This window comes from Streptomyces yaizuensis (assembly GCF_034961445.1).
GTDB classification, from domain to species: domain Bacteria; phylum Actinomycetota; class Actinomycetes; order Streptomycetales; family Streptomycetaceae; genus Streptomyces; species Streptomyces yaizuensis.
The window spans coordinates 287,846-345,516 of the sequence record NZ_BSBI01000009.1 but is presented as its reverse complement, the minus strand read 5'-3'; the positions used below and the strand labels follow the sequence as shown (position 1 = coordinate 345,516).

The window sequence follows — 57,671 nt, the reverse complement described above, 5'->3', positions numbered from 1 at the left end:
CCGGGTCCGTCGCCGTCACCGAGGTGCCGTGCCCGGGCCTCGCCGACGCCGTGGACCACGCGGACGACACCGCCGTGGAACGGGCCGTCGCCGCCGCGGCCGCCCGCACACCCCGGGACACCCGTGCCGTCGTCCTCGGCTGCACCCACTACGAACTGGTCGCCGAACGGATCCGGGCCGCCCTCGGCCTGCCCGTGGTCCTCCACGGCTCGGCCGGCGCCGTCGCCGCCCAGACCCTGCGCCGGATCGGCGCCGCGCCCGATCCCGGGGCCACCGCGTCCGGCACCCTGACCGTCCTCCACAGCGGCCGGGAGGGCACCCTGTCCGATGCGGCGCTCCGCTACGCCGAGGGCCGCCTGCTCCAGCCGGTGACCACCGTCCACTGAGCAGGCCGGGGCGCTCATCGCACCGGCACCGCACGGGGCGGTGGTCCGGTGGTCCGGTGGCCCGGCGGTTTGGCGCGATCCGCCCGACAGGTGAAGCGCCCCACGGTGCCGCTGCCGACCCGCCGGTCCGTGGGTACCCTGCGAAACATGAGGGATCTCCCCCACGAGCCCGCGCCTCCCCCGGCGGAGCCCGTGCCCCCCGTGTGGACCGGCCGCGCGACCAACCGCGCGCAGTGGCTGCCCGCCCTCGCGGGCGCCGCCTTCGTCGCCCTCGGGGTGCAACTGGCCCTCCGCTCCTCCTGGACCTCGGGCGTCGCCGCCCTGCTGATGGCCGTCGTCGGGTGTGTCGCGGTGGGCCTGCTGGTGCTGTACGGCACGGTCGCGTTCGTCCATGTGGCGGTACGCGTCGACAGCGACGCGGTCGAGGTCCGCTGCGGCCATCTGGGGCTGCCGCGCCGCCGGATCCCGCTCTCGCACGTGGTCGGTGCCCATGTCGACCCCGGCGTCACCCCGCGCCACTGGGGCGGCTGGGGCTACCGCTGGCGCCCCGGGAAGGGCACGGCCGTGATCGTCCGCCGGGGCGAGGGCATCGTCGTCACCCTGGGCGACGGCAGGACCTTCACGGTGACGGTGGACGACGCCGAAGCCGCCGTCCGCGCCATCCGCGACCACCTCACCCCGCCACCCCTCCCGTCCGCCGCCTGACCACCGGCCCTCCGCCCACAACAGCACCACCGGGCCCGCCCTGGCGCCACGGTGGTGCGGCACGCCGCGCCGCGCACGGCTGCCGGGGAAGTGCCTGCTCGGGGGCGCTGGGTTCCGGACGGTGGCCGGTGTGCGGGGACGTCCCGGGGCGGTCCCTCCGATACGGGTGCGGGCGGCCTGCCGGGGAGTGCCCGACAGGGGAACGCGCGGTGCCGCCCGCCGCGCCCCGGGACCCGCTGGGGCGGCGGGCCCCGTGGGGTCCGGGCCCGGTCTCCCGTCCGGCGATCGGCGAGTGGTGGAGACCCCGCAGGCGGCCCCTCCGGTACGGGTGCGGGTACGGCCCGCTCGGCCGGGGTGCCCGGGAGGCGCCCCGCCCGCCCGTGCGCGGCGGCCGTCTGCCGACGACGACCTGCCCGGGCCTTGGCCCCGCAGCCTTCTTCCGGACCTCGGCCCGGGACCTCCGTCGGGTCTCCCATGGCCGGCGGTCGGTCCTGTGTCCGCCGCCGCTGCCGGGGTGGTCCGGGACAGCCGGATGCGCGAGGGTCGTCCCGGTGCCTGGTGCCCGGGAGCCGGAAAGGGTCGGCGCCCCCCAGTGCAGGGGAACACCCGGACCGCCGGGACCGCCGGGATCGCTCAGGAGGACCGCCCCGCAGTTCACCGGAGCGCCGGGCTCACAGCGCCTCACCGTAGACTCCGGCGGGTGAGCACCACCATCGCCACCGTCGACACCCCCGAGCCCCCCGCCACCGAGCGCGTCCCGCCGTTGCGGCGGCTCGTCCGGCCCGGGGCCGCCCTGCTCTCCGGAGCGCTGCTCTTCCTGAGCTTCCCGCCCCGGCCGCTGTGGTGGCTGGCGGTGCCCGCCTTCGCCCTGCTCGCCTGGACCCTGCGCGGCCGCCGGCCGCGTGCCGCGTTCGGCCTCGGCTACCTGACCGGTCTCGGCTTCCTGCTGCCGCTGCTGATCTGGACCGGCGAAGAGGTCGGCCCCGTGCCCTGGATCGCGCTGGCGGCCGTGGAAGCCCTCTTCATCGCCGCCGCGGCCCTCGGTATCGCGGCGGTGAGCCGGCTCCCGGTGTGGCCCGTCTGGGCGGCGGCGGTCTGGATCCTCGGCGAGGCCGCCCGGGCCCGTGTCCCCTTCGGCGGCTTCCCCTGGGGCAAGATCGCCTTCGGTCAGGCGGACGGCGTCTTCCTGCCGCTGGCCGCCGTCGGTGGCACCCCGGTGCTCGGCTTCGCCGTCGTCCTCTGCGGTTTCGGACTGTACGAGACGGTGCGCCGCGCCGTCGCCTTCCGGCGCACCGGGGAACTGCCCCGGGGCCCGCTCGCCGCCGCGCTGCTCACTCTCTTCCTCCCGGTCACCGCCGCGCTCGCCGCGCTCCCGCTGGTCGACGCCTCCGCCGAGGACGGCACCGCGACCGTCGCCGCCGTCCAGGGCAATGTGCCGCGCCTTGGCCTCGACTTCAACGCCCAGCGGCGGGCCGTCCTCGACAACCACGCGGCCCGCACCCAGGAGCTGGCCGCCGACGTCAGGGCCGGCCGTGTGCCGAAACCGGACTTCGTTCTCTGGCCGGAGAATTCATCCGATCTCGACCCGTATCGGAACCCGGATGCCCGCGCGGTCATCGACGAGGCCGTGCGCGCCATCGGGGTGCCCACCGTCGTCGGCGCGGTGCTCAGCCCCGACACCGGCAAGCTCCGCAACACCCTCATCGAGTGGGACCCCGAGCGCGGGCCCGTGGACACATACGACAAAAGGCACGTACAGCCGTTCGGCGAGTACATCCCGATGCGGTCCGTCGTCCGGCTCTTCAGCTCCGACGTCGACCGGGTCCGGCGCGACTTCGGCCCCGGGACCGAGATCGGCGTCTTCGACCTCGCGGGCACCAAGGTCGGCCTGGTCACCTGCTACGAGGCCGCCTTCGACGACATGGCGCGGGACACCGTCACCGAGGGCGCGCAACTCATCTCCGTACCCAGCAACAACGCCACCTTCGGGCGGAGCGAGATGACCTATCAGCAGCTCGCGATGTCCCGGGTACGGGCCGTCGAGCACAGCCGGACCGTGGTCGTCCCGGTCACCAGCGGCGTCAGCGCGGTGATCACCCCCGACGGGCGAGTGGTGCGGAAGACGGAGATGTTCACCCCGGACGTCCTGGTCGCCGAGGTCCCGCTGCGCTCGTCGCTGACCCCCGCGACCCGGCTCGGTGTCTGGCCCGAGATCGCGCTGCTGCTGATCGCCGCCGCCGGTCTCGGCAAGGCCGGCGCCGACGCCGTCCGTGCCCGCCGCGCGGCACGGCCGGCCACCGGCGGTCCCGGCGCCGACGCGGAGCCGCGCGCCTGACCCACCCACCGGGCGGGGAGCGGAGAAGTCCGCCGCTCCGGTCGGAGGAAGATCGGAACGAACTAGGCTCGAAGCCATGACCACTCCTGACTTCATCCGCGAGATCCGGGCCACCGCGGGCCATCGACTCCTGTTGCTCCCGGGCGTCAGCGCGGTCGTCTTTGACGACGAGGGCCGTGTGCTGCTCGTCCGCCGCGCCGACAACGGCCTGTGGTCGATCATCGGCGGCATCGCCGAACCCGGCGAGGAACCCGCGTGGACCGCCGTCCGGGAGGTCTACGAGGAGACCGCCGTGCGCTGCACCGCCGAGCGGGTCGTCCTGGTGCAGGGGCTGCCGAAGCCCGTCACCTACCCCAACGGCGACCAGTGCCAGTACATGGACATCTGCTTCCGCTGCCACGCCACCGGCGGCGAGGCCGTGGTCAACGACGACGAGTCGCTGGAGGTGGGGTGGTTCGCGCTGGATGCCCTGCCCGAGCTGCGGGAGTTCGCCCGCTTCCGGATCCAGCAGGCGCTGACCGAGGGCCCGGCCTGGTTCAGCCCGGCCGCCGCACCTCCGGAGCCGGCCGGCTCCGGAGGGGTGGGGTGACCCCGTACGGGGCCACCCCGGAGAAGGTCACACGAAAATGCAGCGCAACTTCTCCACTCGGACCGTGGTCGGGGGCTCGGCAGCCGCCGCACTCGGCGCGCAGAGGACCATCAGTCCGATAGCGGCGATGAACGTGAAGCTGCGCATCGCCCTTTTCTTTCCTGGCACGGGAGAGGGGTCCCTTCGGATGATGTGATGATCACGCCTCGTGATCTTCGGGGCGGAGACCGTAGCATCACTCGAACGAAGGTAGGAAATCGGGTTCCATTGACGCCGTTTTCGGCAATGCCTGGCCGAAAAGCGTGAGAGGGGCGGAGTGCTGGGGGCTGGGCGCGGAGGGTAATTCAGGCGTCGGCCGACCGGCCCTGTCCCTCGTGCGCGGTGTTCTTCGCGGCGAGTGAGCGGTGTATCTCCGCGAGGATGCGGCGGGACTCCGCTTCCTCGTCGGCGCGGCCCGCACGCTCCGCCGTCGCCCGCGCCGACTCCAGACTGCGGCAGGCGGCCTCGGCCTGCCCTTCGGCGTACTCCGCCTGCCCGCGCAGCAGGAGCGCCCGGATCCTGTACGGGGTGGCCCCGATGGCGCCGGCGACGGCGGCGGCCTCCCGCAGATGGGCGATCGCGTGCCCCTCCCGGCCCAGTGCGCGGCATGCCTCGCCCGCCGAGAGCCGGCTTTCCACGACACCCAGTCGGTCGCCGAGTGAAGTGAATTCCTCCAGGGCCGCCAGGCAGAGCGGCAGCGCCGCGAGGGGATCGCCCGATGCGATGAGGAGACCGGATATGTTGTTCCGGGTGATCGCCTGGTCCAAACGGCTTCCGGACGATTCGAAAATGGCCAGGGCCTTGCGATATGAACGGTGTGCCGAGTCCAGATTTCCCATGATGGTGAAAAGATCGCCGATATTGTTGCATGTCTTGGCCATGGATAAATTGTCAGCGGATTCCTGGAAGCCCGTGAGGGCCTTGCTGAAATGGTCCATGGCCCGCTCGTGCTCACCGAGCTGGAGCAAGGCGATGGCGATATTATTGTATCCGCGCGCTTTATCCCATGTATCACCGTGCACAGCTTTTATTCCGAATGCCTTCTGGAGCAGGACCAGAGCCGCACGGTTCTCCCCGATCATGCAGCGGAGTTCCCCCAGGGTCCGCAGTGCCTCGGCCTCGGCCTCCGTGTCCCCTGTGGCGCGGGCGGTGTCCAGCGCGCGTTCGCCGTACGCCGCTGCTTCCGGGTAGTGGCTGGTGCGGGCCTGGACGGTGGTCGACTGGATCAGCGCCCGGCAGAGCGCGGGCCGGTCGCCGGTGGTGGTCCAGTGGTCCACGGCGTACCGGAGGACCTCCTCCGCATCCTGCCAGTGACATTCCGCTTCGAGAAAGCCGGAGATCGCGTAGGCGAGCCGGGCGGCACTTTCGGGGTGATCGGCGGTCCGTGCGGCGCGGGCCACCGCGAGAAGATTGCCCCGTTCGGTACTGAACCACTCCTTCGCCGCTTCCGGACTTTTCCAGCGGGCGGGCGGATCGGTGTCCTTCGCCGGGCCGAGCCGGAGCCTGCGGGGATAGGCGATGCGATCCGCCTGGTCGGCCATGTGCAGCCAGAAATCGATCAGTCGGCGCAATGCCTGCGCCCGCAGCTCCTCCGGATCTTCCAACTCGGCCAGGGCGAAGGCGAATTCGGAGACGAGATCATGATTCCGGTACCGCTCGGGGGCGGGCTCCTGAAGTAAATGGCAGGTGCAAAGATCTTCGAGGAGACGCTCCGTGTCCGCCAGGGGGAGGCCCAGCAGGGCCGCCGCCGCGTCCGCCGTGATGTCGTCGCCCGGATGGAGGGCGAGCCTCCGGAAAGCCATCCGCTGGGGGCCGGTCAAGGTGCGGTAGGAGAGCTGGAAGGGGCCCGAGAGGTTCAGATGGGCGTCCCGGATCTCCGCCAGCCGCCCCGACGTGCGGGTCAGCCGGTCCTCCAGCGTCGCCAGCGTCCAGGAGGTGCGTGCCCGGAAGCGGTTGGCCACCAGCTCGATGGCGAGGGGCAGACAGTCGCACAGATGAACAATCCGGGTGATTCCGGTGATGTCCCCGGTCCGTTCCGCCCCCGCGAAGCTGCGGAACAGCGCCACCGCGTCCTCTTCGGGCAGCACGTCCAGGGGGATCGACAGCGCGTGCGGCAGCCCGCTGAGGTGGCGGCGGCTGGTGATGATCGTCAGTGCGGACGAGCCGCCGGCGAGCAGCGGGCGCACCTGGTCGGCACCGGCCACGTCGTCGAGGACCACGACGATCCGGCGCCCGGCGAGCATCGTGCGCCACAGGGCGCTGCGCTCCTCCAGCTCGGCGGGGATCTGCTGGGCGTCCGCGCCGATCAGCCGGAGCAGGGTGGCGAGGGCGGCGGCCGGGGTCAGGGGCTCCTGGGCGGGGGAGTGGGCCCGCAGATCGAGATAGAGCTGACCGTCGGGGTAGTACGCGGCGAGCTGTTCGGCGATATGGACGGCGAGGGAGGTCTTGCCCACACCGGCCATACCGGTCACGGCCTCCAGAGTGATCACGGCACCGGAACCACCACCGGAACCACCACCGGTATCGGCACCGGTATCGGTGGTGGCGTCGTCCTCCGTACCCGCTCCGCCGTCCCGGCCCGCCACACCGCCGAGGAGCCGCCCCAACTCCGCGCGGCGCCCCACCAGCCGGGGCTGGTGCGGCAGATTGCGCGGTGGCAGCTGCCCCTGCCGCGCGAGCGCCCCGGCTGGCGCGGACGGCTCCTGTGCCGCCCGGCCACCGGCCGGGGACACCGGCGTGCCGCCCCGGGCCAGCTCCCGGGCCGGCACCCGGTCCAGCACCCCCCGGTGGATCCGGTTCAGCTCCGGGCCCGGCACCGCGCCGAACTCGTGCCGCAGCAGCTGCCGGGCCCGCTGGTGCACGAGCAGCGCCTCCGTGTACCGCCCGCTGCCGTAGTACGCGAGCATCAGCTGACCGAGCAGCGCTTCGTCGCCTGGCCGCCGGTCGGACAGCGCCGTCAACTCGCCCACCACGTCCGCGAAGTGGCCCAGGCGCAGCCGGGCCCCGATCCGGGCCGCCGCCACCGCGATCCGCCGCTCCGCCAGGGTCCGGCGCACGCTCTCCGCCCAGAGCCCCGGGAGCCCCGCGAGGGCCTCGCCCCGCCACATCAGCTCGGCGTGGGCGAGGCGTTCGGCCGTCCGCTCGTCGTCCCCGCCGTCCTGCGGGGTGTCCGTGAGCCGCTGGAAGCGGCACCAGTCCACACAGCCGGGGTCGGTCTCCAGCGCGTAGGTGTGCGCGCGGGTGACGATCCGGGGGACCGGGCCGTCGGGGAGGTCGCCCGCCGCGCGCAGCCGCCTGCGCAGCCGCGATACGTACACGTGCAGATTTCCCCGCGCCTGGGGCGGCGGATCGTCGTCCCACAGGCGGTCCACGAGTGTGTCCACGGAGACCGGGCGCCCCGGCTCCAGCGCGAGCGCCGCCAGAAGGGTGCGCTCCTTGTCCGACCCCAGCTCCAGCCGCGCACCGGCGCCGCCGGAACCGTCTCCCGCCCCGCCGGATCTGAGTCCGACGGGCCCCAGTAAGAGGATCTCCACGCCCCAGCGACCTCCCGCTGGCCCGTCCGGGCCCCCGCTGCCCTTTTTGTCGGCGGTGTCGGCGAGCATGGCACGGGGTCGCCGGGGTGGCCAGGCGTGGTTCCATACTGGCTGGATCCCGTGCAGGGAACGATCAGACCCGGTTGTACGGGGGTGGAAGCGGCCCCCGGGGGCGCCGGTTTCCGTGGCCGATCGCCATGGGGTGCGACCGCCGGGCCTCGACCTCGCCCAGTGTCCCGCCCGCCACCAGCCAGGCGTGCAGACAGGACGGCAGCAGGGAGCGGCGCGGGTTCTTGGGGCAGGGGAGGGTCACCACCCGGGGGTCGGGCCCGCCGGCCACCGCCCAGCCGCCGCCGGTGAGGGCGGCGGCCGTCAGCCGGCAGCCGGGGTGGGCGGCGCGCAGCTCCGCGAGGATCCGCAGGGCCGCCGCGGGCGGCCGGGGGTGAGCGGCGAGCAGGACGTCGGCGCAGTCCAGGGCCCAGCGGTCCCGGCACCGGTCGGCGTCCACGGCGAGATGTTCGTCCAGGGGGCCGCCCCGCGGACCGGCCACGCCGGGTGCCCCCGTCATGGCCCCCGCCCGTACCGTCAGCGTGTACGGGCGGGCCGCGCCGACGGCACTTCCCGCGTACCCCGTGTACCCCGTGTTCGCCGTGCTCCCCGTACGCGCGGACAGCACCCACAGGAGACCGTCCGACCCCGCCCCCGTGTTCGCGGGGTTCGCCGGGGCCAGCGGGGTCAGCGTCACCCGGACCAGCTTCCTCATGCCGCTGCCTCCTGTCGGTACCCGGCCGTCCGCGCCCCGGACGACAGCGCGCCCGCTGCTCCTACTGTGTCCGGTGTGCTTGGCGTGCTCGGTGTCCGCATCGCGTACCCCCGTGTCTCCCCGGCGGGGCCGGTCCCCGCTCCCGGTGTCCGGGAGGTGCCCGCGCCGCCGGACGGAAGGCTTGCCCGGCCCTTGCGGAAACCTTGCCGACCGCCGTGGCCCGGAGCCGGCCACGGACTCACGCGCCGTCGGGGGCCGCCGCCACGAGGTCGTCCACGCTGCCCGACATGATCGTCCGGATGTGCCGGGTGATGTGCTCGACCGGCCAGTCCCACCAGGCGGCCGCCAGCAGCCGGGCGATGTCGTCGTCGCCGTACCGGCGGCGGATCAGCCGCGCCGGATTGCCCCCGGCGATCCCGTAGTCGGGGATGTCGTCCACCACGACGGACCCGGCCGCGACGACCGCTCCGTGACCGATGCGGACGCCCGGCATCACCAGGGCCCCGTTGCCGATCCAGACATCGTGGCCGACGACGGTGTCCCCCCGCCCCGGCAGCCCCGTGATCAGGTCGAAGTGCTCGGACCAGGAGCCGCCCATGATGGGGAAGGGGAACGTCGAGGGGCCGTCCATGCGGTGGTTGGCTCCGTTCATGAGGAACCGCGCCCCTTCGCCCAGTGCGCAGAACCTGCCGATGACCAGCTTCTCCGGCCCGTAGTGGTAGAGCACGTTCGCCCGCTCGAACGCCGTCGGGTCGCCCGGGTCGTCGTAGTACGTGAACTCCCCGACCTCGATCAGCGGCGAGGTCACCAAGGGCTTGAGCAGCACCACGCGGGGCTGGTCCGGCATCGGGTGGAGCACCGTGGGATCGGCGGGGACGAGCGGTGGCATGACACTTCCTCACAGGGGGCGGACGATCGGGCACATCATCGCAACCCCGGTCGGCACATGCCTCATGAGTTTCCTGAGCCCCAGGAGCGGCCCCGGGAGCGGCCGAGCCCTCCCGGGCGGACAGGGATGCCCGGGAGGGTGATCCGGAGGGACGGGTCCACAGGGACGGGTCCGCTGTGGTCCGGTCTGCCGTGCGCCGTCCGCTACGCGTCGACCCGTTCCGCGCCGGCCCGTCGCGTACCGGCCCGTCGCCGTTCACCGCGCATCAGCAGGGCGGTGAGGAGGGCGCCCAGCACCGCCACCGCCGCCGCGCCGGTGAAGGCGGCGCTGAATCCGTCGGTGAGGGCGGGGAGGTCGCCGAGCCGGTCGGCGCCCTGGGAGGTCGCCACCGCCGTGAGCGCCGCCAGGCCCAGTGCCGAGCCGACCTGGTACGTGGTGTTCACGATGCCGGAGGCGAGCCCCGCCTCCTCCTGGCCGACGCCGGAGATCGCGGCCATCATCGCGGGTATGTAGGCGAGCGACATACCGGTCGCCGCGACCAGCGACGCGGGCAGCACATCGACCAGGAAGGTGCCGGTCGGCTCGACGGCCGAGAGCCACAGCAGACCCACCGCGAGCACCAGCAGACCGCCCGAGACGAGGGGCTTGGCGCCCCAGCGGCCCAGCAGCCGGGCCGTGATGAGCGTCATGAAGACCATGAGCAGACCGGTCATCGGGAGCAGCGCGGCCCCGCTCGCGAACGCCCCGTATCCCAGGACCTGCTGGAGATAGAGGTTGAGGAAGTACCACATCGGGATCCAGGCCGCGCCCAGCAGCGCCATCGCCGCGTTGGAGACGGCGAGTCCCGGTGTGCGCCAGACGGAGAGCGGCATCAGCGGGGTGCGGACGGACCGCTGGATCAGCAGGAAGAGGGCGAGCAGCGCGGCGGCCGCGGCGAGTTGCGCGATCGTCCCGGCGTCGCTCCAGCCGGTCTCGGGGGCCCGGACGACGGCGAACACGGCGAGCGCCAGGCCGGCGGTGACGGCGGCGGCACCGAGGACATCGACGGCGCCCCGGCGCGGGGCGGCGGCCGGCAGCAGCCCGGTGGCGGCCAGGGTGGCGACGCCGATGGGGACGTAGATGATGAAGATCCAGGGCCAGCTGGCCCATTCGGTGAAGACTCCGCCGAGGAACACCCCGGCGGTGCCGCCCGCCGGGGCGGCGGCGCCGTAGAGCGCGAGGGCCTTGCCCAACTCCTTCGGGCTGTGGCCGAAGAGCATCATCAGCAGGGTCATCGACGCGGGGGCGATGAGCGCCCCGCCGACGCCCTGGACGGCGCGGCCGACGATCTCCACCCATGCGGTGGTCGCGGCGGCGGCGACGACGGATCCGGCGATCAGCACCACCCAGCCGGAGACGAAGATCCGGCGGGCCCCGAACAGGTCCGAGAGCCGGCCGCCGAGGACCAGGAGCCCGCCGAAGGCGATGACATAGGCGTTGAACACCCATTGCAGGTCCCCGGGCGAGAAGCCCAGATCGCGCTGCATCTCGGGGAGCGCGACCCCGATGATCGAGGTGTCCATGATGACCATGAACTGTGCGGTGGCCAGCACCAGAAGGGCCCACCAGCGTCTTGGGTCGACGGTTGGCATCGGTCTGTTCCTTCCCCTGGAATGAATACCCCGAGGGGGTATCTCTTCGAACGACCCGAACCATACCCCTAGGGGGTATCAAGTCGCAAGGAGGGGGTGATTGTCAACTGACGGTTGACAGTTGAGGGAGTGTCAACTTACGGTTGACGCATGGAGAATCCCGTGCAGACGACCCAGCCCACCCAGCCGATCCGCCTCGACGATCTGATCGACGCCATCAAGAAGGTGCACCCCGACGCCCTCGACCAGCTCGCGGGCGCGGTCGTCGCCGCCGGCCACCTCGGGGATCTGGCCGACCATCTGATCGGCCACTTCGTGGACCAGGCCCGCCGCTCCGGCGCGTCCTGGACGGAGATCGGCGGCAGGATGGGGGTGACCCGGCAGGCCGCGCAGAAGCGCTTCGTCCCCAAGGGCGGGGCCCAGGACCTCGATCCGAGCCAGGGGTTCAGCCGCTTCACCCCGCGCGCCAAGAACGCGGTGATGGCCGCGCAGAACGAGGCGCGCGCCGCGCGCAGCGCCACGATCGCCCCCGCCCATCTCGTCCTCGGGCTCCTCACCGAGCGCGAGTCGCTGGCGGCGGTGACGATCCTCGCCCAGGGCATCCTGCTGGACACCGTCCGGCAGGCCGCCACCGAGACCCTGCCTCCGGCGGCGGACGAGGTCCCCGACCTCATCCCGTACGACGCGGGGGCCCGCAAGGCGCTGGAGCTGACGTACCGGCACGCCCTGCGGCTCGGGCACAACTTCATCGGCACCGAGCATGTGCTGCTCGCGCTGCTGGAGCAGGAGGGCGGTACGGGAGCGCTGGCGGCCGCGGGCGTCGACGCCGCCGCGGCCGAGTCGTTCGTCGTCAGGGCGGTCGCGGCCGCGCAGGCCGCGTACGAGGAGCGGGAGGCCGGGACCGCCGGCTGACGTGCGGCCGTTGGGCCGGGGCCGCCGAAGGCGCGACGGGGGTTTTCGGCGGCCCCGGCCCAGGGGTAGGCCGGGGCCGCCGGGGTGGACGGGCCGCAGGGGAACGGAGACCGTCCGGGGCGGAGCGCCGTGGAGGGCGACGCGAGGAGGAGAGGCGTCGTTCCCCGGACTCCGGTTCGAGGGGCGCGGCCGGTCGGTAAGGCGTCGGCGCGCGCTGCGGTGGCCTGGCTGTGGGCTCTGCCGCGAGAGGGAATCGGGCGTGGTGCGCGGGGCGGTGGGGCGGCCGGGGTGGTGCCTCCCCGGGTGCCGGGTGATATCGAGCAGTAAACATATATACCGTCGAGTAGGCAAGCGTATGAAAAATTTCATACCCACGGAGGCCGGGTGCGCTGATCCCGAACCCGGTGTACTCCCCGTCGGGATCCGCCGGTTCGGAGTTCGTTTCTCCGGGACCGATCGGAACAGGAATCGACATGACCGAACCGTGGAGCGCCGGTACTCCCCAGGTGGTTCACCTGCCCTCGGGGCGGACGCTGCGGGGACGCGGCCTCAGACATGACCTGCCGGAGGGGCAGACCCCCACGTTCGTGGTGCACTTGACGGACCACGAGCCGCCCGGCCCGCCGTGGGAGTCTGTCTGGGTCCCCTGGCGGGACTTCTGGCTTCCCGCGGACCCGGTGGACGCGCTGCGCAAGCTCCGCATCGCCTACGAGCGTGCCGAGAGCGACCGTGTGGAACTCTGCTGCGGGGGCGGCATCGGCCGGACCGGCACCGCGCTGTCCGTGATCTGCGTCTTCGAGGGCATGGATCCCCAGGAGGCGGTCACGTGGGTGCGGAAGAACTATCACTCCCGCGCGGTCGAGGTGCCCTGGCAGCGGCGTTTCATCCGCCAGGCCTTCGCCGCCGGCGCCGCGGACCCGGGGCGGGCCTGACCGCGGAGACGGCCGGGGACTGAGCCGCACGCCCCGGCCGGACGCCCCAGCCGCACGCCCCGGCCGGGCCTCAGCTCTCCAGGAAGAAGTGGTGCTGCTCGGCGGCGTGTTCGTACCCTTCGAGGCGGGCCTGCGTCCGCTGCGGATCGGCGTCCGCCATCGCCTGGAGCAGCGCCGCCGACAGCACTCCGGGTGCGGCGTACGAGTCGAAGACCAGCCGGGACCCCGTGGCGGACGTCAGGGTCGCGTCGGCCTCCTCCGCCAGTGGCCCCAGCGCGTCATCCGTGAGCAGGGCGACCTTCAGCCCGGCGGAGCGGGCGGCGCGGATCGCGCCCAGCGTCTCGTGCGCGTGCCGGGGCATCGCGAACGCCAGCACCCAGCTCCCGCCGGCCTCCCGCGACTGGAGCAGCGCGTCGTAGGCGACGCTGCCGCCCCGGGTCACCGTGCGCACATCGGGGTGGATGCGGCGGGCCGCGTACGCGAAGTACTCGGCGAGCGCCGCCGAGATCCGCAGGCCGAGCACGGTCAGCGGGGTCGAACGGGCCAGCTCCCGGCCGATGTCGAGCACCTGGCCGGGGTCGGCGAGCGTCCGCCGCAGGCTCTCCAGGTTCTCGATCTCGGCGTCGACGGCCGCCTGGAGTTCGTTGCGCCGTGCCGCCTGGTCCGCGCCGGGCGCGGGTGCCGCGGCCGAGAGCGCGATCGGCTGGAGCGCCTCCCGCAGCGCCGGATAGCCGCTGAAGCCGACGGACGCGGCGAAGCGGGTCACCGACGGCTGGCTGACGCCTACCCGTTCGGCGAGGTCAGTGATGGAGAGGAAGGCCGCCTCGGTGAGGTGGTCGGTGATGTACTGCGCGATGCGCCGCTGCCCCGGCGAGAGCCGGTGGCCGCCGAAGAGGGCGAGAACCCTGTCGGTGGGGGCGGGTTCCGCGGCGGGGGACCCGCTGCCCGGCGTGATCGCGGCCGCCTGGGCCCGTGCCCGCTGGTCGGATGGCACCGGTGTCACTCCTTCTCCTGCCATGGCCGCTCAACATAGCCCAGGTGCGGCGGCCGGACGGGGTGTGCCGGTTCCCCTCCGTCCGCCGTCTCAGATACCGGACGGTACGCGGCCATGGACGCTCCGGCCCCCGGCGGCTTGCGCGAGAATCACCGTTCTCCTTATGCTGGGAACCCCGCTGAGAACGCTCGTTCTCTCTCTGGCGGGTCCTGTGCGCGTGAGATGCCCTCATGGTCGTGAAGCCCCCCGTTCCCCCGTTCACCCGCGAGAGCGCCGTCGAGAAGGTCCGGCTCGCCGAGGACAGCTGGAACACCCGTACGCCCGAACGGGTCGCCCTCGCGTACACCGAGGACTCCCGCTGGCGCAATCGCGCCGAATGGATCACCGGCCGGGTGGGGATCACGGCCTTCCTCACCCGTAAATGGGCCCGTGAGCTGGACTATCGCCTGATCAAGGAGGTGTGGGCGTACGACGACCGCCGGATCGCGGTGCGCTTCGCCTACGAGTGGCACGACGACTCCGGGACCTGGTACCGCTCGTACGGCAACGAGAACGGGGAGTTCGACGACAACGGGCTGATGCGCGTGCGCCACGCCTGCGTCGACGACACCCCCATCGCCGAGGCGGAGCGCCGGTTCCACTGGCCCCCCGGCCGCCGGCCCGACGACCACCCGGGTCTGAGCGACCTCGGCTTCTGAGCCCTTCGCACCCGCGGCCGCCACGGGGGCGCGGATGCGGGGTACGGCGGCGCGGGAGCATGCTGGCTGTGTGACCCGGTACGGCGAGACCGGGCGCACCCCGCCGGAGCGGCAGCCGGACCGGGCGGCGCCCGGCGCAGCACACACCGGCGCTCTGCCGCCGACCGAGCTGGACCTGGTGCTCTCACAGGCCGCCGTGAGCGCGATCGAGGCCGTCGGCGGGTACGCGGGCGGGGTCTATCTGCGCGCCCCCGACGAGGGGCTGCTGCGGCTCGCGGTCCTCGCCGGGCTGCCCAGCCGACTGTTCCGCCCCTGGTGGCGGATGCATGTGAACCGCCCGTTCCCCGTCGCCGAGGCGTACCGGCTGGGCCGCGCCGTGCATCTCGCGGGCCCCGAGGACGCCATCCGCCGCTTTCCGCAGCTGATGGCGGGGCTGCCGTTCCCCTTCGGCTCCCTGTATGTGCCGGTCGCCGGCGGCGGCGAGCGGTTCGGGGTCCTCGCGGTGCTGCGCCGGGCGACCACGGGGCGGGCCGTGGACGACGGCGACCGGCACCGCATCCACACGGTCGCCCGGCGGCTCGGCGCGGCGCTGGGCGCGCTCCACGGGCGCGGTCACCGAGTGCAGTGGGAGGGCGAGCCCCTGGCCGTCCAGCTCCCGGCGGCCATGACGCCCCCGGTCCGCACGGGCTGCTTCACCTGGGACCTGACCACGGGGACCGTCGCCGTCGACGAGGGCATGGCCGCGATCATCGGCCTCGCGCCGGAGGAGTTCGGCGGCACCGTCGAGGCGCTGACGGACGGGCTGGCCCCGGAGGACGTCCTCGGGGTGTGGGCGCTCGCCCGGCAGACCGTCGACGCGGGCCGCACGGCCTCCCGCCGGATCCGGCTGCCCGGCCCCGACGGCCGCCCCTATCTGCTGGAGCTGTCCGGCAGCGGCCCGGGTGTCCCGCTCGCGGGGTTCGTCCTCGACCTCGGGGTCGCGCCGATCATCGCCGAGCTGACCGACCGGGTGCCGCGCGGGGTGCTCTCCCTCGACCGGCTCGGCCGGATCGTCCATCTCAACCAGGGCGCCGAGACCCTGCTCGGCCGGGGCCGCCCGGAGCTGGCGGGCCGGGTGCTGTGGGACGTCTTCCCCTGGCTCGGCCGCCCCACGTACGAGGACCACTTCCGGGCCGCCCTGATCTCGCACGCGCCGGTCACCTTCGTCGCCCGGCAGGCCGCCGACGCCTGGATCTCGCTCAGCCTCTACCCCGGCCACGACGGGGTGACGGTCGGGCTGCTGCGGGCGGACGGACCCGGGGACGAGCAGCCCCGGCTGCCCGGGGAACTCTCCGCCACCGCCGTGGAGGCGTTCCCCTCCGGCACCGCCGCCGCCCCGGGCCCCCCGGGGACGCCCGAGGGGCAGGCCGCCGCCTTCTACCGCCCGGTCGCCCTCGCCATCGCGCTGACCGAGGCGATGACGGCCCGCCAGGTCTCCCGGGTGGTCACCGAGGAGCTGCTGCCCGCCTTCGGCGGCGGCATGCTCGCCATCTACCTGCTCCAGGAACGCCATCTCTTCCTCGCCTGGGAGACCGGCTTCCCGCAGGGGTTCCTGGACCGCTTCGACGGGGTGGCGCTGGACGCCCGGCTGCCCGGGGTCGAAGCCCTCACCCTCGGCCGGCCGCTGTTCTTCGAGTCGATGCCGAGGCTGGCCGCCGCCTATCCGGGCATCCCGCTCGACGCCCACGTCGGCGCGCGGGCCTTCCTGCCGCTGATCGCCTCCGGCCGGCCCGTGGGCTCCTGCATCCTCGGCTTCGACCGGCCCCGCGGCTTCACCCCCGAGGAACGCACCGTCCTCACCGCCCTCGCCGGGCTGATCGCGCAGGCCCTGGAGCGGGCCCAGCGCTACGACAGCGAGGCCGCGCTCGCCCGGGGCCTCCAGGACGCCCTGCTGCCGCACCGGCTGCCCGTGCTCCGGCACGCGGCGACCGTCGGGCGCTATCTGCCCGGCACCCAGGGCATGGAGGTCGGCGGGGACTGGTACGACGTGGTGGAGACCGGCGACAGCATCGCGCTCGTCATCGGGGACGTGCAGGGCCACGGGGTGTCCGCCGCCGCCACCATGGGCCAGCTGCGCAGCGCGGTGCGGGCCTTCGCACTGAGCGGCCACGACCCCGAGGAGGTCATGAGCGGCACCAACCGGCTGCTGATCGACCTGGACCCCGGCCAGTTCGCCAGCTGCTGCTACGTCGTCGTCGACCCCGCGACCGGCCGCGTCCAGGCGGTCAGGGCCGGGCATCCGCAGCCGCTGCTGCACCGCCCGGGCGGCGGGGCCGAGGTGCTGGACCTGGAGGGCGGCATCGTCCTCGGCGTGGACGCCACCGCCGACTACCCGGTGACCGAACTGCGCCTGGAGTCGGGGGCCGTGCTCGCGCTCTACACCGACGGCCTGGTGGAGCGGCCGGGCGTCGACATCGACATCGGCGTGGAGCGGCTGCGCGCCCTGTTCGCCGAGTGCGGTGCCCTGCCGCTCGCCGGGACCGCCGACCGGCTGATCCGGGACGCGCGCGCGGCGACGGACCGGGCCGACGACATCGCCCTGCTGCTCGCCTCGCGCTGGGACTGAACCCGCCCCCCCCGGGTGCCCGGTCCGGCGGGCCCGCGCCGCCCCCCCGGGTGCCCGGTCCGGCGGGCCCGCGCCGCCCCCCCCGGGTGCCCGGTTCGGCGGGCCGGCCCGGCCGGGCCCGCCGGGACGCGCCGCTCAGCCCCGGTGCAGCTCCAGGTCGGCGGTGTGGGTGTCGACGATGACGGGGAGCGGGACGAACCCCTGCGAGCTGTCGAGGTGGATCAGCACCGCCTCGCCCCGCGCCGCGCCGGTCTCGAAGGTCCCGGTCGCCGGTGCCGTACCGCTCCAGTTGTGGGCCCGGCCGTCGCAGACGGCCATGTCGCCGTCGAACTCGGCCCGCGCGTCCCGCTGGAGGGCCTTGGCGCCGATGAGGACCGCACCGGAGTGCCGGAAGCACCGGTAGGTCCCGCTGAGGGTGAGGGAGCCGTCGGCGGCGATCCCGGCCGCCGGGGCGATGCTGATGGTGTCGGGGGCGAATTGCGCGCTGGCCGATCCGGGTACCACACAGGCCGCCACAGCGGCGGTGAGACACACCGAGGAGATGAGCGTTGCGCGTCGTGCGTTGGTCATGCCCGCCCAACGAGCCGGGGCACCACAGGTTTCGCATGTCCATGCGAACGGGTGATGCGCTTCCTATTCCTTCGGGTAATCCCGGGAGCGCGGTGGATATCGGCATATGCCAACCCGTGGGCGGCCTTCCCCGGAGGCAGGTCAATTAAGCGTTCAACAGCTACTCGGACGAGTGTTTTCTCTCCTACTTGATCGTGAGTAGGGTGTGGTCCCGCCGGTCGGTGATCCACGGTGATCCGGCCTGATTCGGCCTGGCGTGAATACCTCCGTATGGTGTCGTGTCGTCCGGGGGAATGGGGGAGGGGATCGTGCCTGCTGGTTCGTTCGACGGGCAGTACGTCTGGCACCCGGCGGCCGACGACCACCGGCTCGCCCGCGCCTGCATCGACGTCAGGGCGGGCCGCTACCTCAGCGCCGGCGAACTGCTCCGGGAGGTCCGCGACGACTTCGGCCTCCGCGCCCACCGGTCCCTGGTGCTCGCCTCCGAGGCCGCCGACTCCGACCTCGCCGAACGCTGGCTCGGCGAGGAACCGGGGCCGGACGCGGCGCTCTTATGGGCCCGGGTCGCCATGGTCCGCGCCCTGCGCTCCGCCGACGCCGACGACCCGCGCACCGGCCGGCTCGCGGACATCGCCGAGACCGCCTGCGACCGCGCCGCCCGCCTGCTGCCCGACGACCCCACCCCCTGGGTGGCCCGCCTCGCCCTCGCCCGCATCCGGCGCCCCCTCGACCCCGCGCCCCGGGGCCTGCTCACCGCGCCCCCCGGCCCCTGGCGCCTGCTCACCCGGGCCCTCGGCCTCGACCCCTGGAACCGCGAGGCCCACCACCGCTTCCTCACCTTCTTCTTCACCCGCCACGGCGGCACCGCCAGCGCCCGCTGGGACGTCGTCACCTTCCTCAGCCACCGCGCCCCCGCCGGCTCGGCGCTGCGGCTGCTGCCCTTCGTCGCGCTCGCGGAGGAGTACGACCCCCGCTCCCTCCTCGCCTACCGCGCCTGGCGCAGACACCAGTGGGTCACGGCGGCCACCGGGAGCTACACCCACTGGTTCCCCTCGGTGGCCGGATACCGCCACACCCCGGTGCTGGACCTCTCCTATCTCGCCCATGCCCTCTACATGGGCGGCCAACTGCACCAGGCACGGGAGGTACTGAACGCGATGGGCCCCTACGCCGCCCGGATGCCGTGGAGCGTCTTCGGCCCCCCGGACGAGCAGCTGACGAAGGCCCGCCGCTCCTGCGGACTGCCCGTACCCACCCCCCACTGACACCGCCACCGCAGGGCTCCTCCCGCCGACGGCGAGCCGCCCCCCGCCGGCCAGAAAACGGAAAGGAGACGGTTGTGTCCGAGCGCACAACTGTCCAGCAGCCGAGAAGACGTCATCGTGCCGGTCCCGACGTGACACTCGACGACGACGCCACCCTGCATGCGATGGGATACCCACGGAAACTCACCAGGAGATTCCGCGGATTCGACAACTTCGCCATCTCCTTCACCATCATCAACATCATCTCCGGAATCTTCTCCGCCTTCGGATTCGGCATGGGAGCGGGCGGGCCGCTGATTCTCGTCTTCGGCTGGATAGGCGTCTCCCTCATGGTGCTCTTCGTCGGCGCCGCCATGGGGGAAATCGCCTCCGCCTATCCGACCAGCGGGGCGCTCTATTTCTCCGCCGGGAAACTCGCCCGGCGCCACCGGGGCGCCTGGTCCTGGTACACGGGCTGGCTCAATTTCGTCGGACAGATCGGCGGAACCGCCGCCACCGGGTACGCCGCCGCCACCTTCATCCAGGCCTTCATCACCATGCAGTGGCCCGGATACGAGCCCACCGGCCAGCGCACCGTGCTGATCACCACGGCGATCCTGCTGCTCCAGGCCCTCGCCAACACCTACACCGTGCAGCTCGTCGCCACCCTCAACCGGATCTCCGTCTGGTGGCTGCTCATCGGTGTGTCGGTCATCGTGGTGAGCCTGGTGCTGGCACCGGCACACCATCAACCGCCGTCCTTCGCCACCCATTTCGTGAATGGCACCGGATTCTCCAGCGCCCTGTACGCCGCGATGCTCGGCCTTCTGGTGACCAGCTGGACCTTCACCGGTTTCGACGGCAGCTTCCACATGTCCGAGGAGACGGTGAAGGCCACCGTCAACACCCCCAAAGGCATCATGCGGGCCATCGCCTGCTCCGCGATCACCGGACTCCTGCTGATGCTCGCGCTGGTGTACGCGATACGCGATTACCCGGCTACAGCGGGTGCTTCCGCGCCCCCGGTGCGTATTCTCGTCGACGCCCTCGGCACGGGCGCGGCCAAGCTGCTCCTGCTGATCGTGATCGGCGCCATGCTCTTCTGCGGACTGGCCAACATGACCAGCAATACCCGGCAGATCTTCGCCTTCGCACGCGACGGGGCCATGCCCGGGTCCCGGCTGTGGCACTCCGTCTCCGCACGCACCCGCACCCCCGTCAAGGCAGTCTGGCTGGCCGCCGGCTGCTCCCTGCTGCTGATCACTCCGGCGTGGTGGTCGCACACCGCGTTCACCGCCATCGTCAGCGTCAACGTCGTCGGCCTCTACCTCGCCTACGGCGCCCCCATCCTGCTCCGGCTGCGCCTCGGCGACGACTTCCGGCCGGGGCCCTGGCACCTCGGGCGCTGGGGGGTGCCCATCGCCCTGACGGCCGTCGTCTGGATCGCCGCCAGCAGCGTGCTCTTCATGCTGCCCCACGCCTCCCCGATCACCCCCACCACCTTCAACTACGCCCCCATCGCCCTCGGCGCGGTCCTCGCCGTCGCCACCGCCTGGTGGTTCGCCAGGGCGCGCCGCCGCTTCCAGGGGCCCGTCAGCTACGGCAGCCCCGACGAGGTCGCCGCCATGGACCTGATCTGACCCCCGGCGGTCCGGTGCCGCACCGCCGACAGCAGCCGGGAAACCGGGCACCCGGGACCCCGGGTGCCGAGACACGCGAAAGGACACCCGTACCGATGAACAACCCACTCGCCCAGGAGGCGACCGGACTCACCGTCGCCCCCGCTTCGCTGGAGGACTGGCGGCTCGTGGCCGAATGGTGCGCCACGGAGGGCTGGAACCCCGGCGACGGGGACCTGGACTGCTTCCACCCCACCGACCCCGGCGGCTTCTTCATCGGCCGCGTCGACGGCCGGCCCGTCACCTCCGTCTCCGTGGTCAACTACACCGACCGGTACGCCTTCCTCGGCTACTACGTGGTCGTCCCCGAGGAGCGCGGCCGCGGCCTGGGCATCGCCACCTGGCGGACCGCCGTCCCGCACGCCGCCGACCGGATCGTCGGCCTGGACGCGGTCCCCGCCCAGCAGGCCAACTACGCCCGCTCCGGCTTCGTCCCCGCGTACGGAACGGTCCGCTGGGGCGGCCGGCCCGGCCGCACCGGGCGGCCCGGCGCCGGCACCGAGCGGGTGACCGCCGCCACGCTGGACGCCGTCACCGCGTACGACCGCTCCTGCTTCCCCGCCGAGCGGCCCGGCTTCCTCGGCCGCTGGCTCACGGCGCCGGGCCACACCGCGTACGTCCGGATCCGCGACGGCCGCGTCACCGGCTACGGGGTGATCCGGCCCAGCCGCGACGGCCACCGCATCGGCCCGTTCTTCGCGGACACCCGGGACGACGCGGAGGCCCTGTTCGACAGCCTCACCGCCGCCCTCGGCCCCGACGACACCGTCGCCGTCGACATGCCGGAGCCGCTGTCCGAGGCCGCCGTGCTCGCCGCCGGGCGCGGACTGGAGCCGCAGTTCCCCACCGTACGGATGTACACCGGGCCCGCCCCCGAGGTGCGGACCGAGCGGATCTGGGGCGTCACCACGCTCGAACTGGGCTGAGCGCGGCACCACCGGGGCCTGTCCGGTGCCTGCCGCCCCCCGCCCCCGTCTAGTACGACGGCGGGGGCGGGGCGGTGGTCGCCGGGGCCGGTGTGCCCGTGGTCCCGTAGCCGGGTGACGCCGGCGGCTGCGGCGGGGGCGGAGTGGCCGGCGGCGGGGTCGCGGGCGTCCCGGGACCGGCCGGCGTCGTCGCGGGCGCGGGTGTCTGCGGCGAGCCGGGCGACTGCGGTGAACCCGGCGACTGCGGTGACGGGGCGGACGGTGACGACCCGGGCGACGCGGGGGACTTCGGCGACTGCGGCGGTGTCGACGGGGCGGGGGTCGCCGGAGTGGGCGTGGGGACCCCGGCCGGACAGACACTGCCCGCCGGATACGGCGACGGACAGGCCACCACCGGATTCTCCTTCGGCGGCGCCGCCGGACGGTCCGCCTTCCCGGAGTCCCCGGCACTCCCGGACGGCCGGGCGAACCAGCTGTCGCTCTGCTGGTCGAAGAGGACGAACTCCGTCACCGGCGTCGGCGCCGGCTCCACGAACACCACCCGGGCGGGGTTGTACGCGGGCCAGGAGTCCCCCGTCGTCCGCGCGCTGCCCTCCTGCGTCTCGGGCGGGGTGAGCGGATTGCCGCAGGCGCACCGCACCCGGGGCACGCCCCGGTTGTCCACCAGCACCGCCGTCCCGGCCTGGAGCACCGCCTGATAGGCGGTCGCCGCCCCGTTCTCGTACCCGTGGTTGGTGACCCGGGTGTCCAGCCGCAGCTGTACGGGGGTCAGCGAGCGCAGATAGTCCGGCACCCCTCCCGGGCCGACGCCCACGACGGAGGCGAACGCGCGGTTCCGCGCCGGGTCCCCCGTCAGATAGCTGATCTGGCGCTCCACATCGCACCCGGACTGGTTCATGGTGCCGCCGTAGAGGCCCTGGGCCGCCCCCGACACCCCCTGGGTCCGGTCGGCCTGCTGCGGCTCGGTCTTCGGCGAGCCGGTGGGCTGCTGCCCGCCCCCCTCGGCGGACGACGGGGTGAAGGGGTTCGGGCCGGTCGAACCCGCCGCCTCCAGGAACAGCTCGTGGTGGGCCCCGCCACCCCCCGGACGGGTGAGGACCACGGCGAGCACCACGGCCACGACGACGGCGGCCGCGAGCGCCGCGACCTTGGGGACCGAGCGCCACCAGGGGCCGCCGCCCCCGCGCTCCGGCTTCCCCGGCCGGTCCGGTCCGCCGGGTATGCCCGGTCCGCCCGGCCCCGGAGGGCCACCGGTGCCGCCCGGGGGCGGCGGGGGCGGTATGGAATCGTCACGGGTGCCGCCCGACAGCGGCCCCGACGGGGGACCGGTGGGCCGTTCGGACGACGGAGGCTCGGCGCTCACCGGCTTCTCCTCCCACGGGGCGGGCGGACGGCCGGGGGCACGCGGCCCCGGACGGCGTCCGACGATGCTTATGTATCCGGCAATTCGGTCATATCTTCGGTCATTGTGTGCCCCGGACACCCACCGCCCGCAAGGCGGACGCACCCGTCCCGGTGGGCCCGGCCCCCGGCGTCCCCCGTCCGCCGCCGCGCGGACGGACCCGCCCGGCGGGCGCCCGGCCCGGGGGCTGCCTAGCGTGGCAGCGTGAACCAGCAGCCGCCGGACCGCGCCCCCGCCCGACGGGCGCCGCACGGCTGGACGCAGGCACTGAGCGCCGTCGGAGCCTGCCTCGCGGCCCTCGTGGCCACCGCCGCGCTCGGGGTCTGGGCCGCCGGCACCGAAGGACTGCCCGCGGGCGCCACCCCCCGGATCGTCGTCGCCGTCGTCGTCCTCGCGGTCGGCGGCACCGTCGACATCACCGGCGACGCCGGACCCCTCGCCGGCACCCGCGCCGACATCGCCGTACTGCCGCTGTCCGTCACGCTCGCCGGGGCCTTCGCCCTCGCCCGGGGCTTTCTGCGGCCCCTGCGCCACCGGGCCGTCACCGACCCCCGCGAACTCACCGGCTGGGCCGCCCGGATCGCCGCCCTGTGGGCCGTCGCCCTGATCGTCCTCGCCGTCCTCGCCCGCGCGACCTTCACGATCTCCACCGGCGGCACCCTCGCCGAGATCGGCGAACTGTTCGGCACCACCCCCCGCGCCGGGTTCCGCGCCGACGTCCCGCTCACCCTCCTCGTCGGACTGGTCTGGCTCGCCGGCGTCCTCCTGCTGGCCCTCGCCGTCGCCCGCGGCGCCCCCCTCCCCGCCCCGCTGCTCCGCTTCCAGGAACCGGTGCGCCCCGCCGCGTACGCCATGCTCCTGCTGCTCATGGTCTGCGTGGCGGGCGGGGCGCTCGCCGGGATCGTCGTCGCCCTCACCCGGGGCCACCCGGCCGAGACCTTCGCCGTCCTGCTGCTCGGCCTGCCCAACCTCGTCTGGCTCGCCCTCACCCTCGGCATGGGCGCCACCTGGGACGGCCGGGCCGAGGGGCCGTTCGGGCTGCCCGTCCCGCAGATGCTGGACGCCGTCGTCCGCGTACCGGGCGGGGGAGCCGTCAACCTCTCGACCCTCGCGGAGCAGGACGCGCGCGTCTGGTGGCTGCTGCCCGCCGCCGCCGTGCTGCTGCTGGCGGCGGCCCTGGTGACGGCGGCGCGCACCCCCACCCCGCTCCCGCTGTGGCAGCACTCCGCGCGCATGGCGGTCGCGCTGGTGCTCACGGTGCTGATGATCTGTCTGACCGCACGGGTCGAGGCCCGCTTGGGGCTCTCCCTGATCGGCCTCGGCGACCTCGGCGGCGGACTGGGCGGCACGGTGTCCCTGCTGCCCCGGATCTGGACCGCGCTGGGCCTCGCCGCGCTCTGGGGGCTGGTCACCGGGGCACTCGGCGGGCTGTTCGCCGGGGTACTGCGCACGCGGGCCGGGAGCCGCCTCGGCGGGTGACCCGGAAACGCTGATTCAGGCCGCGCTGATTCAGGCCACGGTGACTCTGGGGGCGCTGGCTCTGGGGATGGTGGCTCAGGGCGCGGTGGTTCAGGCCACGAGGTTCAGGCCACGGTGTTCAGGCCACGGGGTTCAGAGCACGGTGAAGACCGGGCGGGCCCAGGCGGGCGGCTCGGGCGGCGGCCCGGGGCGCCCCGGGTCCGTGGCGGGCCGGGCCGACGGGCCCACCACGGTCGCCGGCTCCCCGACGGGGCCGACGACGACGTGCGCGGGGGCCGCCGCCTCCCGCAGCGCCGCCACGAACACGCCGCAGGACGCGTACCGGTCGTCCGGGGCCTTGGCCAGCGCCTTGGCGAGAACGCCGTCCACCGCCGCCGGCAGCTCGGGCCGCCTGCTGGTCAACGGCGGCGGCGCGTCGAACTGATGCGCCCACAGCAGCGCCATGTCGTCGTCGCGCTCGAACGGCGGCCCGCCCGCCAGGGTCTCGAACACGACGCACGCGAACCCGTACACATCGCACCGGCCGTCCACCGGCTGCCCGGAGATCTGCTCCGGCGCCACATAGTCGAGCGTGCCCACGAACTGTCCGACGGTGGTGAACCCCGTCAGCGACAGCGACTTCTTCGTCAGCCCGAAGTCGGTGAGATAGGCGTGCTCGGGATGGTCGCTGTCCGTGCCCTCCGCGATCAGGATGTTGCCCGGTTTGACATCCCGGTGCACCAGGTTGTGGTGGTGCGCCGCGTCGAGGGCGGAGGCGACCTGGGCGGCGATCCGGCCCGCCTTCTCCATCGGGAGCGGGCCCTCCCGGTTGAGCAGCGCCCGCAGATCCTGGCCCGGGACGAAGCGCATGGCGATGTACAGCAGCCCGTCGGTCTCGCCCGCCTCGAAGACCGGCACGATGTGCGGGTGGTCGATGGCGGCCGCGACCCGCGACTCGTGGGTGAACCGCTTGCGAAAGGTGTCGTTGCGGGCCAGCTCGGGGGCGAGCAGCTTGAGCGCGACGGTCCGGTCGAGCCGCAGATCGCGGGCGCGGTAGACGACGGCCATGCCGCCGCGCCCGATCTCGGCCTCGACGCGGTAGCCCGCGATCCGCCGGCCGATCAGATCGGCGGGCCGCCCGGCGGGCAGCCCCTCGCCCCAGGGTGCGGTCGTCATCGGCGCTCACCCGGCCGGGACGCGCCGCCCTCTTCCCCCTCTTCCCGGTCTTCCCCGTCCCCGCCCTGGTGCCGGTGCGGCGGCGGGCCGCCGGTCCGCGGGGGCCCCTCCGCCGGTTCGTGCCCGACGACCAGCGCCCCCTGCGGCCAGTCGGCCTCCGCCGTCCGGGTGGGCGCGGTCCCGGGGTCCGGCGGGGGAGGGGGCGGCGGCGAGGGTTCGGACGGCCCGGTCCCGGCGGGTGTCCACCCGGACGGTGCCGGGCCGGCGGGTGCCGGGTCGGCGGGCCGTGTGTCCGGTGCCACCGGAGCGGTGAGGCCCTGCGTCGGCGGAGGCCCGGTCGGTGTCCCCGGCGGTACGGTCGCGGGCGCCACGGGCCCGTCCGGGACCACCGGCGCTCCCGCGACGGGGGGCCCCGCCGCGGCCGTCCCTCCGGCACCCCCCGCCGGGGGTACGGACGGCGGGCCCCCCGCCGCCGCGGCCGGAGGCACCCCTGCCGTTCCGGCCGCCGGCGGCGGGGGTGCTCCTGTGCCCCCGGTCGGCTGCGCCCCCGGTGCCGTCGGTACCACCGGTGCCGCAGACGTCCCGTATCCGCCGCCTGTCCCGTATCCGCCCGCCGTCCCTGCCGTCCCTGCCGTTCCCGTCCCCGTCCCCGCCCCTGACCCCGGTTCCGATCCGGACGCGCCGGATGCCGTCCCGCCCTCGCCCGATGTGCGGTCCGTGGCCACCGGCGGGCCCGACACCGCGAACGTGCTCGCGGTGCGCCCGTCCGCGTACACCCACCGCTCGTGCTCCGCCTCGTACAGCCACATCGCGTCGCCGTCGACCACCGCCCCCACCCGGACCCCGTGCATCCGCTGCCGCAGCGTCTCCCCGTCGATCCGCCCCTCCGCCAGGTCGTCCACGGCCTCGCGGTACCGCTCCAGCGCCTGTGCCGCGCGGGCCAGCAGCGGTCGCGGGTCGGCGGTGCGGGCCGTCGGCCGGCCGGCCGCCGGCGGGGACTGCGGCACCGCCACGAGGAGCCGCCCGTCGACCCACGCCGACCAGCCGTTCGCGCACAGGATCCGCCCCCAGTCCCCGCGCAGCTCCAGCAGCCGCACCGGCAGCAGCGGATCCAGCGGCGCCGTGGGCAGGGAGACGTCGGGCGCCTCCCAGGCGGCCAGTCCGCCGTGGGGGACGACGTGGGTCGGGCGGAAGTCCTCGGCGTCCATGGCCGTCTCCCGGCTTCCCGCGCTACTTCCGCATCACGGCGGGCTCGCGCCGCCGCAGCAGCCACGCCACCAGCACGCCGAACAGCACCGACAGGACCACCAGCATGCCCATGTCGGTCAGCCAGACACCCACGTCGTGGCGGAACAGCGGGTCGGTGGCCACCGCGTCCGGCACGATCCTGGAGAGACCGATCGTGCCCGCCATCGCGCCCAGCGCCCAGCGGGAGGGCACCAGCCAGGACAGCTGCTCCACCAGGGGCATGCCGCCCACCTTGAGCAGGGCCCCGCAGAACACCACCTGCACGATGGCGAGGAGCACCAGCAGCGGCATGGTGACCTCCTCCTTGCGGACCAGGGCGGACACCAGCAGACCGAGCATCATCGCGGTGAACGAGAGCAGCGCCACCGCGAGCGTGATCTCCAGCAGCGGGGGCATCAGCACCCCCTTGCCGCCGGGTGCGTTGAGATCGACGCCCGCGAGCGCGACCAGGGTCAGCACGATCGCCTGGAGCACGGTCACGGTGCCCAGGACGACCACCTTCGACATCAGGTACGCGGACCGGGAGAGCCCCACGGCCCGCTCCCGCTGATAGATCACCCGTTCCTTGACCAGTTCGCGCACGGCGTTGGCGGCGCCGGTGAGCACGCCGCCGATGCAGAGGATGAGCAGGGCGTTCATCGCGGTGGTACGGGTCAGGGAGCCGCCCGCGAGGGCGCGGGCCATCGCGCCCATCACGAACGGCAGCGCGATCATGATGGCGATGAAGGTGCGGTCGGCGGCGAGCGCGGCCGTGTACCGCCGGGACAGGGTCCACAGTTGGGCGCCCCAGCTCTGCGCCTTCGGCGGCGGGGCGACGGCGCCGCCGCCGAAGGCCCCGGCCGGGGCCGGGGGCAGCCGTGGCACGGTCCCGTACCGCTCGTGGAAGGGGGAGGCGGCGTACTGACCGGCCCAGTCCCGTCCCCGGTCGTTCTCGAACGCCTCGAACGCCTCGGGCCACTGCGCGAACCCGAAGAACGGCAGCGCGTCGCCGGGCGGCCCGTAGTAGGCGATCCGGCCGCCGGGCGCGAGCACCAGGAGCCTGTCGCAGAGGTCGAGGCTCAGCACGCTGTGGGTGACCACGATGACGGTCCGCCCGTCGTCGGCGAGCCCGCGCAGCATCTGCATCACCGAGCGGTCCATGCCGGGGTCGAGTCCCGACGTCGGTTCGTCCAGGAAGAGCAGCGACGGCTTGGTCAGCAGCTCCAGCGCGACGCTGACCCGTTTGCGCTGGCCGCCCGAGAGCCGGTGGATCCGCATCCCGGCGCGCTCCTGAAGCCCCAGTTCGCGGATCACCTCGCTCACCCGGGCCTCGCGCTCGGCGGGCTCGGTGTCCTGCGGGAAGCGCAGCTCGGCCGCGTAGTCGAGGGCCGCCCGCACGGTGAGCTGGGTGTGCAGGATGTCCTCCTGCGGCACCAGCCCGATGCGCCGCCGCAGTTCGGCGTAGTCGTGGTAGAGGTCGCGGCCGTCGTAGCGGACGGTGCCCCGGTCGGCGGGGCGCAGCCCGGTGAGGGCGCCCAGCAGGGTGGACTTCCCGGCGCCGCTCGGGCCGACGACGGCGAGCAGGCACTTCTGGCCGACGGGGAAGGAGACGTGGTCGAGGAGGACCCTGCGGCCCTCGTCCACGGTGACGGTGAGGTCCTCGATGTCGAGGGAGACGTCGCCGGTGTCGACGTACTCCTGGAGTTCGTCGCCGACCAGGCAGAACATGGAGTGGCCGATGCCGACCACGTCGCCCTGTGCCAGCGGGGCGGTGGTGACGGGGGAGCCGTTGCGGAACGTGCCGTTGTGCGAGCCGACGTCGGCGATCTCGAAGGTGCCGTCGGGGCGGGCGCGCAGTTCGGCGTGGTGCCGGGAGACGGTCAGGTCGTCCAGGACGAGATCGTTGTCGGGGGCGCGGCCGATGCGGACCGTGCGGACGGGCAGCGGGTGCACGGCGGTCGGTGGGCGGTGCGGGGCCGTGCCGGTGGTCCGGGAGGGCGCGGGTGTGATCCGGGAGGGCGCGGGCGGCCGCGGGGTGACGGCGGTCGGCTCGCGGACGGTGAGGACCGCACGGGGTCCGTCGGTCGGGTTGCCGAAGCGGATCACGCTGCCGGTGGCCACGTCGCAGGCGCGGACGCGGTGGCCGTCGGCGTAGGTGCCGTTGGTGCTGTCCTCGTCCTGGAGCGTCCAGTGGCCGTCCGCAGGCCGCAGCACAGCGTGGTGCCAGGAGACCCGGGCGTCCTGGAACACGATGTCGCTGGTGGGGTCGCGTCCGACACGGTAGTCCCGGCCCGGGGTCATCACCGTGGTGCCACTGTCGGTCGTGAGGACGAGTTCGGGCGGGGTCGGAGCGACGGACCGCTCTGCCATGGTCGAATTCTATCGACGTATCCGGCCAGCCGCTTATCGGCCATTTCGCCGTGGTGGCGTGGTGGCGTGGTGGTGCGGTGCCCGGGCCGCCCGCCCGGCACCGCGCCACCGGCGGATCACTCCTGGGAGCGGTCCCGCGCGATCCTCAGCGTCAGGATCTGGAACGGCCGCAGCTCCACCGGAACCCCGCCGTCCGCCAGATCCACACTCCCCCCTTCGGGAAGGGGCCGCTCCAGCAGATCGGTGATCTGCGCCCCGGCCGCCGGGAACCCGGTCCGCAGCACCGCCCGCGCCCGCCCGCCCCGGCTCTCGTAGACCCGTACGACCACATCGCCCGAGCCGTCGTCGGCCAGCTTCACCGCCTCCACGGTCACCGCCGGGTGGTCGCTGGTCACCACCGGTCCGCCCGCCCCGGCGGCGGCCACCCGCAGCGGCAGATTGAGCGCGTACCCCTCCGCGACCGCGTCGGCCACCTCCGCCCCCGGCAGCAGGGCGTACGTGAAACGGTGGCGCCCCTGGTCGGCCTCCGGGTCCGGCACCCTCGGCGCCCGCACCAGGCTCAGCCGCAGGGTGGTCGTCGTCCCGCCGTCCTCCCGGGTGGTGCGGGTGACGTCGTGCCCGTACGTCGAGTCGTTGATCACCGCCACGCCGTACCCCGGCTCCCCGATATGCGTCCAGCGGTGCTGGAAGAGTTCAAAACGGGCCGCGTCCCAGCTGGTGTTGGTGTGGACGGGCCGGTGCACATGCCCGAACTGGATCTCCGACGTGGAGCGCTCGGCCCGCACATCGACGGGGAAGGCAGCCTTGAGGATCTTCTCGCGCTCGTGCCAGTCGAGGTCGGTCGCGATGTCGATCCGCCGGCTGCCCGCCCGGACCGTCACCGTCTGCACGATCCGCGAGCCCCGGCCGAAGGACCGCTCGACGCGCACCGCACCGGTCAGCGGCCCCCGCTCCACCACGGTGACCGAGTCCGCGGCGGTCAGATCGCGCCACCGGCCCCGGTAGTGCCGGTCGATGTCCCACGCGTCCCAGCGGTTGGGCAGATCGTCGTGGAGCCGCAGCAGGTTCCCGGGCCCGGCCAGCACCTCCCGGCCGGCGCTCAGATCCCGTACCGAGGCGAGGGTGCCGTCGTCGGCGAACTCCACCCGCACCAGACCGTTGTCGAGGACCCGGTCGGTCGCCGTGACCGGCTGCGGGGCCGAGGCCGCCGTGCCCAGCGGCGCGCTGCCGCCCGCCGGGACCTCCGCCCACACCGGCCCGTCCGCCGTCCCGACCACCTCGGCCCGGTCGTACGGGGAGGTGTTGAAGACCCGCGGCCCGCCCGGCCCCAGCGCCGCCAGCGCCCGCCCGGTCAGCTCCGCCAGCTCCGCCGCGACCCGCGCGTACTCCGCCTCCGCCTCCCGGTGCACCCAGGTGATCGAGGAACCCGGCAGGATGTCGTGGAACTGGTGCAGCAGCACCGTCTTCCACAGCCGGTCCAGCTCCTCGTACGGATACGCGTACGACGGGGAGCGCAGCGCCGCCGCCGTCGCCCACAGCTCCGCCTCCCGCAGCAGATGCTCGCTGCGCCGGTTGCCCCGCTTGGTCCGGGCCTGGGAGGTGTAGGTGGCGCGGTGCAGCTCCAGATACAGCTCCCCGGACCACACCGGCGCGTCCGGGTACTCCTCCCGCACGGCCGCGAAGAAGGCGTCCGGGTGCTCGATCCGCACCCGCGCCGAACCGTCGAGATCCGCCAGCCGCCGCGCCCGCTCCAGCATCTCCCGCGTGGGCCCGCCGCCGCCGTCCCCGTGCCCGAACGGGACCAGCGAACGGTTGCTGCCGCCCTTGTCCCGGTGGTTGCGCACCGCGTGCGCCACCTCCCGGCCGGTGAACTCCGCGTTGTACGTGTCCACCGGCGGGAAGTGCGTGAGGATCCGGGACCCGTCGATGCCCTCCCACCGGAACGTGTGGTGCGGCAGCCGGTTGGTCTGGTTCCAGGACATCTTCTGCGTCAGGAACCAGTCGTTGCCCGCCAACTTCGCCAGCTGCGGATAGGCGGCGGTGTAGCCGAAGGAGTCCGGCAGCCACACCCCCCGGGTCTCCACACCGAAGTGCTCCAGGAAGAACCGCTTGCCGTGGACGAACTGGCGGGCCATCGCCTCCCCGCCGGGCAGATTGCCGTCGGACTCCACCCACATCCCGCCGACCGGGGCCCAGCGGCCCCGCGCCACCGCCTCCTTGATCCGCTCCCATACCGCCGGATGCCCCTCGCGCACCCAGTCGTACTGCTGCGCCTGCGAACACGCGAAGACGAACTCCTCGTACTCCTCGCCCAGCGCCGTCGCGTTGGCGAAGGTCCGCGCCGCCTTCCGCCGCGTCTCCCGCACCGGCCACAGCCAGGCGCTGTCGATGTGCGCGTGGCCCACCGCCGACAGGGTGTGCGCGCTCGCGTGGGCGGGCCGGGACAGCGCCGGACGCAGCACCTGCCGGGCCGCCGCCGCCGTCCCGGAGACGTCGTCCAGGTCGAGGGCGTCCAGCGAACGGTCCAGGGCCAGGAGCAGTTCGTGGCGGCGCGGCTCGCCCTCGCCCAGCTCCCGCGCCAGCTCCCGCAGCACCGCCAGATCGAGGGCCAGCTGCCACACCTCCTCGTCCAGGACGGCGAGGTCGGCGCGGGCGAAGACGTGCAGCGGCGCGTCCCCCGCCGTCGCCGGGTCGCCCAGCGGGGTCGGGACGAAGCCGTCGCCCAGGATGTCCGGGTTGGACGCCGCCTCCAGATAGAGGTCGACCTCCTCGCCACCGGCCGCCGGACGTGCCACCGGGATCTGACGGTTCTGCGGATTGACCGCCTTCAGTACCGTGCCGCCGGCGGTGTGCACCAGGGCCTCGGCCTGGAAACCGGGCCCCGCGCCGGTGAAGCCCAGATCGAACACGGCCTCCACCCGGCGGCCGGCCCACGCCCGGGGCACGGTGCCCCGGACCCGGAACCAGGTCGTGCCCCAGGGCGGACCCCACGGCATACCGGGCGTGAAGGGCTCGTACGACTGTGCCACGGCGTCCGCGAACGGCACCGGCTCGCCCGGCGCCTGCCAGGACACGATCGTGAACGGGACCGTCTCGGCGTGGACGGCGGGCTGGACGCGCTGGAACAGGACCCGCTCCACCCGGTCCTCGATCCGTCGATGGTCGTCGTGCAATCGACACCTCCATGTGTCGTCCGCGGTTCCATGAGGGAGAGACGCAGGGGACAGCAGCAGGGGCAGACGCTGCGGTCAGCGGAGATAGGCCAGACCCGGATGGACGGCGGTGTACGCGTCCACCAGCCGGCGCGCCACCGTCACCGAGTCCACCAGGGGATGCAGCGCGAACGCCGACACCGCCCGCGCCCGGGACCCGCCCGCGGCCGCCGCCAGCACCTCCCGCTCGACCGCCTTCACCGCGCACACCAGCCCCATGGCGTGGTCCGGCAGCGGGGACACGGCGACGGGGTGCGCGCCGTTGGCGTCCACCACGCACGGCACCTCGACCACCGCGTCCGCGTCCAGTCCCGGCAGTGCCCCCCGGCCCGGCACATTGAGGACGAGCGTCGCGCGCCGGTCGTGGGCGATGGCCCGCATCAGCGCCAGGGCGACCCGCTCGTAGCCCCCGGACTCCAGATCGGCGGCGTCCCGCTCACCCGCCCCCGCCGCCTCGCGGTTGTGCGCCATGTAGCTGGCCTCGCGCTCCGCGCGGACCCGGTCCCAGGTGGCGAGCGCGGGCGCGGCCGGGTCCGCGAGCGCCCGGTGGAACGTGTCCTGCTGCTCCTGGAGGAACGCCCCCCGGGTGCGCTCCGCCGCCCGGTAGGCGGCGACGGTCTCCCGGTTGAAGTAGTAGTAGTGCAGATACTCGTTGGGGACCGCGCCCAGCGAGCGGATCCACTCCGGGCCGAACAGCCGGCCCTCCTCGAACGAGCCGAGCAGCGCGGGATCGGCGAGCAGCCGGGGCAGCTCGTCCCGGCCCGCGACCCGCAGCCCGCGCAGCCAGCCGAGGTGGTTGAGGCCCGCGTAGTCGGGCCACGCCGCCTCCGGGTCGACCCCGAGGACACGGGACACCCGCCGCGCGAGCCCCACCGGCGAGTCGCAGATGCCGATCACCCGCCCGCCCAGCACCCGGGACATCGCCTCGGTGACCAGGCCCGCCGGGTTGGTGAAGTTGATGACCCAGGCGTCGGGCGCGACCTCGGCGACCCGGCGGGCGATCTCCTCGGCGACCGGGACCGTCCGCAGCCCGTAGGCGATGCCGCCCGCGCCGACGGTCTCCTGGCCGAGCACCCCCTCCGCGAGGGCCACCCGTTCGTCGGCGGCCCGGCCGGCCGCCCCGCCCACCCGGATCGCGGAGAAGACGAAGTCGGCGCCGCGCAGCGACTCGTCGAGCGTGCCGGCGACCGTGACCCGGGGCGCGTCGGGCACCCCGGCGGCCTGGTCGGCGAGGACCCGGGCCATCGCCGCCGCGCGCCGCCCGTCCACGTCGTACAGGACGACGTCGGTGACCCGGCCCTTCTCGTGGTCGCCGAGCAGCGCCCCGTACACGAGGGGCAGCCGGAAACCGCCGCCGCCCAGGATGGTGAGCCTCATCCGTCGATCACCCGTTCCTCCGCCTCTCCCCGGCCCGTGGGGCCGCGTACTCCCCAGCCGTACCCCGGCGCCCCGGACCTCAGCCGTATCCAGGCGCCCGGGAACTCAGCCGCGTACCGTCGCGATCCGGCGGGCCAGACCGGGATAGTCGACCACAAACCCGTCCCCGTCCACGGTGATGTCCCGGCGAAACTCCCCGGAGGTGTAACGGATCAGCGCCCCGCCGCCCGGCTCGTCCACCGACCGGGTGGTGTAGGTCTGCGGCGAGCGGTGCACCGTCAGCTCCGGCACCCGCACCCACGCCATCAGGAACTCCCGCTCGCCCGGCTCCCGGTGCAGCCGGTGCCGCAGCACCGGCATCGAGTTCGTGAGCGGACACAGCCCCAGATCGCAGTCGAGGGCCCCGTCGAGTTCCGGCCGGGCGACCCCGTCGACGCTCCACCGCCCCGAGCCGTCGTGCCCCAGCAGCAGCTCCCGTACGCCCGCGGCGGACTCGGCACGCACCCGCAGCTCGCGGGTCACCCAGCCGGGTCCGGTCTGAAGTTCGTACGAGATCCAGTACGGCTCCGGGGTGATCCCGACGGCCCGGCCCCGGGCCGTCAGCCGGTCGTCGCCCGCCTCGATCCAGGCGGTCTCATGGCCGCCGCTGTCGATGACCTGCCAGGTCAGGCAGGTGGAGAAGCTGGTCTCAGGCATGATCACAGCCTATGCCGCGGGCCCGGGCGGGCCGGCGCACCGTCAGGGAGCCGCCGTGCCCCCGCCACCCGGCGGCCGGCCCTCGCCCCCGCCCTCGCCCCCGCCCTCGCCCCCGCCCTCGCCCCCGCCCTCGCCCCCGCTGTCACCGTCACCCTTACGATCACCGCCGTCACCGCCGTCCCGGAAGGCCGCCAGGATCCGTTCCGCCGCCAGCGTCGCCGTCAGCTCGCCGTCCCGCACCCGCCGCTCCAGGTCCGGGGTGAGCGCCCGCACCCGCGGGTGGGACCGCAGCCGGTCCCGCAGCTCGTCGTGGACCATCGACCACGTCCAGTCGATCTGCTGCTCCCGGCGCTTGGCGGCCAGCCGCCCCGTGGACTCCAGCAGCCCCCGGTGGCCCTCCACCCGCTCCCACACCTCCGTCAGGCCGCCGCCCTCCCGGGCGCTGCACGACAGCACCGGCGGCGTCCACGCCGCGTCCGCCGCGTGCATCAGCCGCAGCGCGCCCGCCAGCTCCCGGGCCGCCGCGCGGGCGTCCCGCTCGTGCGGGCCGTCCGCCTTGTTCACGGCGACGACGTCGGCCAGCTCCAGGACACCCTTCTTGATCCCCTGGAGCTGGTCCCCGGTCCGGGCCAGCGTCAGCAGCAGGAACGTGTCGACCATGTTGGCCACCGCCGTCTCCGACTGGCCGACCCCGACCGTCTCCACCAGGACCACGTCGTATCCGGCGGCCTCCATCACCACGATGGACTCCCGGGTCGCGCGCGCCACCCCGCCCAGCGTCCCCGAGGTGGGGGAGGGCCGGACAAAGGCCGCCGGATCGGTCGCCAGTCGCTCCATCCGGGTCTTGTCGCCCAGGATCGAGCCCCCGGTACGGCTGGACGACGGGTCCACCGCCAGCACCGCCACCCGGTGGCCGCGCGCCGTCAGCAGCGTCCCCAGCGCGTCGATGAAGGTGGACTTGCCCACCCCGGGCACCCCGCTGATCCCCACCCGCACCGCTCGGCCCGCGTCGGGCAGCAGCCGCGTCAGCAGCCGCTGCGCCAGCGCCCGATGATCCGGACGCGCCGACTCCACCAGGGTGATCGCCCGGGCGATCCGGGCCCGCGAGCCCTCCCGCACCCCCTGGGCGTACTCCTCGACATCGATCGCGCGCGGCATCGGCTACAGCTCGTGGCCGAGGTCGGCGGCGAGCGTCCGCACCAGGTCGTAGGCGGCGTCCGGGATCACCGTGCCCGGCGGGAAGACGGCGGCGGCGCCCGCCTCCTTGAGCGCCGGGACGTCCTGCGGCGGGATCACCCCGCCCACCACGATCATGATGTCCTCGCGGCCCTCGGCCGCCAGCTCCGCGCGCAGCGCCGGGACGAGCGTCAGATGCCCCGCCGCCAGCGAGGACACCCCCACCACGTGCACATCGGCCTCCACCGCCTGCCGGGCCACCTCGCCCGGCGTCTGGAACAGCGGGCCGACGTCGACGTCGAAGCCCAGATCGGCGAAGGCGGTGGCGATCACCTTCTGGCCCCGGTCGTGGCCGTCCTGCCCCATCTTGGCCACCAGGATGCGCGGACGGCGGCCCTCCGCCTCCTCGAACCCCGACACCAGCAGCCGGGTCCGCGCCACCGCGGGTGACTCGCCCGCCTCGTTCCGGTACACACCGGAGATGGTACGGATCTGGCCCGCGTGCCGTCCGTACACCTGCTCCAGCGCGTCCGAGATCTCCCCGACCGTGGCCTTCGCCCGGGCCGCGTCGACCGCCAGCGCCAGCAGATTCCCCTCCAGGCCGGGACCAGGGTCCCGGCCCGCGGCCTCCGTCAGCGCCCGCAGCGCCGCCCGGCACGCGGCCTCGTCGCGCTCCGCCCGCAGCCGCCGCAACTTGACGACCTGCCGCTCGCGCACCGAGGAGTTGTCGACCTTGAGCACGTCGATCCGCTCGTCCGTCGCGACCCGGTACTTGTTCACCCCGACGACCGGCTGCCGGCCGGAGTCGATCCGCGCCTGGGTGCGCGCCGCCGCCTCCTCGACCCGCAGCTTCGGAATGCCCGCGTCGATCGCCTTCGCCATCCCGCCGGCCGCCTCCACCTCCTCGATGTGCTGCCAGGCCCGCCGCGCCAGATCGTGTGTGAGCCGCTCCACGTACGCGCTGCCGCCCCACGGGTCGATCACCCGGCACGTCCCCGACTCCTGCTGGAGCAGCAGCTGCGTGTTGCGGGCGATCCGCGCGGAGAAGTCCGTCGGCAGCGCCAGCGCCTCGTCCAGGGCGTTGGTGTGCAGGGACTGGGTGTGCCCCTGCGTCGCGGCCATCGCCTCCACACAGGTGCGGGTGACGTTGTTGAAGACGTCCTGCGCGGTCAGCGACCACCCCGAGGTCTGGCAGTGCGTCCGCAGCGACAGCGACTTGGGATTCTCCGGCTCGAAGCGCTTCACCAGCTTCGCCCACAGCAGCCGGGCCGCCCGCAACTTGGCGACCTCCATGAAGAAGTTCATCCCGATCGCCCAGAAGAACGACAGCCGGGGCGCGAACGCGTCCACGTCGAGCCCGGCGCCCAGCCCCGCGCGCAGATACTCCAGACCGTCCGCGAGGGTGTACGCCAGCTCAAGATCGGCCGTCGCCCCGGCCTCCTGGATGTGGTAGCCGGAGATCGAGATCGAGTTGTACCGGGGCATCCGCCGCGAGGTGAAGGCGAAGATGTCCGAGATGATCCGCATCGAAGGCGTCGGCGGATAGATGTAGGTGTTGCGGACCATGAACTCCTTGAGGATGTCGTTCTGAATGGTCCCGGCCAGCTTCTCGGGCGGTACGCCCTGCTCCTCGGCGGCCACGATGTACAGCGCCAGCACGGGCAGCACCGCGCCGTTCATCGTCATCGACACCGTCATCCGGTCCAGCGGGATCCCGTCGAACAGCTGCCGCATGTCGAGGATCGAGTCGATCGCCACCCCGGCCATGCCGACATCGCCCGTCACCCGGGGGTGGTCGCTGTCGTACCCCCGGTGGGTCGGCAGGTCGAAGGCGACCGAGAGCCCTTTCTGGCCGGCGGCCAGATTCCGCCGGTAGAACGCGTTCGACTCCTCGGCGGTGGAGAAACCGGCGTACTGGCGGACCGTCCACGGCTGGGTGGCGTACATCGTCGGATACGGGCCGCGCAGGAACGGCGCCGCGCCCGGCACGGTCTCCAGGAAGTCCAGGCCGGCCAGGTCCCGCGCGGTGTACAGCGGCTTCACGCCGATGCCCTCGGGGGTCTCCCACACCAGGGCGTCCGGGTCGTGCCCGGTGGCCTCCTTCACCGCCGTACGCCACTGCTCCCCGGAGCCGGAGCCGGAGCCGGAGCCGGAGCCCGCTCGGTCCCCGGTCCCGTCGCCGAGGGCGATCCCGGTGAAGTCCGGAACGCTGCTCATCGCGTCACTCCGATCAGATCCAGCGCCGACGTGAGGACGCCGACCGCGTCCCCGCCCGCGAACACGTAAGCGTCGACCGCCGCCCAGGGCTTCTTCGGCGGGCGGCCCGCCAGATGCACCCGGCGCGCGCCCGCCCCCTTCAGGGCCGCCGCGACCGGGGCGGCGAGGTCGGCGTAGAGCGCGTCGCTGGAGCACACACAGGCCAGCTCGGCGCCGCTCGCCGCGAACGCCTCCGCCACCGAGTCCGCGTCCACCGACACCGGCTCGTGCACCGGCTCGATCCCGCCGGCCTGGAAGAGGTTGGCCGCGAACGCGACCCGCGCGGTGTGCTCCGACGCCGGGCCCAGCGCCGCCAGGAAGACCCGGGGACGGGCCCCCGTCGCCGCCAGATGCGCGTCCGAACGGGCCCGCAGCGCCTCGAACGCCGCGTCCCTGCGGACCCGCGGCAGCCCGCCCGACACCGGCTCCGGCGCCGGGTCGCGCTCCAGCACCGCCTCCGTGAGCAGCGGGAACTCGCTCACCCCGGTGACCGGTTCACGACGCCGGGCCAGCTTCCCCGCCCGCCGCTCCCAGGCCGCGCCGACCCGCTCGGCCACCAGACCGCGGCGGAGCGCCGCCAGTTGGCCGCCCGCCCTCTCGATCTCCTGGAACCACGCCCACGCGGCCTGTGCCAACTCCTCGGTCAGCCGCTCCACGTACCAGGAGCCCCCCGCCGGGTCCACGACCCGGCCCACGTGCGCCTCCTCGATGAGGACCGTGGAGGTGTTGCGGGCGATCCGGCGGGCGAAGTCGTCCGGCAGCCCGGCCGCGTGGTCGAAGGGGAGGACGGTGACGGCGTCCGCGCCGCCGACCCCGGCCGCGAGCGAGGCGACCGTGGTCCGCAGCATGTTCACCCACGGGTCGCGCCGGGCCATCATCACCGGCGAGGTGACCGCGTGCTGGAGCTGGGCACCGGCGGCGGGCGCCCCGCAGGCCTCGGCGACCCGGGCCCACACCCGCCGGGCGGCCCGCAGCTTGGCGATGGTCAGGAACTGGTCGGCGGTGGCCGCGTAACGGAACTCCAGCTGGCCGAGGGCCGCCGGCACGGGGAGCCCGGCGTCCGTCAGCGCGCGCAGCAGCGCCACCCCCGTCGCCAGCGAACACCCCAGCTCCTGCGCCGGGGTGGCGCCCGCCTCGTGGTAGGGGAGCGCGTCGACGGTCAGGGCGCGCAGCCCCGGGCGGTCGCGGTCGCAGAGCCGGGCCAGGTCCACGGCGGCCCGGACCGCGCCCTCCACGGTGTCGTACGCGCCGGACCGTGCCGCGTGGCCGAGCGGGTCCGCGCCCAGATTGCCGCGCGCGCCGGTGACCTCCCGCTCGTCCAGGATCCGCAGCCACGCGCGCCCGGCCTCCTCGAACTCGGCCCCGGCGTCGAGGACGACGGGCGCGAGGTCGAGGAGGACCCCGTCGACGGCGCGGGCGAGCGCGGACACCGGCAGGCCCGCCGCGCCGGCCGTCAGCCAGAGCGAGGTGACCCCGTTCTCCAGATCGGTGAGCACGGCCTCGTTGGCGCGCGCCGGATCGGGCCGGTCATGGCGCTGGCGGACGTCCCAGCCCTGGACGGCACCGCCCTCGGGCCGGCCGCCCCGGGTGAAGGGGGCGAAGCCCGGATAGCCGGTGACGGCATCACCGCCGTTCGCGGCCGTGTAGAGGGGGAGGGCCGTGATCCCGTCCTCCAACGCCGTGGCCAGGGCGGCTTCGGCGTCGTCGGCGCCCACCTCCCGGCCCGAGCGGCGCAGCACGCCGGCGACCAGCTGCCGCCAGGCTTCGGGGGAGGTCTCGGGGAACTCGGCCGCCAGGGCGAACCCGCCATCGGGGAGGACCGTCATGCCCGGGATGCTAGGACATCCAGGTAAAGCGCCGGGAGGGGACCCGGCTGTGAGCTAGCCGACCCATGGGGCCCCTTGATCGACACTGACGCATCGTCTACCTGGTGGTTTCCGTCCGTCGTTCGCCCGCGCAGGGCTCCGGGTACCGGTGTGACGCACGGGTTCCCCGGGTGGGAGACGCGGCGTTCTACCGGTGCGGGCCCGCCGTCGTACCGGTACGCGGCACGCTGCTGTACGGGTGCGACGCGCGGTGTTGTACGGGGGTGACGCGTGGCGCTCGCGGTACGGCGGGGGCGGTGGGCGCCCCCGGCGGCCCGGCGCGCGACCATGGAGACGCCCGGGTACGGCCGACCCGTCCCGAGGACCGGAGAGGACCGCCATGCGCATCGCCCTGAGTCAGATCACCACCGTCCCCGACCCCGTACGGAATCTGGCCACCGTCCGTGAACAGACCCGGCGGGCCGCCGACGCCGGTGCGCGGCTCGTCGCGTTCCCCGAGGCGACGATGGCCGCCTTCGGCACCCCGCTGGCCCCGCTGGCCGAGCCGCTGGACGGGCCGTGGGCCCAGGAGGTGCGCCGGATCGCGGCCGAGGCCCGGGTGGTGGTGGTCGCGGGGATGTTCACCCCGGCCGCCGACGGCAGGGTCACCAATACGCTGCTCGCCACCGGCCCCGGGGTGGAGACCGCGTACGACAAGATCCATCTGTACGACGCGTTCGGATTCGCCGAGTCCGCCACCGTCGCCCCCGGGTCCCAGGTGGTCACCATCGAGGTGGACGGGCTCCGTATCGGCCTGGCCACCTGCTACGACGTCCGCTTTCCCGAGCTGTTCCGGGCCCACGCGGACGCCGGGGCCCAGCTCACCGTGGTGCCCGCGTCCTGGGGCGCGGGACCCGGCAAGCGCGAGCAGTGGGAGCTGCTGGTACGGGCCCGCGCACTGGACGCCACCCTCTGGGTCGCGGCCGTGGACCAGGCCGACCCGGCGGCCTCCGGACTGCCGGTGCCGGAGCGGACCCCGCTCGGGATCGGGCACAGCGCGGTCGCCGGACCCGACGGGACCGTGCGCGCCCGGCTGGACGCCGGCCCGGGGCTGCTGGTCACGGAGGTGGACGCGGCGGAGGTGGCCGCCGTCCGCCGGATGATCCCGGTGCTGGACAACCGCAGGCTCTGAAACCGCGCGTGCGGGTGTCGCAGGCTCCGAACCGCGCGTCCGGGTGCCGCGGGCACCGCCGGATGATCCCGGTCCTGGAGCACCGCAGGTTCTGAAACCGCGCGTCCGGGTGCCGCAGGCTCCGAACCGCGCGTCCGGGGCCCGGGGACAGGCGGTCAGCCGCTGTGCGGGGCGGGGGCGGCCCCCCGGGCGCTCCCGGCCGCCGGGCCGCCCGGCTCCGGGCCGGTCCCCGGGGCCGTGACCGCCCGGGCGCCCCGGCGCGCCGGCAGCAGGAACGCCAGCACCATCCCGACGGCCACCGCGCCCGTGGCCAGCGCGAACGAGATCCGGAACCCCTCGGGACCGGGCACCGCCACCCCGTCCCAGGTCCGGGCGGTCCGGGCCAGCACCATGCCGACGACGGCGCTGGAGACGGCGGTGCCGACCGAACGCATCAGCGCGTTCAGCCCGTTGGCCGCCCCCGTCCGCGAGGGGTCCACGGCGGCGTTGATGAGGGCCGGCAGTGCGGAGTACGCGAGTCCGATGCCCACCCCGAGGACCACCGCGATCACCACCGTCTGCCAGACGGCCGCCATCATGACGATGCCGGCGCCGTGGCCCGCCACCAGGACCGCCATCCCCGTCAGCAGCGCCGCCCGGGGCCCGTACCGCTCGGACAGCCGCGCGTACAGCGGCGACACCAGCAGCATCGTCAGCCCCAGCGGGGCGAGGGCGAGCCCCGCCGTCACCATCGACTGCCCCAGGCCGTACCCGGTGCCGGTGGGCAGCTGGAGCAGCGCGGGCAGGACCAGGCTGATCGTGTAGAAGGCCATCCCGAGCAGCAGCGAGGCCAGATTGGTCAGCAGCACCTCCCGCCGGGCGCTGGTGCGGAGGTCCACCAGGGGCGAGGGGCAGCGCAGCTCCCACCACCCCCACACCGTCAGCAGCAGCGCGGCGGCCCCGAAGAGCGCGAGCGTGACCGGGGCCGTCCACCCCCATGCGTCGCCCTTGGTGACGGGCAGCAGCAGGGCCACCATCCCGGCGGTCAGGCCCACCGCCCCGGGCAGGTCGAAGCCGCCGCGCGCGAGGCCGGGACCGCCGGGCACGACGGCCAGGACGGCGGCGGCGGAGACGGTGCCGAGGAGCGCCGAGCCGAGGAACAGGGCGTGCCAGTCGGTGTGCTGGGCGACCAGCGCCGCCGCCGGCAGCGCGAGGCCGCCGCCCACCCCGATCGACGAACTCATCACCGCGAGCCCCGAGGCCAGCCGCCGCCCCGGCAGCACGTCCCGCATGATGCCGATGCCGAGCGGGATCACGCCCATTCCGAAGCCCTGGAGCGTCCGCCCGACGATCATCACCACCGGATCGTCCGTGCCGGCGCTGATCAGCGAACCGGTCACCATGACGGCGAGACTGACGACGAGCATCCGCCGTTTGCCGTGGAGATCGCCCAGACGGCCCATCACGGGCGTGGCCACCGCCGCCGCGAGCAGGGTCGAGGTCACCACCCAGCCGGCGGTGGCCGCCGAGGTGTCCAGCAGCACCGGGAGATCGGCGATCACGGGGACGACCAGGGTCTGCATCACGGCGACGGAGATCGCCGCGCCCGCGAGGACCGCCACCACGCCACGGCCGCCCGCCTCCCCGGTCCGGTGCTCCGCTGTCCTCTGCGGCATACGACGGCCTCCGTGACGGGTGCGGTGGATGCGGTGGGGAACGTGTGCTGGGGCGGGCGCGGGGGAACACATGCGGCGGAGGGGTGCGCGGTGCGCCGCCGATGGCCAGCACGATAAACCGACGAACCGTTCATGGGACCGGAGCGCCGGTGGTGGCGGGACGGCGCGCGGAGCACGGCCCCGGGGGCCTCGCACGCCCGGCCCCCGGGGGAGCGGTGGTTGCGCCGTACGGACCGCCGCCGCGTGCACCAGGACCGGCCCCGGGTGAGTCTGTGAGGACGCGGCCCGGGACCCGCCGCACCCGGCGCACGGCCGGCAGGCCCCGTGGACCGTACGGACACAGCATCAGGACAGCACGGAGAGCACGGAGAGCGAGGAACACACGGTGAACCCCAGTGAGCAGCCCGCCCCACCGGTCGTGGTGACCATCGCCGGCTGCGCCGAGGAGGACGCCGACACCGTCTTCCACGTCCTGAGCCGGACCTACCACTCGGACCGTGCCGACGACGACGCCCCCGCCCAGGTGACCGAGGGGCGTACGACGGTGTGGACCGCGACGTTCGACATCACCGCCGCCGCTCCGCCCGCCGGGCCGGTACGGCTCACCGCGCCCGTCGAGGCGGAGATCCAGGGCGGCTACTGGGCGGTGGACCGGGTACGGGAGACCCTGGCCGCCGCGTTCGTCGTCCACGACGAGGGCATGGCGGCGGGCGACCAGGAGAAGGACGTACAGCTCCGGCTGGAGAGCGGCACGGCGGCGGCCTGAGCGCCGGCGCGGCCTCCGTACGCGGGCTGCCCGCGCCCGCTGACCGCCCGATGCCCGCCGACGACTCGCCGCCGACCGGCCGCTGACCGCCCGACGCCCGCCGACCGTGAGACCCATGTGAGACGAGGACCCCGCGATGCCCATCGCCTCGGTGAACCCGGCCACCGGTGAGACCCTCAGGAGCTTCGAGCCGATGGAGGCCGCCGACATCGAGCGGCGGATCGCCCGCGCCCGGGACGCGTTCGAGGAACACCGCACGACCGACCACGCCACGCGCTCCCGGCTCATGGAGCGCACCGCCGAGCTGCTGGACCACGACCGCGACCGGATCGCCCGCACCATGACCCTGGAGATGGGCAAGCCCGTCGCCGCCGCCCGCGCGGAGGCCGCCAAGTGCGCCAAGGCGATGCGCTGGTACGCGGCCCACGCCGGGGACCTGCTGGCCGACCAGCACCCGTCGGACGCCGACACCGCCGACTCGGGGGCGGACCGGGTCGTCGTGCGCCACCGGCCGCTCGGGGTCGTCCTCGCCGTCATGCCCTGGAACTTCCCGCTCTGGCAGGTGATCCGGTTCGCCGCGCCCGCCCTGATGGCGGGCAACACCGGCCTGCTCAAGCACGCGTCCAACGTGCCGCAGACCTCCCTCTACCTGGAGGACCTGTTCCGGCGCGCGGGCTGGCCCGAGGGCTGCTTCCAGAGCCTGCTGGTGGGCTCCGGGGCGGTCGAGGGGATCCTGCGGGACACCCGCGTCGCGGCCGCGACCCTCACCGGGAGCGAGCCCGCCGGGCGCGCCGTCGCCGCCGTCGCGGGCGACGAGGTCAAGAAGACCGTGCTGGAGCTGGGCGGCAGCGACCCCTACATCGTGATGCCCTCCGCCGACGTGGCACGGGCCGCCGCCACCGCCGTCGTCGCGCGCGCCCAGAACAACGGCCAGTCCTGCATCGCCGCCAAGCGGTTCCTCGTCCACACCGACGTCCACGACGAGTTCTGCGACCGCTTCACCGAGGGCATGCGGGAGCTGGCGGTGGGCGATCCGATGGCGGAGTCCACGCAGGTCGGGCCGCTCGCCCTGGAGCAGGGCCGGGCCGATCTCGCGGCGCTGGTGGACGACGCAGCCGAGCGGGGCGCGCGGGTGCTCACGGGCGGCCGCCGTCCCCCGGCCCTGGACCGGGGCTGGTTCTACGAGCCCACCGTCCTCGCCGGCGTCGACCCCGGGATGCGGATCCACCGGGAGGAGACCTTCGGCCCCGTCGCCACCGTCTACCGGGTGCACGGCGTGGGAGAGGCGATCGCCCTGGCCAACGACACGCCGTTCGGGCTCAGCTCCAACGTCTGGACCCGGGAGGAGGCCGAGACGGAGCGGTTCGCCCGGGACATCGAGGCGGGCGGTGTCTTCTTCAACGGGATGACCGCCTCGCACCCCGCGTACCCGTTCGGCGGGGTCAAGCGCTCCGGCTACGGCAGGGAGCTGGCGGGGCAGGGCATCCGCGAGTTCTGCAACGTGACCACGCTCTGGTACGGCGCGGAGGGCGCGGGCTGAAGAGTTTGGCCCGGGCTGAGCCGTCCGGCGGCCGGATCCCCCGTGGGCGCGGGGGATCCGGCCGCCGGCCGTCGCTCAGATGCCCTGCCAGGTGGGCTTGGCCGCGTAGGTCGCGCGGAAGTAGTCGGCGAGCTTCAGCCGGGAGGCGGCCGCCTCGTCGACGACGACGGTGGCGTGCGGGTGGAGCTGGAGCGCGGACGCGGGCACCAGCGCGGAGAGCGGACCCTCGACGGCGAGCGCCACGGCCTCGGCCTTCGAGGCGCCGGTGGCCAGCAGCACCAGGTGGCGGGCCTCCAGGATGGTGCCGATCCCCTGGGTGATCACGTGGTGGGGGACCTCGTCCGGGCTGTCGAAGAACCGGGCGTTGTCCTGGCGGGTCTGCTCGGTCAGCGTCTTGATCCGGGTCCGGGAGGCGAGCGAGGAGCACGGCTCGTTGAAGCCGATGTGCCCGTCCGTGCCGATCCCGAGGAGCTGGAGGTCGACCCCGCCCGCCTCGGCGAGCGCGCGGTCGTACGCGACACAGGCGGCGGCCACGTCGTCCGTGGTGCCGTCGGGGCCCATGAAGGAGGACTCGGAGAGCCCCAGCGGCTCGACGACCTCGCGCAGCACCACCGAGCGGTACGACTCGGGATGGCCGTACGGCAGCCCCACGTACTCGTCCAGCTGGCATATCCGGGCCCGGGAGGCGTCCACGGCCGCGGAGCGGACCTTCGTGGCGAGGGCTTCGTAGATCGGCAGCGGGGTGGACCCCGTGGCCACTCCCAGCAGGGCATCGGGCTTGCGGCGCAGCAGGGCGGCCATGGCCTCGGCGATCAGCTCGCCGCCGGCGGCGGCGTCCGGAACGATGACAACTTCCACGAGGATCCCTGTCTCTGTGTGCGTCTCGGTCAGCGCAATGGTGTAGACCAATCTACCGGTTGATCAGGGGATCTGTCGCGCATCCGGCCGGTGACGGGGACGCGGCAGGGGACCGGGCGGCCCCGCGCGGACCGGGCCGGCGGGCACCGGGGGTCAGAACAGGGGCAGCTGCCCCGGGAAGGCGGGCACCGCCAGTCCGTCCAGCGCCGGCCGGAGCGCGGGGTCGTACGGCGCCTGCCGCCGCGAACCGGGGCAGGAAACCAGCTCGGCCGGGACGCGCCGGCCGGCGGGGTCGTGGCGGGCGAACCGGCCCGCGACAACGGCGATCTCACGGCGGCAGACCGGGCACAGACGGCGGGGTGCGGACATGACGCACAGTCTGCCAGCCGCCACTGACAGCGCCGCCCGGCGCCGGCGACCGGCCACGGGCCCGCTCCGGCGCACCGGCTGCGGGCCTGCTCCGGTGCGCGGCCGCGGGCCTGCTCCGGAGGGCGGTCTGCCGCTCCGTACCCGCCGGCTACCGCTCCGTCGCCACCAGCCGGGCCGAGACCACGACATTGCTGTCGTAGCCGGCCCCGGGGGCGTACCGGCCGCCGCAGGTGATCAGCCGCAGCTCGGGCCCGGGGCCGTCCCGGTAGACCCGCTCGGCCGGGAAGCCCCGCCTCGGGTGCACCGCGACGTCGTACACCGAGAAGACCGCCGTGCTGCCGTCCGCGCGGGCGACCTCGATCCGGCTGTTCCGCTCCAGGGCGCCGAGCGGATAGAAGACGGCGGGCCCCGCCGGGCCGTCGACATGGCCCACGACGACGGCGGTGCCGCGCTCACCGGGGGCGGCGGCCCCCGTGTACCAGCCGGCCGGACCGGCGGCGGCCGGTGGCGGGGGTGTGATCAGGCCGTCGGCGCCCAGGCCGACGGGGGTGAGCGCCGTGTCGAGACCGAGCGCCGGAACGGTCAGCCGCCGGGGCGCCGAGCGGGGGAGCGGCCCGGCCACCGGGGCCCGGACCGCCTCGGCCGCCGCCGCGCCCGGCCCGGCGGCCCGCGGCTGCGGCGCGGGCGGACCACCGGGCCCCGGCCGCAGCAGGAACACGCCCAGCAGCGCCACGGACAGCAGACAGAACCCGGCGCCGCGCCGTGCGAGCGGGTGCTCCATCGGCGTCAGCGGCCGCTGCGGGCCCGGCGGCGGAGCAGCAGGGCACCGCCGCAGACCGCGCCGGCGAGCAGGACGGAGCCCGCCGCCGTCCGCACCGGGCCGGGGCCGGCCAGGCTTCCGCCGTCACCGGCCCGTACCCCGCCACCGGGCTTGGCGGGGCCGCCCGGCTCATGGGTCCCGTACGCGCCGGAGCCGGTGCCCGCACCGGGCTCGGAACCGGGCTCGGTACGCCCCTGGGAGCCGCCCGGCTCACCGGGCCCACCGGCCTCGTCGAGCCCGCCCAGGCCCGCCGGCGCGTCGATGTCCTCGACCCCTTGCACCCCTTCCATCCCTTCGATCTCTTCGAGTCCTTCGATTCCTTCGAGGGGGGCGAGGCCGCCGGTGGGATCCTCGGCGGGCGCCGTGATTCCCGGAACGGTGACTCCCGGAGCGGTGGCGCCCGGCACCTCCTGCTCGGCGCGTTGCCCGGCGGGCGGCTCGGCGGGCTGCTCCACCGGCGTACGCGCCCGTACCCCGCTGCCGGGTCCGTCCCCGCCGCTTCCGGCCGCTCCGCCCACGGCCAGCAGCGCGGTGCCCTTCTCGCCGGCGCAGTCGAAGACGACCTCGTACTCCCTGCCGGGCCCGGCGCTCCCGAAGACCGTCGCCGACGCGGGCAGACCGGCGTCGAGCGTGACGGTCGCGAACGCGGGCGACGCGGCGGTCACGGTGGACGCGCATCCGGCGGCGGACAGGGTCACGGCGTCGCCGGGCGCGACCGATCGCGGCGAGACGGTGAAGTCGAACGAGGTCACGGGCGCCGCCGGCGGCCGGGGCGGCCGTGCGGCACCCCCGGCCCGGCCGTCCCCGGCGGCGAGGGCGGCGGGGGCGCCCAGGGTGAACACGGCTGCCCCGGTGAGGGACGCGACACATATGGCGGCACGCATGGTCGTAGCTCCCGAAAAGGTAGGGAAAAGCGCCACAGCGTGATCGACGCTAGGAGCGCCCGGGGGCCGCCGCCACTTCAAGGGGTCCGAACGGCGGCCCCGGCCGGTGCGGACCGCGTGCGGCGGCCCGCACCCGCTCCCCCCGGTCAGTTCTTCCGGTACTCGTACGCCTCCTCCGCGGCCCGCTCCACCGCGTCCATCCCGGCGCCCGCCGACGCCGCGACGAGGGCCGCCACCGCCCCCTCCACCAGGGGCGCGTCCACCAGCCGGGTGTCGGGCGGCAGCCCGTCCCCCTCGGCGAGCAGGGCCTTCACCGTGAGCACCGCGCTGCCGAGGTCGACCAGTACGGCGACACCGGCGCCCCGGTCCACCTCGGCGGCCGCCCGCAGCACCAGCTCGGCGCTGGTGCCGAGACCGCCGTCCTCGGTGCCGCCCGCCGCCGCGACGGGCGCCAGGTCGCCCCCGCCCGCGAGCCCCCGGGCCATCTCCACGACGGACCGTGCCACCTCGCCGCTGTGCGAGACCAGCACGATCCCGACCGGCGCGTTCCCGCTCATCCGCCCACCCCTCGCTCCTGCCCCGGACCTGCCCCGCCGGCCTCCGCGAGCGCGGCGACGAGCAGCGCGGACGACGTCGCCCCCGGGTCCTGATGGCCCATGCTCCGCTCGCCCAGGTAGCTCGCCCTGCCCTTGCGGGCCCGCATCGGCACCGTGGCCAGCGCACCCAGCCCGGCGGCCGCCGCGGCGGCGGCGAAGTCCCCGGGAGCCTCGCCGAGGGCGGTGACGGCCGGTTCCAGCGCGTCCAGCATGGTCTTGTCCCCGGGCCGCGCCCCACCCAGCCGCGCCACCGCCGTCACCCCCTCGCGCAGCGCGAGGGCCAGTTCCTCCGGTGTCACCTCCGGCGCGTCCCCGAGGGCCTTGCCCGCGCCGCGCAGCAGGGTCCCGTACAACGGTCCCGACGCGCCGCCGACCGTCGAGATCAGCCGTCTTCCGGCGAGGGTCAGCACCGCCCCCGGGGTGGCGGGGTCGTCCCGCGCCAGCGCCTCCGTCACGGCGGTGAACCCGCGCCGGAGATTGCTGCCGTGGTCCGCGTCGCCGATCGCCGAGTCCAGCTCCGTCAGCCGCGCCGACTCGCGCTCGACCGAAGCCGCGCAGAGGGCCAGCCAGCGGCGGAAGAAGTCGGTGTCGAGGTCGACGGCTTCGCCGCGCTCATGACGCTGCGCGTGGTCGCGCACAATGAACTCCCCTGCGATCGTCGGACCCGGTCGTCGGATCCGTCGGAAAGGCGCCCGGGGCTCCGGGCGCCGGCGGCACACGGCCCCCTGTTCACAGACCCCAGCGGAGCGCGGCGGTCCGCACGGGCGCGTCCCAGAGCCGTACCAGCTCCTCGTCGACCTGGCAGACCGTCACGGAGCAGCCCGCCATGTCCAGGGATGTCACATAGTTCCCGACGAGGGTACGGGCGACGGCCACCCGGCGCTCCTTCAGCCGCCGCTGCACCTCCGCGTTGAACCCGTACAACTCCAGCAGCGGCGTCCCGCCCATGCCGTTGACCAGTACGAGCACCGGCCCGGTCGGCGGGCGGTCCTCCAGTACGGCGTCCACGGCGAAGTCGGCGATCTCCCGCGAGGTCATCATTCCCCGCTGCTCCCGGCCGGGCTCCCCGTGGATCCCGATGCCCAGCTCCAGCCGGCCCGGGGGCAGATCGAACGTGGGCGTCCCCTTGGCCGGCGTGGTCACCGAACTGAGCGCCACCCCGAAGCTCCGCGACCGCTCGTTCACCCGCCGGGCGATGGCCTCCACCCGCTCCAGCGGGGCGCCTTCCTCGGCGGCCGCCCCGGCGATCTTCTCCACGAAGAGCGTCGCCCCGGTACCGCGCCGCCCCGCCGTGAACGTGCTGTCGGTGACGGCGACATCGTCGTCGACGACGACCTTCGCCAGCCGTACGCCCTCGTCCTCGGCGAGTTCGGCGGCCATGTCGAAGTTGAGCACGTCCCCGGTGTAGTTCTTGACGATGAACAGCACCCCCTGCCCGCTGTCCACGGCCGCCGCCGCGCGGACCATCTGGTCGGGCACGGGACTCGTGAAGACCTCACCGGGCGCCGCGGCCGACAGCATCCCGGGCCCCACGAACCCCGCGTGCAACGGCTCATGCCCGGACCCGCCCCCGGAGACGAGCCCCACCTTCCCGGCGACGGGCGCGTCCCGGCGTACGACCACCCGGTTCTCGACATCCACGGTCAACTCGGGATGGGCCGCCGCCATCCCCCGGAGCGCGTCGGCGACCACGGTCTCCGGGACATTGATGAGCATCCTCAAGGGTCTCTCCTCGGCAGTTCGGCAGACGGGCCCTTGAGCTGCGTTTTTGCAGATCAGGGCAGATGCGGTCACGTGTTGATCCTGGCGCTCCACGACGGTCGGGGGCGGGCTTCGGCGGAACTCCGGCCGACCTGATGCCGACGTTCCTGATGGCGTATCAGACCGTGTCGGTCGGAGCCATGTCTTCCCACACGAAACGAACACTCGGACCAGTATCAGGCGCGAGTGCCCCTTTGCGAGGGGGCGTAACGATCCCGGGTGTCCGTCCTGCCCTGCCCGGCGGTGCCCTGCGACCATGCGGCGGGCTGTCGGGCACAAGGGCGCCGGCCGTGGCGGAGAGGGTCCTCCCCCCGGGTGGCGGACAGGACGAGGTCGCCCGGACGGGTGACCTCATCGCGTGCTGGTGATCGTGTGACTGCCCTGTTCGTCCGACGAGTCCGACCACGCGGTCGCTGCCCGGCCGAGCCGGCCGAGTGCGCAGCCCAGTGCTCTTCGGCGACGGTGATCGCTGGGCATCGGTACGAGCCGGGCGGAGACCACATGGAGGTGACCGCCGAAAACGGCTGGGTCCTGCGGATGGTGTACGGGAGCAGGCCCTGACCCGGCGGGGTGCCGGCGGGTCAGGGCCTGTCGAGGGTGGTGGCCGCGGGTGGTTTCGTCGGTGGTCAGCAGCCGGTCGTGGTGTCTCCGGTGTCGACGGCGCAGGTGTCGCTGCCGAGGCCGCCGTCGGCGGTGTCGCCGCCCGTGCCGTCCTGGACGTCGATGCTGTCGTTGCCGAGGCTGCCGCTCATGGTGTCGGTGCCGTCCGTGTCGACGAGGACGTCGTTGCCGTTCTGGCCGTCGAGGTCGTCGTCGCCCGGCCCGCCGTAGACGTGGTCGTTGCCGTTGTCGAACAGGTGGAGCAGCGATCCGAGGAGGGTCTCGCCGTAGTTGGTGTCGTTGCCGGCCTCGCCGTAGAGGTGGTCGGCGCCGTTGCCGCCGCCCATGATGTCGTTGCCACCGCCCCCGCGGAGGGTGTCGTCGCCGTTCTGGCCGTCGATGGTGTCGTTCCCGGGACCGCCGTGGAGAGTGTCGCCGCTGTTGCCGCCGTTGATGGTGTCGTCGCCGCCCAGGCCGCAGATGACGTCGCTGCCGTTGGTTCCGGTCAGGGTGTCGTTGCCGTTGGTGCCGGTGATCGTGCAGCCCAGGGAGTTGTCGATGGTGGTGTTCTGGGCGGCGGTGTTGTTGCCGGGGGCGGGGTCGCTCTGGTCGGCGGCGGCGGTCGCGGTCGCGGTGACCGTCCCGGTCGCGGCCGGGGACAGGACGAGGGTGACGGTCGCGTCCGCCGAGGAGGCGAGGGTGCCGAGCGAGCAGGAGACGGTGGGCGCGGACACGCTGCACGACCCCTGGGAGGAGGTGGCGGACACGATCCCGGTGGACGCGCCGGACAGGGTCACGGTCGCGGTGGTGCCGGTGGCGGTGGCCGGGCCGTTGTTGGTGACGGTGACCGTGTCGGTGAACGTGCTCCCGAGCGGGGCCGGGTCGGCGGAGTCGGTGACCGAGACCGCCAGGTCGGCGCCGGGGGCGATGTAGGTGTACTCACCGGCCGGGACGGGGGTGCTGGTGCCGCCGGGGGTGGTGACTTGGACGTCGACCGTGCCCTCCGCATGCGCGGGGGCGGTGGCGGTGCAGGTGGTGTCGGTGCAGGACACGGCGGTGGCCGGGTTGCCCGGACCGAAGGTGATCGCGGTGGCGCCGGTGAAGTTGGTGCCGGTCACCGTGACCACCGTCCCGCCCGCGGTGGTACCGCTCGCGGGGCTGACCGAGGTGACGGTGGGCGGGTCCTGGGTGAAGACGAACACGATGGAGCCGTCGCCCGCGTTCGAGCCATTGACCAGGGTCGAGGATGCGCCGGGGTAGGTACTGGTGGTCAGGCTGGAGCCGCCGCCGCCGGAGCCCCCGGCGCCGGCAAAAACAGTGCCGTTGGGGATGGTGCCGGTGCTGCCGCTGCCGCCCTGGCCTCCGGCCCCGTAGCCGGCCCCGCCGCCCCCGCCCGCGCCCGCCGGGGAAGGGACGCCCAGCTGGCCGGGCTGGGCGTTGCCGTTGGGGAAGGTGCCGGAGGCGCCCGCGACCGAGGCGGTCTGGCCGATCCCGCCCGCGCCCCCGGCGCCACCTGCGGTGGCGGTCCCGGCCTTGCCCGAAACACCGCCACCCCCGATCCCCCCGGTGCCGCCGCCGCCGGTGCCGTTGCTGCCGCTGTTGCCGCCGGCGGACCCGGCGGGGTGGAAGGATCCGCCGGCGCCGCCGCTGGCTCCGCCGCCGGACCCGGCGGTCAGCAGCGGGGTGCCGGTGTCGCTGGTCACCGCGACCAGGTCCCCGCCGAGCCCGGCCGTGTTGGCCGCGGGCAGCCCGGATGCGGTGTCCAGGGCGCCCTTCCTGCCGACGGTCGCGTTCAGGACCTGCCCGGGGGTGACGGCCAGCGTGGCCACCACATGGGCGCCCTTGCCGCCGGCCACCCCGGCCCCGTTGGCGGACCCCCCGGCACCGTCGAGTGTCACCACCACACTGGAGACCGCCGGCGGGACGGTGACACTGCCGGTACCCCCGGCCGAACAGGTGACCGTGGTCGTGGCGCCCGAGACCACCGGGGTCCCGCACACCCCCGCGGCCGCCGCGGCCGGAGCCAGTGCGACCAGGCCGGCACCCGCGAGCGCGGACGTCGCGGCCAGGGCCACGATCCGTCCGGGCCATGACAGGCGCCATGGACGGGTCCGTGCTGACGAAATCATGGACGTCACCCCTCTTGTCGGTCCGCACCGCGAGGGCAGGCGGCCGGCGGGCCCCCCTTCGACCACCGCGGTACGGCAGCGCGACGACCGGAGAGTCCACGACCGCGAAGACATGCGGGCACACCAGCCCCGGACATCAACTCAACGGCAGAACGGAGAACGTGGACATCCAGGGCCGTCCCCAGACCATGGCACGGACGCGGCACCGGCCGGAGGGGAACGGTCATATCGACGGGCAGGAGGACGATTCACATCGCAAGACAGACAGAAGCGCGCATAGAACGCCCTCACCCGGTCAGAAGGCGCCATGTCCTGATCCGCCCACGAGATTCGACCCGGAGTAGCTCCGCACCGTGGACCAGACCGATGCTCCCCGCTCACCGGAGGCCTCCGGCCGGGTGGTTCGCGTTCTCGTGAGGTCTGCCGGTGCGGCCCGGTGCGGTGTCAGTCGTTCCAGTGGTCGAGGACGCGGCGGCGGATGTGCTCGGGGTATGCCTGGGCGAAGGAGCTGTGCCCGATCCGGTCTCCGTCCGGGGCGGGGAGGAGGCCGTCGTGCAGGACGATGGGGCCGGACCGGGTGGCGCGTTCTTCGGGTGTGTAGCAGTTCTGCATGGGGTGGACGAAGCCGTACCAGGCCTCGGACCGGTCCAGGGGGTGGATGCGGGTCGCCAGTGCCCACATGAGGTCGGTGTCGTCGGCCGGGTCGATGTCGTCGTCCAGGACGAAGGTGGCCGCCGTGGCGCGGCCGGAGGAGGAGACGCTGAGGACTTCGCCGATGCGGTGGGTGAATTCGGCCGAGTCGGCTCCGGGCAGCCGCTCCCGCCAGTCGTGCGGGACGGTGACCACCATCCAGTGGGACGCGGCGCGCAGCGGTGCCCAGGCGGTGGTGACGGGCAGCCCGGCCGCGCGGAGTTCGGCCAGGACCTCGGCCGCCCGGCCGACTCCCGTGACGGTGTGGAACTCGTCCACGGGCCGCCCCTCGGCCACCAGGGGCCAGACGGGGTCGTCGCGGTGGGTGATGGCCTCGATCGTGTACACCGGCTGCATGGAGGTCTCGGTGGTGGAGTAGCCGGCGAATTCGCCGAACGGTCCCTCCCGCGCGTCGCGGCCGACGGACAGGTGTCCCTCGATGACGACCTCCGCGCCGGCGGGGACCATCAGGTCCACGGTCTCGCACCGTACGACGTCGAGGGGTTCGCCGTGCAGCGCCCCGATGTATCCGGCCTCGTCGACCCCGGCCGGCAGCGGGATGCCCCCGACGAAGGGGATGGCCGGGGCGCCGCCCTGCACCAGTGCGTACGGCATGGGCTCGCCGATGCGGACCCACTCCTGCCAGACCATGCCGATGTGCTGGGTCGGCAGGACCATGCCGGTCATGTGCTTGCCGTCGATCATCATGACCCGGGCGATGGACCAGTTGGTCCACCTGCCGTCGGGGGTCCTGGCGATGATGATGCCCCAGGTGTTGACATAGCGTCCGCCGTCGAAGTCGTGGACCCTGGGCACCGGGAAGCGGTCGAGGGTGGCATCGTCGCCGAGCAGGACGTGCTGTTTGCAGGGGGCGTCCGCGCGGGCGACGGGCCGGGGCGGCAGGGGCGTCACGGAGCGGGTCCGGACCAGGTGTTCGACGAGGTCGGACGCGGTGGCCGAGGCGGGCAGCCCGACGGACAGCGCGATCCTGGCCAGGGGCTTGCCGGCGGCGGAACTGAGGGCGGCCGGCGCGCCGAACATGCGGAAGCCCTGCGCGACACCCGCCACGCTCTCGAACAGCGGCGCGGGGGAGCGGCGTTCATAGGAGAGGCGGCTGATCGCGGCGGCCTCCAGATCGGGGCTCACCGTCCGCTTGACGCGCTTGAGGTCGCCGAGGGCCTCCAGCGCTTCGAGGTATCCGCGGAGGTCGCCGAACCGGGCTGTGGGGCCGGTCGCCGGGGTGGTCACGGGACGGGTCATGAGCGCTCCTCCGCTTCGTGCGGTCGGGACGCAAGCGGGGTGTCGGCCCGTTCACCCTGCCGACCGGGCGTGCGCCGGGGGAAGCCCTCTCAGCGCCTGGCGCCCTCCGTGTCGATCCCGAACTGGTCCAGGACGCGGGTGACGATATGACCGACGATGTCGTCGACCGATTCGGGCAGGTTGTAGAAGGCGGGCATCGGCGGCACGATCGACGCGCCCATCCGGGCCATCGCCAGCATGTTCTCCAGATGGATCTCGCTGAGCGGGGTCTCCCGCGGCACCAGGACCAGCCGGCGCCGCTCCTTCAGCGTCACATCCGCGGCGCGGGCGATCAGCCCTTCCGCGTACCCGCTCCGGATCCCGGCCAGTGTCTTCATGCTGCACGGGAGGACCACCATCCCGTCGGTCAGGAAAGAACCGGAGGAGATCGCCGCACCCTGGTCATCGGGCGAATAGACGACATCCGCCAGCCCGGCCACCTCACGCGGACTGACCCCGGTCTCCAACTCCACCGTGGCGCGCGCCCACCGGCTGAGCACCAGGTGCGTCTCCACTCCCGGGTTTCCTCGCAGCTCGGTGAGCAGCCGGACCCCCAGTACGGCCCCGGTCGCACCGGTCATCGCCACGACCAGACGCCGCATGTCTCACCGTAACCCTCCGAGTGCGCAACGCTGTCGTGGGGGAGTACACCCCGTCGCCGGGGCGAGCACAAGTGGCCCTCCGAAGCCATGGCCGAAACCAGCGCCGAGCCGGCCGAGGCAGGAAAGCCCAGGCAGGAAAGCCCAGGCAGGAAAGCCGAGGAGGGAAAGCGGCACCCGTGGCGACGCCGGTGTGCCACTCCCGGGGCCGGTGCCCTGTCCAGGGCCGGCCCACCTGGGCGGGAATCGGCTGCCCGCCCAGATGATGACCGGGCCCGCGGTTCGCATCCCGAAGGCGGCTCGGACCAAGCCCGGCCCGGACATCCCGTTCAGCCCGCCGTGTGTTCCCGCGCAAGGCCGTCCGGTGCGGTTCCCCGGTCGCGGAGCCGGGTGCAGAGTGCCGCCGTGGTCAGTGCCAGCCCTGCGAGCAGCAGGGCGGTCAGGTCGAAGGCGTGGGCGAACGTGTCGGACCCGAGCGGCGCGGACGGCTCCTGCGGGTTGTCCCCGAGGGTGGCACGGTAGAAGGCGCCCACCGCCGCCACCCCCAGTGCCATGCCCGCCTGGGTCATGGTGTTCAGCACGCCGGAGCCCGCTCCCGCGTCGTCCGGGTGGGTGCGCGAGAGGACGGTGTCGACGAGCGGTGCCACGACCAGGCCCTGGCCCAGACCGGAGAGGCCCATCAGGGCGGCGAGCAGCCAGCTCTGCGGTCCGGCGGGCTCGGAGGTCACCGCGGGCACCGCGGCCAGGCCGGCTGCCATGATCAGGGCGCCCGCGATGGACACCGCGATCCCGTACCGGGCCGCCGGGCGGCGGCATGCCGTGGACGCCACGATGAAGCCGATCCCGAGCGGCACGAAGACCAGGCTGGTCTCCATCGGTGACCGGGAGAGCCCGGACTGGAGGTGGTACGTCAGGACCAGGAACAGCCCCGCGTTCCCGGCGAAGAAGGCGACCACGGTCGCCATGCTGAGCGGGAAGCCGGGCGAGCGCAGCAGCCGGCGCGGCAGCAGCGGTTCCGCGCCGGACTCCTCCAGGCGCCGCTCCCAGAGCAGCAGGACCCGGACCAGCGCGATGCCCGAGGCCACGCTCAGCCAGGACCACCACGGCCATCCGGCGTCGGGTCCCAGGAACAGCGGAAGCAGCAGGAGCGGCAGGATCAGCCCGGTCAGGGCCACGCCCACCAGGTCGAGATGGGGTTTCTTCGCGCTGCGGCTCTCCGTGACGGTGTACGCGGCGGCGGCGAGGATGGCGATGCCGATGGGAACGTTGATCAGGAAGATCATGCGCCAGCCGAGCCCGGCGACATCGAGATCGAGCAGGAGCCCGCCGCCGGCGAGCCCGGCGATCACCCCGAGGCCGATGGAGGCCCCGTACGCGCCGATGGCCCGCGCGCGGTCCCGCTCGCTCACGAACCGGGCCCGGATGAGGGCGAGGATCTGCGGTGTCATCAGGGCGGCGGCGAGGCCCTGGAGGACCCTGGCGCCGATCAGTGTGCCGGGGGAGGGGGCGACCGCGCACAGCAGCGAGGTCAGGGCGAAGGCGGCCACTCCGTACTGGAAGACCTTCTTGCGGCCGATCCGGTCGCCGAGCCTGCCGCCGGTGACCATGCCGGCGGCGTACGCGATGACATAGCCGTCGATGATGAACTGGAGGTCGCCGAAGCTCGCCCCCAGGTCGGACTGCATCACCGGGGCGGCGACGTTGACGATGAACATGTCGACCTGGCTCATGAACATGGCCAGCAGGACCACCGAGAGGCCGACCCACTCCCGGGCGCCGGGCGGGCCGGTGCCGGCCGTGCCGCCGGCCGTCGATTCCGTACCGGGGGGCACGTGGCCCGGGCTCTTCGGGCGGGAGGCTTCCCTGCCGGAGGTCGTGTACTCCACCTCTTGCTCCTGTTCCGGCCATAGTGGGGCCGTGCGTGGCATACTGAGCGACGAACATCAAGTTCAGCTCTAAATTTAGCACTAAATGAACTGGGTGCGGTCTTCACGGCCCTGGGGAGTGCCTTCGAAGGAGCGTCGTCCGCCCGGTGGGGCGTACCCCCACCCGGTCCGCGGGGCCCAGGGGGAGTGCGTGCCGGGCCACGCCGGGCGGACGGGACCTCGAAGACACGACCCGGGCCGCGGCCGGGCGTACCTCAGCGGAGGATTCTTATGGAGCGCGCACAGCCCGCCGGACCGGACGAAGGGCGCCCCGCCGTCGCGGGCGGGCACACCGAGGGGACCGGGGGGCCGAACGCGGTGCCCCCGGGGGCACGGGACCAGGTGGAGGAGATCGCGGCGGCCTGGCAGCGCGAGCGCCCGGGCACCCCCGTCTCCTCCATCG

Annotated in this window: 44 protein-coding genes (2 of these 44 running past the window's edge); 16 read left to right on the top strand and 28 right to left on the bottom strand. The window is 74.2% G+C overall.

The genetic code is table 11. The features are described from left to right. The 4 genes from SYYSPA8_RS22565 to SYYSPA8_RS22550 all read left to right on the top strand — a co-directional run. Positions 1–386, top strand: the 3' end of a protein-coding gene (locus SYYSPA8_RS22565; RefSeq protein ID WP_323449081.1) for a glutamate racemase. 448 nt of this gene lie to the left of the window's left edge; 386 of the gene's 834 nt are visible here — the last part of the coding sequence; the start codon falls outside the window, past its left edge; the stop codon is at positions 384–386. Positions 387–533: 147 nt separating this feature from the next. Beyond that, positions 534–1,091, top strand: a complete 558-nt coding sequence (locus SYYSPA8_RS22560) for a hypothetical protein (protein WP_323449080.1) — start codon at positions 534–536, stop codon at positions 1,089–1,091. Between the two features lie 700 nt (positions 1,092–1,791). Continuing rightward, positions 1,792–3,426, top strand: coding sequence for an apolipoprotein N-acyltransferase (gene lnt / locus SYYSPA8_RS22555; RefSeq protein ID WP_323449079.1), 1,635 nt, complete (start codon positions 1,792–1,794; stop codon positions 3,424–3,426). A gap of 76 nt (positions 3,427–3,502) precedes the next feature. Next, complete coding sequence (locus SYYSPA8_RS22550) at positions 3,503–4,015, top strand: NUDIX hydrolase (RefSeq protein ID WP_323449078.1); 513 nt, start codon at positions 3,503–3,505, stop codon at positions 4,013–4,015. Positions 4,016–4,359: 344 nt separating this feature from the next. Here SYYSPA8_RS22550 and SYYSPA8_RS22545 read toward each other — a convergent pair whose 3' ends face one another. From SYYSPA8_RS22545 to SYYSPA8_RS22530, 4 genes are all read right to left on the bottom strand, one after another. Further along, the gene (locus SYYSPA8_RS22545; RefSeq protein ID WP_323449077.1) at positions 4,360–7,587 is read right to left on the bottom strand and encodes an AfsR/SARP family transcriptional regulator; all 3,228 of its coding nucleotides are present in this window, start codon (positions 7,585–7,587) and stop codon (positions 4,360–4,362) included. A 133-nt stretch (positions 7,588–7,720) separates the two neighbouring features. Next, on the bottom strand, positions 7,721–8,350 hold the full coding sequence (locus SYYSPA8_RS22540) for a hypothetical protein (RefSeq protein ID WP_323449076.1): 630 nt from the start codon (positions 8,348–8,350) through the stop codon (positions 7,721–7,723). Between the two features lie 238 nt (positions 8,351–8,588). After that, on the bottom strand, positions 8,589–9,239 hold the full coding sequence (locus SYYSPA8_RS22535; RefSeq protein WP_323449075.1) for a CatB-related O-acetyltransferase: 651 nt from the start codon (positions 9,237–9,239) through the stop codon (positions 8,589–8,591). Positions 9,240–9,442: 203 nt separating this feature from the next. Further along, a complete protein-coding gene (locus SYYSPA8_RS22530; RefSeq protein ID WP_323449074.1) occupies positions 9,443–10,870 on the bottom strand; it encodes an MFS transporter in 1,428 nt (475 codons plus the stop codon). A 150-nt stretch (positions 10,871–11,020) separates the two neighbouring features. Between SYYSPA8_RS22530 and SYYSPA8_RS22525 the strand changes: the two genes are divergently transcribed. Both SYYSPA8_RS22525 and SYYSPA8_RS22520 read left to right on the top strand, forming a co-directional pair. Next, positions 11,021–11,782 (top strand): Clp protease N-terminal domain-containing protein, encoded by a 762-nt coding sequence (locus SYYSPA8_RS22525; protein WP_323449073.1) that lies wholly within the window; start codon positions 11,021–11,023, stop codon positions 11,780–11,782. Positions 11,783–12,255: 473 nt separating this feature from the next. Further along, entirely contained in the window at positions 12,256–12,714 is a 459-nt protein-coding gene (locus SYYSPA8_RS22520; protein ID WP_323449072.1) for a protein-tyrosine phosphatase family protein, read from the top strand. A gap of 70 nt (positions 12,715–12,784) precedes the next feature. On the opposite strand, the gene SYYSPA8_RS22515 is transcribed toward SYYSPA8_RS22520, so the two are convergent. Continuing rightward, positions 12,785–13,708 (bottom strand): MurR/RpiR family transcriptional regulator, encoded by a 924-nt coding sequence (locus tag SYYSPA8_RS22515; RefSeq protein ID WP_323449071.1) that lies wholly within the window; start codon positions 13,706–13,708, stop codon positions 12,785–12,787. Between the two features lie 230 nt (positions 13,709–13,938). Between SYYSPA8_RS22515 and SYYSPA8_RS22510 the strand changes: the two genes are divergently transcribed. Both SYYSPA8_RS22510 and SYYSPA8_RS22505 read left to right on the top strand, forming a co-directional pair. After that, positions 13,939–14,406 carry a nuclear transport factor 2 family protein gene (locus SYYSPA8_RS22510; RefSeq protein WP_323449070.1) on the top strand — a complete coding sequence of 156 codons (468 nt, stop codon included), beginning with the start codon at positions 13,939–13,941 and terminating at the stop codon, positions 14,404–14,406. A 34-nt stretch (positions 14,407–14,440) separates the two neighbouring features. Continuing rightward, entirely contained in the window at positions 14,441–17,011 is a 2,571-nt protein-coding gene (locus SYYSPA8_RS22505) for a SpoIIE family protein phosphatase (RefSeq protein ID WP_323449069.1), read from the top strand. A gap of 135 nt (positions 17,012–17,146) precedes the next feature. On the opposite strand, the gene SYYSPA8_RS22500 is transcribed toward SYYSPA8_RS22505, so the two are convergent. Then, a complete protein-coding gene (locus SYYSPA8_RS22500) occupies positions 17,147–17,581 on the bottom strand; it encodes a DUF6299 family protein (RefSeq protein WP_323449068.1) in 435 nt (144 codons plus the stop codon). A 308-nt stretch (positions 17,582–17,889) separates the two neighbouring features. Between SYYSPA8_RS22500 and SYYSPA8_RS22495 the strand changes: the two genes are divergently transcribed. The 3 genes from SYYSPA8_RS22495 (at position 17,890) to SYYSPA8_RS22485 (ending at position 21,430) form a co-directional block, all read left to right on the top strand. Continuing rightward, positions 17,890–18,846 (top strand): hypothetical protein, encoded by a 957-nt coding sequence (locus SYYSPA8_RS22495; protein ID WP_323449067.1) that lies wholly within the window; start codon positions 17,890–17,892, stop codon positions 18,844–18,846. A gap of 164 nt (positions 18,847–19,010) precedes the next feature. After that, positions 19,011–20,465: an amino acid permease gene (locus SYYSPA8_RS22490; protein WP_407706060.1), complete on the top strand. Its 1,455-nt coding sequence runs from the start codon at positions 19,011–19,013 to the stop codon at positions 20,463–20,465. 95 nt (positions 20,466–20,560) lie between these two features. Then, positions 20,561–21,430, top strand: coding sequence for a GNAT family N-acetyltransferase (locus tag SYYSPA8_RS22485; RefSeq protein WP_323449065.1), 870 nt, complete (start codon positions 20,561–20,563; stop codon positions 21,428–21,430). Positions 21,431–21,479: 49 nt separating this feature from the next. Here SYYSPA8_RS22485 and SYYSPA8_RS22480 read toward each other — a convergent pair whose 3' ends face one another. Continuing rightward, positions 21,480–22,793 (bottom strand): DUF6777 domain-containing protein, encoded by a 1,314-nt coding sequence (locus tag SYYSPA8_RS22480; protein WP_323449064.1) that lies wholly within the window; start codon positions 22,791–22,793, stop codon positions 21,480–21,482. Between the two features lie 243 nt (positions 22,794–23,036). Here SYYSPA8_RS22480 and SYYSPA8_RS22475 point away from each other — a divergent pair, with 243 nt between their 5' ends. After that, on the top strand, positions 23,037–24,311 hold the full coding sequence (locus SYYSPA8_RS22475; RefSeq protein ID WP_323449063.1) for a streptophobe family protein: 1,275 nt from the start codon (positions 23,037–23,039) through the stop codon (positions 24,309–24,311). 132 nt (positions 24,312–24,443) lie between these two features. Here SYYSPA8_RS22475 and SYYSPA8_RS22470 read toward each other — a convergent pair whose 3' ends face one another. From SYYSPA8_RS22470 to SYYSPA8_RS22430, 9 genes are all read right to left on the bottom strand, one after another. Continuing rightward, positions 24,444–25,466 carry a serine/threonine-protein kinase gene (locus tag SYYSPA8_RS22470; protein WP_323449062.1) on the bottom strand — a complete coding sequence of 341 codons (1,023 nt, stop codon included), beginning with the start codon at positions 25,464–25,466 and terminating at the stop codon, positions 24,444–24,446. Beyond that, positions 25,463–26,674 (bottom strand): hypothetical protein, encoded by a 1,212-nt coding sequence (locus tag SYYSPA8_RS22465; RefSeq protein WP_323449061.1) that lies wholly within the window; start codon positions 26,672–26,674, stop codon positions 25,463–25,465. The genes SYYSPA8_RS22470 and SYYSPA8_RS22465 overlap by 4 nt, the downstream gene beginning before the upstream one ends. A gap of 22 nt (positions 26,675–26,696) precedes the next feature. Further along, positions 26,697–29,063 (bottom strand): ABC transporter ATP-binding protein/permease, encoded by a 2,367-nt coding sequence (locus tag SYYSPA8_RS22460; protein ID WP_323449060.1) that lies wholly within the window; start codon positions 29,061–29,063, stop codon positions 26,697–26,699. Between the two features lie 116 nt (positions 29,064–29,179). After that, entirely contained in the window at positions 29,180–32,236 is a 3,057-nt protein-coding gene (locus SYYSPA8_RS22455; protein WP_323449059.1) for an alpha-mannosidase, read from the bottom strand. A gap of 75 nt (positions 32,237–32,311) precedes the next feature. Next, the gene (locus SYYSPA8_RS22450; protein WP_323449058.1) at positions 32,312–33,652 is read right to left on the bottom strand and encodes a 6-phospho-beta-glucosidase; all 1,341 of its coding nucleotides are present in this window, start codon (positions 33,650–33,652) and stop codon (positions 32,312–32,314) included. Between the two features lie 105 nt (positions 33,653–33,757). After that, positions 33,758–34,348, bottom strand: a complete 591-nt coding sequence (locus SYYSPA8_RS22445) for a putative glycolipid-binding domain-containing protein (RefSeq protein WP_323449057.1) — start codon at positions 34,346–34,348, stop codon at positions 33,758–33,760. Between the two features lie 42 nt (positions 34,349–34,390). Continuing rightward, the gene (gene meaB / locus SYYSPA8_RS22440; RefSeq protein WP_323449056.1) at positions 34,391–35,506 is read right to left on the bottom strand and encodes a methylmalonyl Co-A mutase-associated GTPase MeaB; all 1,116 of its coding nucleotides are present in this window, start codon (positions 35,504–35,506) and stop codon (positions 34,391–34,393) included. Positions 35,507–35,509: 3 nt separating this feature from the next. After that, positions 35,510–37,741 carry a methylmalonyl-CoA mutase gene (gene scpA, locus SYYSPA8_RS22435; RefSeq protein WP_323449055.1) on the bottom strand — a complete coding sequence of 744 codons (2,232 nt, stop codon included), beginning with the start codon at positions 37,739–37,741 and terminating at the stop codon, positions 35,510–35,512. Further along, positions 37,738–39,606: a methylmalonyl-CoA mutase family protein gene (locus SYYSPA8_RS22430; RefSeq protein ID WP_323449054.1), complete on the bottom strand. Its 1,869-nt coding sequence runs from the start codon at positions 39,604–39,606 to the stop codon at positions 37,738–37,740. Before SYYSPA8_RS22430 ends, scpA begins: the two co-directional genes overlap by 4 nt. A gap of 379 nt (positions 39,607–39,985) precedes the next feature. Between SYYSPA8_RS22430 and SYYSPA8_RS22425 the strand changes: the two genes are divergently transcribed. After that, positions 39,986–40,777, top strand: a complete 792-nt coding sequence (locus SYYSPA8_RS22425) for a carbon-nitrogen hydrolase family protein (protein ID WP_323449053.1) — start codon at positions 39,986–39,988, stop codon at positions 40,775–40,777. Between the two features lie 155 nt (positions 40,778–40,932). Here SYYSPA8_RS22425 and SYYSPA8_RS22420 read toward each other — a convergent pair whose 3' ends face one another. Next, positions 40,933–42,432 carry an MFS transporter gene (locus SYYSPA8_RS22420; RefSeq protein WP_323449052.1) on the bottom strand — a complete coding sequence of 500 codons (1,500 nt, stop codon included), beginning with the start codon at positions 42,430–42,432 and terminating at the stop codon, positions 40,933–40,935. Positions 42,433–42,817: 385 nt separating this feature from the next. On the opposite strand from SYYSPA8_RS22420, the gene SYYSPA8_RS22415 reads away from it, so the two are divergent. Next, positions 42,818–43,198, top strand: a complete 381-nt coding sequence (locus SYYSPA8_RS22415) for a hypothetical protein (RefSeq protein ID WP_323449051.1) — start codon at positions 42,818–42,820, stop codon at positions 43,196–43,198. 136 nt (positions 43,199–43,334) lie between these two features. Continuing rightward, positions 43,335–44,738 (top strand): NADP-dependent succinic semialdehyde dehydrogenase, encoded by a 1,404-nt coding sequence (locus SYYSPA8_RS22410; RefSeq protein ID WP_323449050.1) that lies wholly within the window; start codon positions 43,335–43,337, stop codon positions 44,736–44,738. A 75-nt stretch (positions 44,739–44,813) separates the two neighbouring features. Here the strand turns inward: SYYSPA8_RS22410 and SYYSPA8_RS22405 are convergent, their stop codons facing one another. From SYYSPA8_RS22405 to SYYSPA8_RS22355, 11 genes are all read right to left on the bottom strand, one after another. After that, positions 44,814–45,596, bottom strand: a complete 783-nt coding sequence (locus tag SYYSPA8_RS22405) for a glucosamine-6-phosphate deaminase (RefSeq protein WP_323449049.1) — start codon at positions 45,594–45,596, stop codon at positions 44,814–44,816. Between the two features lie 153 nt (positions 45,597–45,749). Beyond that, positions 45,750–45,965 carry a hypothetical protein gene (locus tag SYYSPA8_RS22400; protein ID WP_323449048.1) on the bottom strand — a complete coding sequence of 72 codons (216 nt, stop codon included), beginning with the start codon at positions 45,963–45,965 and terminating at the stop codon, positions 45,750–45,752. A gap of 148 nt (positions 45,966–46,113) precedes the next feature. Continuing rightward, entirely contained in the window at positions 46,114–46,746 is a 633-nt protein-coding gene (locus SYYSPA8_RS22395; protein ID WP_323449047.1) for a class F sortase, read from the bottom strand. A 5-nt stretch (positions 46,747–46,751) separates the two neighbouring features. Continuing rightward, positions 46,752–47,669: a hypothetical protein gene (locus tag SYYSPA8_RS22390; protein ID WP_323449046.1), complete on the bottom strand. Its 918-nt coding sequence runs from the start codon at positions 47,667–47,669 to the stop codon at positions 46,752–46,754. 146 nt (positions 47,670–47,815) lie between these two features. Next, complete coding sequence (locus tag SYYSPA8_RS22385; protein ID WP_323449045.1) at positions 47,816–48,226, bottom strand: PTS-dependent dihydroxyacetone kinase phosphotransferase subunit DhaM; 411 nt, start codon at positions 48,224–48,226, stop codon at positions 47,816–47,818. Further along, positions 48,223–48,903, bottom strand: coding sequence for a dihydroxyacetone kinase subunit DhaL (dhaL, locus tag SYYSPA8_RS22380; RefSeq protein ID WP_323449044.1), 681 nt, complete (start codon positions 48,901–48,903; stop codon positions 48,223–48,225). The genes SYYSPA8_RS22385 and dhaL overlap by 4 nt, the downstream gene beginning before the upstream one ends. 91 nt (positions 48,904–48,994) lie before the next feature. Continuing rightward, positions 48,995–49,987 carry a dihydroxyacetone kinase subunit DhaK gene (dhaK, locus tag SYYSPA8_RS22375; protein WP_323449043.1) on the bottom strand — a complete coding sequence of 331 codons (993 nt, stop codon included), beginning with the start codon at positions 49,985–49,987 and terminating at the stop codon, positions 48,995–48,997. A gap of 665 nt (positions 49,988–50,652) precedes the next feature. Then, the gene (locus SYYSPA8_RS22370) at positions 50,653–52,755 is read right to left on the bottom strand and encodes a calcium-binding protein (RefSeq protein ID WP_323449042.1); all 2,103 of its coding nucleotides are present in this window, start codon (positions 52,753–52,755) and stop codon (positions 50,653–50,655) included. A gap of 444 nt (positions 52,756–53,199) precedes the next feature. Continuing rightward, positions 53,200–54,705 carry a bagremycin/ferroverdin biosynthesis UbiD family decarboxylase BagN/FevL gene (bagN, locus tag SYYSPA8_RS22365; protein WP_323449041.1) on the bottom strand — a complete coding sequence of 502 codons (1,506 nt, stop codon included), beginning with the start codon at positions 54,703–54,705 and terminating at the stop codon, positions 53,200–53,202. 89 nt (positions 54,706–54,794) lie between these two features. Then, positions 54,795–55,346, bottom strand: a complete 552-nt coding sequence (locus SYYSPA8_RS22360; protein ID WP_323449040.1) for a UbiX family flavin prenyltransferase — start codon at positions 55,344–55,346, stop codon at positions 54,795–54,797. A 326-nt stretch (positions 55,347–55,672) separates the two neighbouring features. Continuing rightward, entirely contained in the window at positions 55,673–57,229 is a 1,557-nt protein-coding gene (locus SYYSPA8_RS22355; protein ID WP_323449039.1) for an MFS transporter, read from the bottom strand. A gap of 270 nt (positions 57,230–57,499) precedes the next feature. Here SYYSPA8_RS22355 and SYYSPA8_RS22350 point away from each other — a divergent pair, with 270 nt between their 5' ends. Then, a protein-coding gene (locus tag SYYSPA8_RS22350; protein WP_323449038.1) for a MarR family winged helix-turn-helix transcriptional regulator crosses the window boundary here: on the top strand, positions 57,500–57,671 show its beginning. Its footprint extends 455 nt past the window's final position; the window shows 172 of its 627 coding nt (coding positions 1–172); it begins with the start codon at positions 57,500–57,502; its stop codon lies off the right edge, out of view.

Bases quoted from the DNA above. Each gene is read 5' to 3' on its own strand.
- SYYSPA8_RS22505 (WP_323449069.1), top strand. From the start codon at position 14,441: ATGCGGGGTACGGCGGCGCGGGAGCATGCTGGCTGTGTGACCCGGTAC.
- SYYSPA8_RS22470 (WP_323449062.1), bottom strand. From the start codon at position 25,466: ATGACGACCGCACCCTGGGGCGAGGGGCTGCCCGCCGGGCGGCCCGCC.
- SYYSPA8_RS22465 (WP_323449061.1), bottom strand. From the start codon at position 26,674: ATGGACGCCGAGGACTTCCGCCCGACCCACGTCGTCCCCCACGGCGGA.
- SYYSPA8_RS22460 (WP_323449060.1), bottom strand. From the start codon at position 29,063: ATGGCAGAGCGGTCCGTCGCTCCGACCCCGCCCGAACTCGTCCTCACG.
- scpA (WP_323449055.1), bottom strand. From the start codon at position 37,741: ATGAGCAGCGTTCCGGACTTCACCGGGATCGCCCTCGGCGACGGGACC.
- SYYSPA8_RS22510 (WP_323449070.1), top strand. From the start codon at position 13,939: ATGGTCGTGAAGCCCCCCGTTCCCCCGTTCACCCGCGAGAGCGCCGTC.
- SYYSPA8_RS22370 (WP_323449042.1), bottom strand. From the start codon at position 52,755: ATGATTTCGTCAGCACGGACCCGTCCATGGCGCCTGTCATGGCCCGGA.
- SYYSPA8_RS22445 (WP_323449057.1), bottom strand. From the start codon at position 34,348: ATGCCTGAGACCAGCTTCTCCACCTGCCTGACCTGGCAGGTCATCGAC.
- SYYSPA8_RS22420 (WP_323449052.1), bottom strand. From the start codon at position 42,432: ATGCCGCAGAGGACAGCGGAGCACCGGACCGGGGAGGCGGGCGGCCGT.
- SYYSPA8_RS22550 (WP_323449078.1), top strand. From the start codon at position 3,503: ATGACCACTCCTGACTTCATCCGCGAGATCCGGGCCACCGCGGGCCAT.
- SYYSPA8_RS22540 (WP_323449076.1), bottom strand. From the start codon at position 8,350: ATGAGGAAGCTGGTCCGGGTGACGCTGACCCCGCTGGCCCCGGCGAAC.
- SYYSPA8_RS22430 (WP_323449054.1), bottom strand. From the start codon at position 39,606: ATGACGGTCCTCCCCGATGGCGGGTTCGCCCTGGCGGCCGAGTTCCCC.
- SYYSPA8_RS22425 (WP_323449053.1), top strand. From the start codon at position 39,986: ATGCGCATCGCCCTGAGTCAGATCACCACCGTCCCCGACCCCGTACGG.
- meaB (WP_323449056.1), bottom strand. From the start codon at position 35,506: ATGCCGCGCGCGATCGATGTCGAGGAGTACGCCCAGGGGGTGCGGGAG.
- SYYSPA8_RS22490 (WP_407706060.1), top strand. From the start codon at position 19,011: ATGGGATACCCACGGAAACTCACCAGGAGATTCCGCGGATTCGACAAC.
- SYYSPA8_RS22525 (WP_323449073.1), top strand. From the start codon at position 11,021: ATGGAGAATCCCGTGCAGACGACCCAGCCCACCCAGCCGATCCGCCTC.
- SYYSPA8_RS22395 (WP_323449047.1), bottom strand. From the start codon at position 46,746: ATGGAGCACCCGCTCGCACGGCGCGGCGCCGGGTTCTGTCTGCTGTCC.
- SYYSPA8_RS22500 (WP_323449068.1), bottom strand. From the start codon at position 17,581: ATGACCAACGCACGACGCGCAACGCTCATCTCCTCGGTGTGTCTCACC.
- SYYSPA8_RS22385 (WP_323449045.1), bottom strand. From the start codon at position 48,226: ATGAGCGGGAACGCGCCGGTCGGGATCGTGCTGGTCTCGCACAGCGGC.
- SYYSPA8_RS22410 (WP_323449050.1), top strand. From the start codon at position 43,335: ATGCCCATCGCCTCGGTGAACCCGGCCACCGGTGAGACCCTCAGGAGC.
- SYYSPA8_RS22400 (WP_323449048.1), bottom strand. From the start codon at position 45,965: ATGTCCGCACCCCGCCGTCTGTGCCCGGTCTGCCGCCGTGAGATCGCC.
- SYYSPA8_RS22360 (WP_323449040.1), bottom strand. From the start codon at position 55,346: ATGCGGCGTCTGGTCGTGGCGATGACCGGTGCGACCGGGGCCGTACTG.
- SYYSPA8_RS22535 (WP_323449075.1), bottom strand. From the start codon at position 9,239: ATGCCACCGCTCGTCCCCGCCGATCCCACGGTGCTCCACCCGATGCCG.
- bagN (WP_323449041.1), bottom strand. From the start codon at position 54,705: ATGACCCGTCCCGTGACCACCCCGGCGACCGGCCCCACAGCCCGGTTC.
- SYYSPA8_RS22485 (WP_323449065.1), top strand. From the start codon at position 20,561: ATGAACAACCCACTCGCCCAGGAGGCGACCGGACTCACCGTCGCCCCC.
- SYYSPA8_RS22520 (WP_323449072.1), top strand. From the start codon at position 12,256: ATGACCGAACCGTGGAGCGCCGGTACTCCCCAGGTGGTTCACCTGCCC.
- SYYSPA8_RS22450 (WP_323449058.1), bottom strand. From the start codon at position 33,652: ATGAGGCTCACCATCCTGGGCGGCGGCGGTTTCCGGCTGCCCCTCGTG.
- SYYSPA8_RS22530 (WP_323449074.1), bottom strand. From the start codon at position 10,870: ATGCCAACCGTCGACCCAAGACGCTGGTGGGCCCTTCTGGTGCTGGCC.
- SYYSPA8_RS22390 (WP_323449046.1), bottom strand. From the start codon at position 47,669: ATGCGTGCCGCCATATGTGTCGCGTCCCTCACCGGGGCAGCCGTGTTC.
- SYYSPA8_RS22560 (WP_323449080.1), top strand. From the start codon at position 534: ATGAGGGATCTCCCCCACGAGCCCGCGCCTCCCCCGGCGGAGCCCGTG.